The organism is Pirellulales bacterium, assembly GCA_019694435.1.
Taxonomy (GTDB): domain Bacteria; phylum Planctomycetota; class Planctomycetia; order Pirellulales; family JAEUIK01; genus JAIBBZ01.
In genome coordinates this window covers 1-57,671 of sequence record JAIBBZ010000027.1, presented here as the reverse complement: position 1 = coordinate 57,671, position 57,671 = coordinate 1, and the positions used below count along the sequence as shown (strand labels likewise).

49 protein-coding genes (1 of these 49 running past the window's edge) are annotated in these 57,671 nt (G+C 65.3%); 26 read left to right on the top strand and 23 right to left on the bottom strand.

Annotated features, from left to right (window positions below):
- From K1X74_17710 to K1X74_17685, 6 genes are all read right to left on the bottom strand, one after another.
- A protein-coding gene (locus tag K1X74_17710) for an aromatic amino acid ammonia-lyase (GenBank protein MBX7168177.1) crosses the window boundary here: on the bottom strand, positions 1-556 show its start. Its footprint begins 1,319 nt before the window's first position; only the first 556 of its 1,875 coding nucleotides appear in the window; its start codon is at positions 554-556; its stop codon lies beyond the left edge, outside the window.
- Positions 557-806: 250 nt separating this feature from the next.
- Positions 807-1,790 carry a glycosyltransferase family 2 protein gene (locus K1X74_17705; GenBank protein MBX7168176.1) on the bottom strand — a complete coding sequence of 328 codons (984 nt, stop codon included), beginning with the start codon at positions 1,788-1,790 and terminating at the stop codon, positions 807-809.
- A gap of 180 nt (positions 1,791-1,970) precedes the next feature.
- Positions 1,971-2,936 (bottom strand): hypothetical protein, encoded by a 966-nt coding sequence (locus K1X74_17700; protein ID MBX7168175.1) that lies wholly within the window; start codon positions 2,934-2,936, stop codon positions 1,971-1,973.
- 16 nt (positions 2,937-2,952) lie between these two features.
- Positions 2,953-3,951 carry a GDP-mannose 4,6-dehydratase gene (locus K1X74_17695; GenBank protein MBX7168174.1) on the bottom strand — a complete coding sequence of 333 codons (999 nt, stop codon included), beginning with the start codon at positions 3,949-3,951 and terminating at the stop codon, positions 2,953-2,955.
- Complete coding sequence (locus K1X74_17690) at positions 3,948-5,054, bottom strand: DegT/DnrJ/EryC1/StrS family aminotransferase (GenBank protein ID MBX7168173.1); 1,107 nt, start codon at positions 5,052-5,054, stop codon at positions 3,948-3,950. The genes K1X74_17695 and K1X74_17690 overlap by 4 nt, the downstream gene beginning before the upstream one ends.
- A gap of 221 nt (positions 5,055-5,275) precedes the next feature.
- Positions 5,276-5,593, bottom strand: a complete 318-nt coding sequence (locus K1X74_17685; GenBank protein ID MBX7168172.1) for a hypothetical protein — start codon at positions 5,591-5,593, stop codon at positions 5,276-5,278.
- A gap of 259 nt (positions 5,594-5,852) precedes the next feature.
- Here K1X74_17685 and K1X74_17680 point away from each other — a divergent pair, with 259 nt between their 5' ends.
- Together K1X74_17680 and K1X74_17675 are read left to right on the top strand one after the other, a co-directional pair.
- On the top strand, positions 5,853-7,004 hold the full coding sequence (locus K1X74_17680; protein MBX7168171.1) for a hypothetical protein: 1,152 nt from the start codon (positions 5,853-5,855) through the stop codon (positions 7,002-7,004).
- A gap of 220 nt (positions 7,005-7,224) precedes the next feature.
- Entirely contained in the window at positions 7,225-10,758 is a 3,534-nt protein-coding gene (locus tag K1X74_17675) for an MFS transporter (protein MBX7168170.1), read from the top strand.
- Between the two features lie 75 nt (positions 10,759-10,833).
- On the opposite strand, the gene K1X74_17670 is transcribed toward K1X74_17675, so the two are convergent.
- Positions 10,834-11,643, bottom strand: a complete 810-nt coding sequence (locus tag K1X74_17670) for a hypothetical protein (GenBank protein MBX7168169.1) — start codon at positions 11,641-11,643, stop codon at positions 10,834-10,836.
- Between the two features lie 370 nt (positions 11,644-12,013).
- Between K1X74_17670 and K1X74_17665 the strand changes: the two genes are divergently transcribed.
- Both K1X74_17665 and K1X74_17660 read left to right on the top strand, forming a co-directional pair.
- A complete protein-coding gene (locus tag K1X74_17665) occupies positions 12,014-13,267 on the top strand; it encodes a HEAT repeat domain-containing protein (GenBank protein ID MBX7168168.1) in 1,254 nt (417 codons plus the stop codon).
- A gap of 113 nt (positions 13,268-13,380) precedes the next feature.
- Positions 13,381-14,799, top strand: a complete 1,419-nt coding sequence (locus K1X74_17660; protein ID MBX7168167.1) for a hypothetical protein — start codon at positions 13,381-13,383, stop codon at positions 14,797-14,799.
- A gap of 22 nt (positions 14,800-14,821) precedes the next feature.
- Here the strand turns inward: K1X74_17660 and K1X74_17655 are convergent, their stop codons facing one another.
- The 9 genes from K1X74_17655 to K1X74_17615 form a co-directional block, all read right to left on the bottom strand.
- Entirely contained in the window at positions 14,822-16,105 is a 1,284-nt protein-coding gene (locus K1X74_17655) for a hemolysin family protein (GenBank protein MBX7168166.1), read from the bottom strand.
- Complete coding sequence (gene ybeY, locus K1X74_17650; GenBank protein ID MBX7168165.1) at positions 16,102-16,599, bottom strand: rRNA maturation RNase YbeY; 498 nt, start codon at positions 16,597-16,599, stop codon at positions 16,102-16,104. The genes K1X74_17655 and ybeY overlap by 4 nt, the downstream gene beginning before the upstream one ends.
- Positions 16,600-16,699: 100 nt before the next feature.
- A complete protein-coding gene (locus K1X74_17645) occupies positions 16,700-18,970 on the bottom strand; it encodes an HDIG domain-containing protein (GenBank protein MBX7168164.1) in 2,271 nt (756 codons plus the stop codon).
- A 15-nt stretch (positions 18,971-18,985) separates the two neighbouring features.
- Positions 18,986-19,948 (bottom strand): PhoH family protein, encoded by a 963-nt coding sequence (locus K1X74_17640; GenBank protein MBX7168163.1) that lies wholly within the window; start codon positions 19,946-19,948, stop codon positions 18,986-18,988.
- Between the two features lie 155 nt (positions 19,949-20,103).
- Positions 20,104-20,979, bottom strand: coding sequence for a phosphatidate cytidylyltransferase (locus K1X74_17635; protein MBX7168162.1), 876 nt, complete (start codon positions 20,977-20,979; stop codon positions 20,104-20,106).
- A gap of 79 nt (positions 20,980-21,058) precedes the next feature.
- Positions 21,059-21,799 carry an isoprenyl transferase gene (locus tag K1X74_17630; GenBank protein MBX7168161.1) on the bottom strand — a complete coding sequence of 247 codons (741 nt, stop codon included), beginning with the start codon at positions 21,797-21,799 and terminating at the stop codon, positions 21,059-21,061.
- Between the two features lie 17 nt (positions 21,800-21,816).
- On the bottom strand, positions 21,817-23,136 hold the full coding sequence (locus K1X74_17625) for an adenylosuccinate synthase (GenBank protein MBX7168160.1): 1,320 nt from the start codon (positions 23,134-23,136) through the stop codon (positions 21,817-21,819).
- 135 nt (positions 23,137-23,271) lie between these two features.
- On the bottom strand, positions 23,272-23,787 hold the full coding sequence (locus K1X74_17620; protein MBX7168159.1) for an RNA methyltransferase: 516 nt from the start codon (positions 23,785-23,787) through the stop codon (positions 23,272-23,274).
- 13 nt (positions 23,788-23,800) lie between these two features.
- On the bottom strand, positions 23,801-24,826 hold the full coding sequence (locus K1X74_17615; protein MBX7168158.1) for a hypothetical protein: 1,026 nt from the start codon (positions 24,824-24,826) through the stop codon (positions 23,801-23,803).
- A 192-nt stretch (positions 24,827-25,018) separates the two neighbouring features.
- On the opposite strand from K1X74_17615, the gene K1X74_17610 reads away from it, so the two are divergent.
- Positions 25,019-26,143, top strand: a complete 1,125-nt coding sequence (locus K1X74_17610; GenBank protein ID MBX7168157.1) for a hypothetical protein — start codon at positions 25,019-25,021, stop codon at positions 26,141-26,143.
- A gap of 7 nt (positions 26,144-26,150) precedes the next feature.
- On the opposite strand, the gene K1X74_17605 is transcribed toward K1X74_17610, so the two are convergent.
- Positions 26,151-26,555 carry a metalloregulator ArsR/SmtB family transcription factor gene (locus tag K1X74_17605; GenBank protein ID MBX7168156.1) on the bottom strand — a complete coding sequence of 135 codons (405 nt, stop codon included), beginning with the start codon at positions 26,553-26,555 and terminating at the stop codon, positions 26,151-26,153.
- Between the two features lie 358 nt (positions 26,556-26,913).
- Here K1X74_17605 and K1X74_17600 point away from each other — a divergent pair, with 358 nt between their 5' ends.
- From K1X74_17600 to K1X74_17580, 5 genes are read left to right on the top strand one after another with little or no spacing between them, the layout of a single operon-like run.
- A complete protein-coding gene (locus K1X74_17600; GenBank protein MBX7168155.1) occupies positions 26,914-28,773 on the top strand; it encodes a peptide ABC transporter substrate-binding protein in 1,860 nt (619 codons plus the stop codon).
- A complete protein-coding gene (locus K1X74_17595; GenBank protein ID MBX7168154.1) occupies positions 28,770-29,687 on the top strand; it encodes an ABC transporter permease in 918 nt (305 codons plus the stop codon). Before K1X74_17600 ends, K1X74_17595 begins: the two co-directional genes overlap by 4 nt.
- A gap of 13 nt (positions 29,688-29,700) precedes the next feature.
- Positions 29,701-30,852, top strand: coding sequence for an ABC transporter permease (locus K1X74_17590; protein MBX7168153.1), 1,152 nt, complete (start codon positions 29,701-29,703; stop codon positions 30,850-30,852).
- A gap of 6 nt (positions 30,853-30,858) precedes the next feature.
- Entirely contained in the window at positions 30,859-31,857 is a 999-nt protein-coding gene (locus K1X74_17585) for an ABC transporter ATP-binding protein (protein MBX7168152.1), read from the top strand.
- Positions 31,850-32,845 carry an ATP-binding cassette domain-containing protein gene (locus tag K1X74_17580; GenBank protein ID MBX7168151.1) on the top strand — a complete coding sequence of 332 codons (996 nt, stop codon included), beginning with the start codon at positions 31,850-31,852 and terminating at the stop codon, positions 32,843-32,845. Before K1X74_17585 ends, K1X74_17580 begins: the two co-directional genes overlap by 8 nt.
- Here K1X74_17580 and K1X74_17575 read toward each other — a convergent pair.
- On the bottom strand, positions 32,832-33,434 hold the full coding sequence (locus K1X74_17575; GenBank protein MBX7168150.1) for a hypothetical protein: 603 nt from the start codon (positions 33,432-33,434) through the stop codon (positions 32,832-32,834). The two genes, K1X74_17580 and K1X74_17575, sit on opposite strands and share 14 nt — an antisense overlap.
- A gap of 4 nt (positions 33,435-33,438) precedes the next feature.
- On the bottom strand, positions 33,439-34,761 hold the full coding sequence (locus K1X74_17570) for an amidohydrolase (protein MBX7168149.1): 1,323 nt from the start codon (positions 34,759-34,761) through the stop codon (positions 33,439-33,441).
- Between the two features lie 198 nt (positions 34,762-34,959).
- Here K1X74_17570 and K1X74_17565 point away from each other — a divergent pair, with 198 nt between their 5' ends.
- The 10 genes from K1X74_17565 to K1X74_17520 all read left to right on the top strand — a co-directional run bounded on the left by K1X74_17565 (position 34,960) and on the right by K1X74_17520 (position 43,929).
- Positions 34,960-35,904, top strand: a complete 945-nt coding sequence (locus K1X74_17565) for a glycosyltransferase family 2 protein (protein ID MBX7168148.1) — start codon at positions 34,960-34,962, stop codon at positions 35,902-35,904.
- Complete coding sequence (locus K1X74_17560; protein MBX7168147.1) at positions 35,901-36,506, top strand: class I SAM-dependent methyltransferase; 606 nt, start codon at positions 35,901-35,903, stop codon at positions 36,504-36,506. The genes K1X74_17565 and K1X74_17560 overlap by 4 nt, the downstream gene beginning before the upstream one ends.
- Positions 36,503-37,240 carry a class I SAM-dependent methyltransferase gene (locus tag K1X74_17555; GenBank protein ID MBX7168146.1) on the top strand — a complete coding sequence of 246 codons (738 nt, stop codon included), beginning with the start codon at positions 36,503-36,505 and terminating at the stop codon, positions 37,238-37,240. The genes K1X74_17560 and K1X74_17555 overlap by 4 nt, the downstream gene beginning before the upstream one ends.
- A gap of 11 nt (positions 37,241-37,251) precedes the next feature.
- Entirely contained in the window at positions 37,252-37,572 is a 321-nt protein-coding gene (locus tag K1X74_17550; protein MBX7168145.1) for a hypothetical protein, read from the top strand.
- Positions 37,569-38,378, top strand: coding sequence for a hypothetical protein (locus K1X74_17545; GenBank protein ID MBX7168144.1), 810 nt, complete (start codon positions 37,569-37,571; stop codon positions 38,376-38,378). Before K1X74_17550 ends, K1X74_17545 begins: the two co-directional genes overlap by 4 nt.
- Positions 38,379-38,429: 51 nt before the next feature.
- Positions 38,430-39,236, top strand: coding sequence for a class I SAM-dependent methyltransferase (locus tag K1X74_17540; GenBank protein ID MBX7168143.1), 807 nt, complete (start codon positions 38,430-38,432; stop codon positions 39,234-39,236).
- A gap of 8 nt (positions 39,237-39,244) precedes the next feature.
- The gene (locus tag K1X74_17535; GenBank protein ID MBX7168142.1) at positions 39,245-40,249 is read left to right on the top strand and encodes a fumarylacetoacetate hydrolase family protein; all 1,005 of its coding nucleotides are present in this window, start codon (positions 39,245-39,247) and stop codon (positions 40,247-40,249) included.
- 14 nt (positions 40,250-40,263) lie between these two features.
- On the top strand, positions 40,264-41,295 hold the full coding sequence (locus K1X74_17530) for a sugar nucleotide-binding protein (GenBank protein ID MBX7168141.1): 1,032 nt from the start codon (positions 40,264-40,266) through the stop codon (positions 41,293-41,295).
- Positions 41,296-41,364: 69 nt separating this feature from the next.
- The gene (locus tag K1X74_17525; protein ID MBX7168140.1) at positions 41,365-43,623 is read left to right on the top strand and encodes a protein kinase; all 2,259 of its coding nucleotides are present in this window, start codon (positions 41,365-41,367) and stop codon (positions 43,621-43,623) included.
- Between the two features lie 123 nt (positions 43,624-43,746).
- Positions 43,747-43,929, top strand: coding sequence for a hypothetical protein (locus tag K1X74_17520; GenBank protein ID MBX7168139.1), 183 nt, complete (start codon positions 43,747-43,749; stop codon positions 43,927-43,929).
- 27 nt (positions 43,930-43,956) lie between these two features.
- On the opposite strand, the gene K1X74_17515 is transcribed toward K1X74_17520, so the two are convergent.
- Complete coding sequence (locus K1X74_17515; GenBank protein ID MBX7168138.1) at positions 43,957-44,538, bottom strand: NUDIX hydrolase; 582 nt, start codon at positions 44,536-44,538, stop codon at positions 43,957-43,959.
- A 39-nt stretch (positions 44,539-44,577) separates the two neighbouring features.
- Between K1X74_17515 and K1X74_17510 the strand changes: the two genes are divergently transcribed.
- Together K1X74_17510 and K1X74_17505 are read left to right on the top strand one after the other, a co-directional pair.
- A complete protein-coding gene (locus tag K1X74_17510) occupies positions 44,578-45,603 on the top strand; it encodes a hypothetical protein (GenBank protein ID MBX7168137.1) in 1,026 nt (341 codons plus the stop codon).
- Positions 45,604-45,809: 206 nt separating this feature from the next.
- A complete protein-coding gene (locus K1X74_17505) occupies positions 45,810-47,465 on the top strand; it encodes an HD-GYP domain-containing protein (GenBank protein MBX7168136.1) in 1,656 nt (551 codons plus the stop codon).
- Here the strand turns inward: K1X74_17505 and K1X74_17500 are convergent.
- Positions 47,462-48,787, bottom strand: a complete 1,326-nt coding sequence (locus tag K1X74_17500; GenBank protein ID MBX7168135.1) for a sulfatase-like hydrolase/transferase — start codon at positions 48,785-48,787, stop codon at positions 47,462-47,464. The genes K1X74_17505 and K1X74_17500 overlap by 4 nt on opposite strands.
- A 383-nt stretch (positions 48,788-49,170) precedes the next feature.
- Between K1X74_17500 and K1X74_17495 the strand changes: the two genes are divergently transcribed.
- Together K1X74_17495 and K1X74_17490 are read left to right on the top strand one after the other, a co-directional pair.
- Entirely contained in the window at positions 49,171-50,694 is a 1,524-nt protein-coding gene (locus K1X74_17495; GenBank protein MBX7168134.1) for a DUF1571 domain-containing protein, read from the top strand.
- Between the two features lie 140 nt (positions 50,695-50,834).
- Entirely contained in the window at positions 50,835-51,218 is a 384-nt protein-coding gene (locus K1X74_17490) for a hypothetical protein (GenBank protein MBX7168133.1), read from the top strand.
- A gap of 54 nt (positions 51,219-51,272) precedes the next feature.
- Here the strand turns inward: K1X74_17490 and K1X74_17485 are convergent, their stop codons facing one another.
- Positions 51,273-52,574 carry a MotA/TolQ/ExbB proton channel family protein gene (locus K1X74_17485; GenBank protein ID MBX7168132.1) on the bottom strand — a complete coding sequence of 434 codons (1,302 nt, stop codon included), beginning with the start codon at positions 52,572-52,574 and terminating at the stop codon, positions 51,273-51,275.
- A 232-nt stretch (positions 52,575-52,806) separates the two neighbouring features.
- Between K1X74_17485 and K1X74_17480 the strand changes: the two genes are divergently transcribed.
- Entirely contained in the window at positions 52,807-54,570 is a 1,764-nt protein-coding gene (locus tag K1X74_17480; protein MBX7168131.1) for a hypothetical protein, read from the top strand.
- A gap of 118 nt (positions 54,571-54,688) precedes the next feature.
- Here K1X74_17480 and K1X74_17475 read toward each other — a convergent pair whose 3' ends face one another.
- Positions 54,689-56,872, bottom strand: a complete 2,184-nt coding sequence (locus K1X74_17475) for a hypothetical protein (GenBank protein MBX7168130.1) — start codon at positions 56,870-56,872, stop codon at positions 54,689-54,691.
- On the opposite strand from K1X74_17475, the gene K1X74_17470 reads away from it, so the two are divergent.
- The gene (locus tag K1X74_17470) at positions 56,871-57,284 is read left to right on the top strand and encodes a hypothetical protein (GenBank protein ID MBX7168129.1); all 414 of its coding nucleotides are present in this window, start codon (positions 56,871-56,873) and stop codon (positions 57,282-57,284) included. The two genes, K1X74_17475 and K1X74_17470, sit on opposite strands and share 2 nt — an antisense overlap.
- The last annotated feature ends 387 nt before the right edge of the window (positions 57,285-57,671 follow it).

The following is a 57,671-nucleotide window of genomic DNA, read 5'->3' as shown; positions in this document are numbered from 1 at the left end:
GGTCGCCCGACGCGGTCAACGACCCCTTGGCCGGGATGATCGGGACCACGTCTTCATGAACCAATCGCACGATCAGCCGCATGACGTCGTGTCGCAGACCCGAGACTCCGACAAGGTTCGATGCGACTCGGGCCAGCATGGCGGCGCGGACCACTTCCGGCGGCAGCGCGTCTTGCTTGCCGCTGACCAACAGGCCGTCGATCAGCACTTCTTGCTGGCGGCGCAGTCCTTCCTGGTCGAGATGCTTGTTGAAAATGCCGGTGCCGCCGAAGCCGGTATTGACGCCATACACCACGCGTTTTTCGTCGAGCCATTGCTGCAACCGCGCGATGGCCGCGCGGTTGGCGTCGACCAGCGGCCCCGCTTCGACGATCGAGATGGGCAACGGTGCCAGCGCCCCGGCGTGCCCTGCATGGGCCGCGCGATAGATTTCGCCAAGGCGCAGGGCGCGGCGCCCCAGCACGAGTGGATCTTGCCGCCGGACATCGTCCAGGAAGCCTGCCAACACGTCGTCGAGCGTCGCGTGATACCCGACCAGCGGGGTGGTCTCCATCATGCGACAATCGTCCGAAAGGCAACGAGAAGACAAAGACGGGAAGCGGCCGCGGCGCGGCCGCCAGGCCGGGTCGATCTCCCCAGATCGGCGCGCAACTGCCGGCCAAATCCCGAGTATAAACGCGCCGGCGGAGGTTCCCAACGAATGGCACCCCGCCCGACCGGCCGCACCCGGACGGCAGGTGGCGTTGGAGCCGCTCGCAGCGATCACACCGGTTGCGCGGCGCGGGCAGCCTTGCGCGGCCAGCGGCTCAGAGGTCCTCGTCGATCGGCTGGGGCTCGCGTTGCCGCTGCTGAGCCCGGCTGGGATCGACCACCCGGTCGATGACGAACGGCGGACGCTTGCGGATGGTTTGCAGCATCCGTAATTGATACTCCCCAAGCACTCCCAGCATGATCAGCTGCACACCGGAGACGAGCAGCAGGATCACGATCGTCGACGACCACCCGGCCACGAGGTCGCGGCTCCCCTGCCACCAGGAGATGACGATCGCGCAGGCATAGAGGAACCCCAAGAGCGCCATCATCAACCCCATGACCGAGACGGCGCGAATCGGCTTGTCGGAAAACGACACGAACAAGTCGATGAAATAGGTGATCTTCTTGCCGAACGTCCACTGCGACTTGCCGTAGTTCGGGTCGCGGGCCACGCGGTCATATTCGACGTAGGCCGGTTGAAACCCGGTCCATAGCACCATGCCGATGCCGCCGTTCGGTTCGTTGATGTCGGCCAGCACGTTGAGCACCTGCCGGTCGATCAGTACGTAGTCGCAGCCTTGCTCCGGGAAATTCGGCAACCCGTAGCGGCGAAACAGCCACCAGAACGCTTGCGAAGTAGCCTTCGTCAGCCACGGATCGACCCGGCCGCGGCGCGTCGCCAAGACGACCTTCGAGCCCAATCGCCATTGGGTCAGCAATTCGCCGATCAATTCCGGCGGGTCCTGCAAGTCGGCCGAAATGGCCACCACGCAATCGCCCCGAGCATAGGCGATGCCCGCGCTCGAGGCGGCGTTCGAACCGAAGTTGCGCGCCAACCGCAGCGCCTTGATGCGGGGATCGGTCTGCGCGAGCTCTTCGAGCACCGGAAACGAGTTGTCGTGGTGCGAGCCGTCGTCGACGAAGATGAACTCAAACTGCTCCGGCTCTTTGTCGGCCATCGACTGCAAACGGCGCAGCAATACCGGCAGGCTCTCGGCGTTGTGATAGACGGGCACGATGACCGAGACGGTGCGCATGTCGGCAAGGGCCTGCAGTGGCGTTCCCCCAGAACGAACGGGCCGCTCCCTGCCCTAACCTGCCATCGTAGCCGCCCAATCCAGCCTGAGGGAGCGTGTCACCGGCAGAAACCCGGCCGCCCCGGCGCCTCGCAGCCCGCATAATTCACACCGGCAGTCGTCGGCGCGCGGTCGCCGGCCTTAGAGCAAGCGACGGAAAATGTATTCGCAGCGCCCGAACTTCGCGCCCGACTCCTCGGCAAACCACAGAATGGCCCGGTTCGTCACCTGCGTACTGCCGTACGAATGCTGGGCTCCCACGCCCAGCAAGTGCAAGTTGACCTCGGGGCCCAGCTTGCCCATCCATCCGGCGAACTCGGGCGACACCGCCGAAAGCACGCCCTGCACGAGGTTCAAGCCCCAACGGCCCCATTTCTCGCGGTGATATCGGTAAGTGACCAGTGCGCCCGGCTCGGGTACGTCGGGCACGATCACAACGTCGGCCATTTCGCCGCGGACCGATTTTTCGACCCAGATGGCCATTAGCTGCGCCACCTTGGCCGCATCGAGCGCCGGGTCCGCGTGGAACCGGTCGTAGATGTTGACCGTTTGCGCGGCGGCACGGGCCAGGTGCGGAATGTCGTTTTCCACGGCCTTGCGGACCGGCAATCGCTCGACGAGCGGGGGCGGCTGGATCTGCCCGTGGTGGTAATACCGCGTCTCGATCAGGGCAAAGCCCAGTTCTCCGAGCGCCCGGATCGTCGCCAGGTCGCGCGGTTCGACCGTGGCGAACACATAGCGTATGCCGCGCGCGGCAACTTCAGCCAGGAATTGCTCGAGCACGGGACGATAGTCGGCCAGCGGCCGGTGCCAGGGCGCTTCGAGTGGCAATACCGCGTTGAGCCGGGCCACGCCGAGTCCGAAGAACTCGCTGTCCCACGGCAGGCGCTCGGCGCAAACTGCCAGCGAGCCGAGATCGTCGAGCGGAGCGACAAACCGCAGGTCGTCGTCAGCCGGCAGCTCGGCCGTCAACTGTTCGGCGTAGAGGGCGCGGTCGCCGCGCCGGGAGATGCCGGGCACATAATCCAACGGGCTCCAGGGCGCGTGCGCGGCGAGCACTTCGCGCGCGGGCGACAAGTTATCGCGGAGGCTGCGCAGACGGGCCACGGTCGTCCCCCGTCGATTACCAGTAGTGCGCCTTGTGGCGCCGGAAGTATTCCACGGTGCGCTGCATTCCCGCGTCGAGGCTGGTTCGAGGCTCCCATCCCAGGTAGGAGCGAATCTTCGTGATGTCCGAGTAGAAGTCGCCGGGCTCCTGCGCCTTGCGCTCCGCGGAAAACGGCGTCAATTGCCAGCGCCCGGAGCCGGCGGCGCGAATTACCGCTTCGGCCAGCTCGATAAACGTCGTCGGCCGATCGACGCCGACGTTGAACACCTGGCCCCAGGCATTCTCGCTGGCCGCGGCCATCAAGATCGCCTCGACGCAATCGTCGACAAACAGCAAGTCGCGCTTGATCTGGCCGTCGCCGAACACCGAGATCGTCTGGTCGTCGATCGCCAGCCGCACGAACCAGTTGGCCACGCCGTAGCGCGAATGCAGCATTTGCGCCCGGGGGCCGTAGGTGTTCGTAATGCGCAGCAGCACGCTGCGCACGTTGAACACCAGGTGGTAGGCCTCGATGATTTTTTCGGCCGCGAGGTTAGTAATCTCGTAGATACCCAAGGGCATCGTCGGGGCCTGCTCGTTGACGGGCAGCGACTGCGGGCGGCCATATTGCCCGCGCGTGCCGGTGTAGATCACTTTCACGCCCGGGGCATGATGGCGGCACGCCTCCATCAGCACGGCCGTGCCCTTGACGTTGATGTCGATATCGGGGAACGGGTCGGTCAGGCTCATGATGTGATCGACCTGCCCGGCCAGATGAAACACGAAGTCCTTGTCCCGGACCAGGTAGTTCATCACGTGCACGTCGCGGATGTCGCAGAAGTTGACCGTGACGCGATCGGCGATCGGCTCGACGTTGAACAGGTTGCCGCCGTACCCGGGAATCATCGCGTCGGCGATGGTCACCTCGGCGCCCAGCTCGACGAGCGCGATCGCCAGGTTGCTGCCGATGAACCCCATGCCGCCGGTGATCAGGCACCGGCTGCCGGCCAGCTTGTCACGCAAGGCCTCATTCACGCGGGACACTCCGCCAGGGCCTCGTGGACCGCCTGAACCACGTAATCGACTGCCGCCTCGCTCAGCCCGACGTACAGCGGCAACGACAGCACTTCGCGGGCCGCCGCTTCGGTCTCGGGCAAGCTGCCGGCGGCGTAACCGAGATCGACATACGCCGGCTGCAGGTGAATCGGCGTCGGGTAGTGCACCAGCGTCGCCACGCCCCGCTCGGCCAAGGCCGCGGCGATCTGCGCCCGCTGCGAGTGGCGAATCACATACAGGCAATAGGCATGCTCATCGCCGGGCGCCACGTAGGGCACCAGCTCCGGCGGCAACTCGCGCGAATAGCGTTCGGCCAGCCGCAGCCGGGTGTCGTGATGTGCGGCAAAATGTTCAAGCTTGACCTGCAGGATGACCGCTTGCACCTCGTCGAGCCGGCTATTGAACCCTCGTTCCTGGCAGCGGTCGCGCGTCGCCTGGCCATAGAACCGCACGCGCCGCACGCGCTCGGCCAGCGCGCGATCGTTCGTCGTCACTCCCCCCGCGTCGCCGCACGCGGCCAGATTCTTCGTGGGATAAAAGCTATAGGCTGCGGCACATCCCCACGAGCCGACGGGGCGTCCGGCGTGGCGCGCGCCGAGCGCTTGCGCACAATCTTCGACGAGCAGCAGCCCGCGATCGCTGGCCAATTTCGACAGCGCGGTCATGTCGGCCGGGTGCCCGTACAGGTGCACCGGCAAGATCGCCTCGGTGCGGGGTGTGATGGCGGCGGCCGCGGCTGCGACGTCCAGTGCATAGGTCCGCGGATCGATGTCGGCGAACACCACCTTGGCCCCGGCGCGTTCGACCGCGCAGACCGTCGGGATCGCCGTGTGCGCCACGGTGATCACCTCGGCGCCGGCGCTCACTCCCGCTGCACGCAGAGCCAATTCGATCGCGTCGGTACCGTTCGCCACGCCGATCGCGAACTCCGATTCGACCTGCCGCGCCAGGGCATGTTCAAAAGCCTCGGCCTCGGGGCCCAGCAAGAACCAGCCGCTCTGCAGGACGCGCGTCACGGCCGCTTGAAGTTCGGCAATCAGCTCGCGATGAACGGGTTGTAAATCGTGGAACGGAATCTTCACGCCGAATGCCGCAAGCAAGAGGAGGCCCCCGCGCGCGATCGTATCCCCCTTGGACCCGTCGTCGGGCCCGCGCGCGTGGGTGCCGCCATTATATCCGACGCAGGGCACGATCGATCGGCCCCGGCCGGCGGGCCCCCGGGCGGCCGGCAAACCGCCGCACAAGGTCGGCCCGTAGAATCGCTACAACCCGTCTCTCCAAGAACGTGCCGGACGGCGGGCGTTCAGGAAGCAGGCTTTTCTTGCGTGTAGCCCAGACGGTTCAAAAGGTCGCCGACACCCCGCTTCAGCCCATCGACGGCGCTGTCCTGGATGATGTCCTGCTTGTCCGCCTTGACGATGGCGGCCACCAATTGGCGACGTTCATTCCAATCGTTGGGCGTGAACTTGCGGACGTCGATGTAGGAGTCGGCAAAGGTCGCCTCGAGCTTGGGGACGAGCACCAACCCCTCGTTCGTGTTGACCACGTGGTATTTCAAGCCCACGTACACACCGGCGCCACCGAGAATCATGCCGAACATTAAGTTGCGAATCGCGCTCATGGCCCGAAGCTCCTTCCTGGATAAGGGCGGCGAGAATCTACCGCCCCGGGACGATTTGGCCAACGGGAACCGCGAGTGCAGCGGCGGAGCGCGCCAGCATCCGCGCGCAGGCACGCCTTGCGTAGCCGCGTTGACCCCCTCGCGGTGACACCCTACAGTACGCCGCCCACGACCTGGACCCTGCTCTTCTTACGCCGGCGCACCAATTGGGTTCTGACACTGGCCGGCTGGTTCTCTCCACACTTCGACCATGCCCCGAATGGATGCATATTGCATCGGCTGGGACCTCGAACACCCGGAGGTCGAGCCCTGCGCGCTCGACGACGTTCAATCCTGGAACGCCGCGCGCGTGATCTTTCTCGCCTACTCGGCCATCGAAGGCCTTTGGCGCAGGGCTGCGGGCCGTCCGCTCAGTGTCTTCCGCAGCCCACGGCTGGAGCACGAATGCTGGCGCGAGTTGCACGACCTGATCGGCCGGATGCGCGCGTACCTCGATCGAGGCGGGCTGCTGTTTTGCCGGCTCGACCTGCCTGAGTCGCGCTGCCGCGTGGCCGATCCGCCTGGACTGCCCGATTTTCCTCCCGGGAGTCAACTCAACGCGTACGAGGCTCTGGCCACGGTCGATTCGACGTTTGCGGCGATCGCAGCGACCTGTGGGCGCCTGCTGCAATCGCGCCTGGTGCGTCACACGACCGGCCACGCTCTCGACGGCTACCTCGAGGCGTACGAGCGCACCTTTCGGCCGGACGTGGCCCTGCGCGAATTGCCTGCCGGCTGCGAACCGCTGGCCTCGACCGGAGATGGACTGGCATTGGCCGTCGCGTCGGATTCGGTCGTCTGGCTACCGCCGCTCCGTGTGCCCGATCCCATCGGCGAGGGACAGCTCTTACATGCCGCCGCCATGCGCATGCTCGGTCGCGATGCCCTCGATCCGCGACGCCCCGTCTCGATCAACGCCGACGACGCCTCGTTGTCCGCCCGAGAACAGCAACTCGCCTGCAAGATTGCCCAGCTCGAAGCACAACGCGCGGCGCTGCGTGGTGAGCGCGAGGCCCGCGCGTGGTTGGTCCAGCAACTCGACCACCCTCGAGCCGCCGAGGACGAACTGTTGCGCCGGGCGCGCGTGCTGTTGCACCTCGACGACTCGGCCGCGCTGCCCGGCCGTCCGTGCAAGAATGCACCGTCAATCGCCACCCGGCAGCGTGCAGTTTCTTCAGTGCTTCCCGTCGATCTGCGGCGTGCCTTGGCGGCGGCCCTAATTCATCCCCAGTGCGATCGAGCCTTGTATCGCTTGGAGCGGTCGTTGCGATCGCTGCCGGACGGTTGGCGATTCTGCCCTCAAGAAGTGCTGCTCGAACCCGAAGAAATTGCCGAGTTTGGGGTGACTCAACTCCGCGGCCACGGCAACTAATGGCTCGCTTCGTCGTGCTGCCCCGCCTTTGCACGAGTCGACTTAAACATCTTTGCGGCAAGCACTTGGATTCGAAACAGTGGTGCGATCCGGCAGTCCGGAAGCTGCCTGAGAAAACCTGGCGGACCAGGCGTTATAGCCAGCGAGCCGCTCCGCCTTGTACTTTGGGGACGCTTCTGGCCCCGAATTACACCACACTTCGAGGCTTCGTAGATCAGCCATGATTGCCACCCGCCGCCCCATCCGCCGGCCCCAAACCGCGGCAGACGCCCCACCCAGCGATGGGCTCTGGTCGCGCAGCTTTGCCTCACTGGTCATCTCGCAGTTCTTCGGCGGATTTAACGACAACCTGTTCCGCTGGCTGATCATTCCGATCGGCAAGGAATATTTTCCTGAGCATACCGACACGATCCTGGCGATGGGGCTGGCGTGCCTGGTGTTGCCGTTCTTGACGTTCGCCGCGCCGGCCGGTTACCTGGCCGACCGTTTCAGCAAGCGCAACGTCATGATCTGGAGCAAGTTCGCCGAGACCATCGCCATGCCCATGGGCGCGGCTGCGATCTACTTCCAGAACGTCTACCTGATGTTCGGCGTGTTGTTCCTGCTCGGTGCGCAAAGCGCTTTGTTCACCCCGGCCCGGCTGGGCTGTATGCCGGAGATCATCCGGCCCGAGTTGCTCTCACGTGCCAACGGCATTCTGGGACTGATCACGGTCTTCGCCGTGGCGACCGGCATGCAGGCCGGCAGCGCCCTCTACGACCTGACCAAACCCTACGGCGTCCACAACCAGTGGATCTCGACCCTGGTGGTGGTCGCGGTCGGCGTGTTGGGCTGGATCGTGGCCTACGGCATTCGCCCGCTGGCCCCGGCGAACCCCACGCGCACCTTCCCTTGGAATTTCGCGCGCCACACCCTGGCCGACCTGGTCAGCGTGCAGAAGAACCGGGTGATCGGCGCGACCATTCTGCTGCTCGGCCTGTACTGGGGCCTGGCCTCGCTGGCCCAGATCAACGTCGATAAATACGCCACGCAGGTCCTGCACCTCGACCAGAAGTACGTCACGATGCTACTCGGGGCGCTGACCTTCGGCGTTGCCGTCGGGAGCGTGTCGGCGGGGCTGATGTCGGGCAAGCGCATCGAGTTGGGCATGGTCCCGCTCGGCGCGTTCGGCATGGGCTTCAGCGCGTTGTTCCTGTGCCTGAACGACAGCTCGGGCGTCTGGGCCGCGTGGTGGTTGTTCCTGCTCGGTGTGAGCGCCGGCATCTTCGACGTCCCGCTCGAGGCTTTTCTGCAGCATCGCAGCCCTCCGCAGACGCGCGGTTCGATCCTCGCGGCCTACAATTTCGTCGCTTTCGCGGCGATGATCATCGTCTCGATGCTGTTCCCCGTGATGACCAGCGGCCTGCACCTGCCCGGTGCCGGAGCGAAGCTGCTGGCACTCAATCTCGATGGCGGCCAGATCTTCCTGCTCATGGGCATTGCCACCACGCTCGTCGGCATCGTGTTCTGCGTGGTGGTGCCCACGTATCCGATCCGCTTCTTGTTCTTGTCCACGGCACGACTGTTCTACCGGGTGCGCATTCGCGGCATCGAGAACATTCCTGCTACCGGCGGCGCGCTGTTGATCTCGAACCACGTCTCCTGGGCCGATGGCATCCTGCTGATGCTCTTCTGCCCACGTAACGTGCGCATGGTCGCCTACGCTGAATACATCGAGCGCGGCGTCATGAAATGGCTCGCGGCTCAGTTCGGCACGATTCCGCTACGGCCGGGTGCCGGGCGGCGGTCGATTCTCGAATCGCTGTCCGCGGCCCGTACTGCGGTGCGCCAAGGAGAATTGGTTTGCATCTTCCCCGAAGGTGGTTTGACGCGCACCGGCGCAATGCAGGACTTCAAGCCGGGTGCGATGGCGATTCTCAAAGGGGCCGACGTGCCGGTGATTCCGGTCTACCTGGGGGGGATGTGGGGGAGTATCTTTAGCTTCTGGGGTGGGCGTTTCTTCTGGAAACTGCCCCGACGCTGGCCCTATCCGCTGTCAATTACCTTTGGTAAGCCGCTGACGGCGGTGACGTCGGTCGAGGATATGCAAGCCGCCGTAGCGGCCCTGCGCGAAGAAGCCCTGTCGGAACACAAAGCCATGCAAGACCTCACCGAACCTTCGAGCATCCCGCCCCGGGCCTTTTTGCGGAATTGCCGCGCCAGCATGAAGCGGGAAAAGCTCGCCGATTCGACCGGCCAATCCATGACCGGCGCCGACATGCTCGTCCGCGCCTTGATCTTCAAACGCCTGCTGGAGCGCGAGGTATTGGCCGCGGACGAGAAGTACGTCGGTCTGCTGCTCCCCCCATCGGGCGGCGCGGTATTGGCCAACGTCGCCTTGCCAATCAGCGGCCGCGTGGCCGTCAACCTCAACTACACGGTCTCGTCTGAGATCATGCAGTTGTGCATCAATCAGTGTGGCATCAAGCACGTCCTGACCAGCAAACGGGTCATGTCACGGCTGAACCTCAAGATCGACGCCGAGATCGTCTATCTCGAGGACCTGATCACCAAGGTCACCAAGCTGGACAAACTGATCTGCGCCGCGATGGCGTATGCGATGCCCCTGTGGCTGCTCGAGCGTGCCCTGGGACTGCACAAAATCCAGCCCGACGACGTGCTGACCGTGCTGTTCACCTCCGGGTCGACCGGCGAGCCCAAGGGCGTGATGCTGACCCACCGCAACGTCGCCTCGAACGTCCTGGCCATCGACCAGGTGGTCAAGTTGAACGAGCACGACGTCGCGCTGGGCGTGCTGCCGTTCTTCCACAGCTACGGCTACACGGCCACGATGTGGACGATGTTGATGCTGGTGCCCAAGGCCGCTTACCACTTTTCGCCGCTCGAGGCCCAGGAAGTCGGCAAACTCTGCAAGAAACACCACGCCACGATTCTGATGGCAACACCGACGTTCTTGCGGGCCTACCTGCGGCGGTGCGAGCCGGACGATCTGAAGTCGCTCGACGTGGTGTTTGCCAGCGCCGAGCGGCTGCCGCCCGACCTGTGCGATGCCTACGAGGCCAAGTTTGGCACACGTCCTGTAGAAGCATACGGTGCGACCGAAATGTCGCCCTTGATCGCCCTGAACGTACCGGCCAGCCGGCGTTCGCCTGGCGACGTGCGCGGATGGCGCGAAGGCTCGGTCGGCATGCCGATTCCCTGGACGGAAGCCAAGGTGATCGATCCCGATACGTCGGAACGTCTGGGCCGCAATCTGCCCGGCATGTTGCTGCTGCGCGGCCCCAACGTGATGAAGGGCTATCTCCACCGCCCCGATCTGACGGCGCAAGTCGTCAAGGACGGCTGGTACGTCACCGGCGACATCGCCTATGTCGACGACGACGGCTACATCCACATCACCGGCCGCCTGAACCGCTTCTCGAAGATCGGTGGCGAGATGGTGCCGCACATCAAGATCGAAGAGACGATTCAAAAGCTCATCGGCGCCGACGAAGAGCACCTGACCGCCGTCGTGACGGCAGTGCCTTGCCCGAAAAAGGGCGAGCGGCTCGTCGTGTTGCACACGGCCCTGAGCAAGACACCTCAGCAGATTTGCCGCGAGCTGGGCGAGACCGACCTGCCCAACCTGTGGATTCCCTCGCCGGACAGCTTCTTCGAGGTCGAGGAAATCCCGGTGCTCGGCACCGGCAAGCTCGATCTCAAGGCCCTCAAAGACCTGGCCCTGGAACGCTGCTCGGCCATCGAGGCCCGGTGAATTGCCCGGTGCGGTCCAGCCGGCGGCAGCAACCACGCGCCGCACGGCTGGTTGAACTTACCGCGGGGCGTGGGCTCACTCGCCCCCGGTCTGGTTGGGCGTGATCCGGGCGGCCAGGGTCCGGCGCTGATCGCCGCGGGCAGCCACGCGTGCCGTGACTTGCACGAACCGGCCCCGCAGCTCAGGCGACACGTCGGTCAGCTTGGCTGCCAGGCGCTCCATGCCGCGCGGATTGGCCTCGGCGGCTCGCGACAGGCTCTGCACGAACAAGGACGTCTGCTCGAAATTGAAGTCGGCCACCTTGCCCACGAGAGGCTGAAACGTCTTGGCCAGCAGGTCGAGACTCACCTGCTCGAGTCGCATGAACACGTGCAGCCGGCTGCAGACATAGTCGTAGCCATGCTCGTCGCGCTGGTAGTCCGATTCGAGCAACAGCACGCAACTTCCCCGGACAGGCTTGGGAAACATCGGCCCGTCGTAGGTGCCCTCGCCGTAGACGACGCGGAGATGCTGATCCGCGTAGACGACGTGCACCTCGCCCAGGGTCCCTGCGCCGTCGGCGGCGCGAAACATCCGCTCACTTTGCCGCTCGAGCGTGATGTCCTCGAGCCCGAGCAGGTGCCAGATGTTGACCAGGATCTCGGGATTGTCGACCGTGAACTGATAGAGTTCCGGATCGCAACGGATCACTTGCGTCGGCATCCGCCGGAACAAGCTGGTCTTTTCCAGGACCGTTTCGATGCGCGCCTGGTCGCGGCGCGCGATCTTGTCCCACGGAATCAGCTCGATCGCCGCCTCGCGGGCAGCGCGGCTCGAATTGGCCCGGGCCGGATTGTCCTCGGCCTGGACGGCGGCGACGGCCAACAGCATTCCACACCCCAACATCCACGCTGCCAACCACTGACAGCGGCGGCCGCTGGCAAAACGGCGCGCAAGCGGCTCAACCGGCGCGCAGGCTTGCGCCTGCCGCCTCGGCGTAGCGAACACCATGCTATCCCCCCTTCCCGGACATTGCGGTGCATGGTTCACCAGGCTTAAGGCCGCGCCTGACCGACCGGTCTCGGTCGTGGCCGCCGCGTGTCAAACCATGCCGACGTTAGGGATGATTCGGCTCGAATCGATCCGCGGGGTCAGCGAATTTCGGCCGGTTTTATTGATTGTGCTAGCTCGACGCACCGGCGCCTTGGCCTTGCCGCGCTGGCCGCTTTGCGTTTACATGCCTGACCTTTCTCGAGGCTGTCCGGAGAGATCTGTCATGGGCCCCGTTCTCGACCGGCCGCGGTGGCAATTGCTGCTCGTGCTTTGCGGTGGCCTGGCAACCGGCCTGGCCATCGCCACGGCGTTCACCTTGGCCCGACGCGACGAGCTCATCGCCGCGCAGCTTGCCGCGGCCGTGCCCAATGCCTCGGCCCCGCGCGGCGAAGCGATGTTGGCGGCGGCTGACGATCTCGGCGCGCCGGCCGTCGACGTGTTCGTCGCGGCGCTGGCAGCGCGCGATGTCCACGTGGCCCGCGCCGGTGCCGCGCGATTGTGGTCTGCACTGCGCGGCTGGGAGACGCTTCCAGATCACGAAGCCATCCGGCGCATCGAGCGGCTCACCGCGCGGCTCTCGGCCGTCGCGCCCCGGCTGCAAGGCGAAGCACGCCAGTCGGCCGTCGCGCTCACTTCGCGGCTGTTGACGTGGCCGGTGCCCAATTCAAAGCAGCAGGCCACGCGACATGTGACGGCGTGTGCCAACTTGCTGCGGTCGCTGCAGCCCAAACGGCTACCCGTCCGCACCGCCACACTTGCCAGCCCCGGCCCCGCCGTGGCTACTTCGGCCCGCAACGACTCTCCCGCCACGGCGTTTGCGGCCTCCATCAATCGGCTCACGACAGGTCAGGTTCCCGGCGGTGGTTTGCCCTTGGGCGAAACGACAGCCGCCGGACAACTGGCCGATGTCCGCGATCCGACGGGCGGGAGTTTTGACGGCCCCGCTCCCACGGATGGCGAGCCACCCACCCGGCGTACGCCATCGCGCGTTCACCCGGCGTCTCTCGTGCAGCGCGAGGCCTCAGAAATGGACCCCGTCGCGCCGCAGATCTTTGAGGAAGCCGCCGCGATTCCCTCGCCCCAAGCCGCCGAGTCGGTTGACCCCCGGTCGATGACCAGTCTGGAGCTTTGCCGCCGGACCTATGCCGCCGACACCGCGGTCGCAGCCGCAGCGACAGCCGAATTGACGCAACGCGGTCTCGAGCCACACGTGATCGAGCTGGGCCGCAAACTGGCCTCGCCCGACTCGGCCATTCGCCGCGAGTGGACCGAGCAGCTCCCGCAATTGGCCGGCTTCGATGCGGAGCCCTGGTTGCTCGAGCTTTCGCGCGATGCCGACCGCGAGGTCCGTCGCACGGCCCTGGGCATCCTCGCCACGATGCCTGGCAATCGACATCGACCGCGTCTGGCCGAAATGGCCGCCCAGGACCCGGACCCGTCCCTGCGGGCACTCGCCCAGCAATTGCTCGGCCGCTAGGCAGAATTCCGGCGGCAAGGCCTGTAACAACCCGGCCGAGCGTGCGCTGAGATGCGTGGACCGCCGCTGTCGCGGAAGCCCTCCATCCCACACTCAGCGCGGAGCGCAACGTCATGGCAGCCCATTTGCCGGTTACCCTGTTCGAGCAGTACATGCTCGATGACGACACACAGGCCTATCCGATGGTGTTCTTCCTCCGCAGTCGCCTGCGGGGGCGGCTGGTACGCGAACATTTCGAACAAGCCTTGCGGCAGGCGATTGACCGGCATCCGCTATTGCGTGCGGTGCTCCAGGACCACGGGGGCCAGACGACGTGGCTGCCGCTCGAGAACGAGACGCCGGACCTTCACTGGTGCGAAAGTGACACGACCGGCTTTGGCCCCCGGTCGGCCCAGCGCCTCGACCTGCGCCGTCAGCCGGGCTTGCGCGTGTGGGTCCAGTGTCTGGACCAGGAAACCACCGTGCTGTGGGAATTCCATCACGCCTGCACCGACGGCACCGGCGGCATGCAACTCATCGAGGACACGCTCGTGGCCTATGCGGCCGCATGCGACGCCCCGGGCACGGCGCCTGCCTGGCGCACGCTCGACGATCCGTCGCTGGAATACCGCCGCACGTTCGGGCTCGACCGCATCGGGCGCATCGCGCGCTTGCCGCTCGACCTGCTGGGCGCGTTCGGCGTGGCCCAGTTTTTCGCGAATCGCCCTCGGGCCTTGGCTGCGGACCGTCCAGCGCACGCTCCGGCTGACGACGCCTGTGGTGGCCCCAGCACCCAGTCACACACGTTTACGGCGGTCGAGGTTCGTCGGCTGCAGGCCGCCTGCGCCGAACGCGGCGCGACGATCAACGACGTCTTGATTCGCGACCTGATGACCACGCTCGACGCCTGGCAAGCCGAAAAGACGCCGCACGAGGCGAATCCGTGCCTGCGCATTTCGGTGCCCGTCAATCTTCGCCAGGATCGCGCCGCCGCAATGCCGGCCGCGAATGTCGTCTCGATGGTGTTCGTGGATCGGCGTCCGCGTCGTTACCGGCCGGCCGCGCTATTGGCCAGCATCCGCCGCGACACCTGGTTCATCAAGCGGCTGCGATTGGGCCTGGTGTTCATGCTGATCCTGCAATTTTTCGCCCGGATCACCCGCGGCATGGGCTGGCTGCTGGGTGGCTCGCGCTGCCTTTCGACCGCGGTGCTGAGCAACCTGGGTGTGCAATTCGATCGCCTGCCGTTGCGATACCAGGGACGACGCGCCGTCACCGGCAACGTCGTGCTCGAACAAATCGAGTTGCTGCCGCCGCTGCGACGCCTGACCCGCGCAGCCCTCGGCGTGGTGACCTATGCCGGCGAGCTGACGCTCTCGCTGCACTACGATGCTTCGTGCTTCGACAGCTCGTCCGCGCGCATCCTGCTCGATCGCTACGTGAGCACCGTGCGTGCCAACAGCGCCGTCTGGCCAGAGCTGGTCGCTCACCCCGCTCCGTCGCGGAAAGGCACACGGACGGTGCCTTCGCCGGCCTTGGCCCCGGCGGCATAAGTGCCGCGTCCGTCGGCGGAGATCAGGCCGTTTCTTTCGGCACTTCGTCGAGCAATTCGATGCGCACGCGTTCGATCCGCCGGCGCGAGACGTCGATGACGGTCAACTTGACGTTGCCCACGACCAGCGAATCCCCGACGTTGGGGACCCGCCCCAGCGAGCTGAACACGAAGCCGCCCAGCGTGTCGAAATCGCCATCCTCGGCCAGCGACAGGTGCAGCCGCTGGTTGATCTCGTCGATATGCACCCGGGCCAGCACTTCCGAGGTCCGCTCGTCAATCTGCTTGATGCCGTCGACGATGTCCTCGTCGTACTCGTCGACGATCTCGCCGACGATTTCTTCCAGCGCGTCTTCGATGGTCACCAGGCCGGACACCCCACCATATTCGTCCAGCACGATCGCCATGTGGTTCCGCGTCCGCTGAAACTCTTGCAGCAGATCGTCGACGCGCTTGGTCTCAGGCACGAAATAGGGCTGCCGCACCAGCGTCGAGAGATCGAGATCCTGGTCCGGGGTGCCTTTGGCGAGTTCGGGCAACAGGTCCTTGGCATACAAGATGCCGACGATGTCGTCGCGGTTGCGATCAAAGGTCGGAATCCGCGTATGGCCCGAGTCGATGATGATCCGCAGCGCCTTGGGCAGCGAAATCCGCAGTGGCATCGACACGACGTCCGTACGCGGCGTCATGATCTGCGAGACATCGGCGTCGCGCAGCTCGATGATCCCCTCGATCATCTCCCTGGCATCTTCCTCGAGCAGTCCTTCGCGGTGCCCCTCGGTGACAATCGTGCGAATCTCGTCCTCGAAGGTTTCTTCGGTCGGTGGCTGTGGCTGCCGGCCGGCAAAGCGATGCACGATCACGTCGACGATCCGCTCGCCGAAAATCACCGGATACAGCAACTGGGTCAGCAGCTTCCAAAAGGGCCACGTCGCATCGAGAAACGGTTCGGCCCAGATGCGGGCGAGCGCATGGGGCAACCAGACTTCGAGCAAGAGCAAGAGCAACGCCCCCGCGATCGCAGCGACGATCAATTGCACTGAGCTCGGCTGCCCGGTCATTGACTGCCAGTCGAGCGACACGGCGCCGCAGATCAACGTGGCCGTGGCGATGACTTGCAGCGCCTCGGCGGCGACGGCCGTCCGTTCATGCTGCAGGAGAATTTCGGCCAACCGGTTCTGGTGCCCCGCGCGTCGCGCGACTTCCTCGAGACGGTGCCGGGAAAAGCTCCGCAGCGAACGCGCGGCCCAGGCTGCGGCCAGTGTGCCCAACGCGCCGGCGATCGACAGGCCCAACGCGAAATTCACCGGGACCTCCGTGGGCGCGATTTTGGCCGGCGCCGCCGGGGCTTGGTGGCGCGGTCCCCCGCGCCGGCCGCTGGTCGCGGCGGAGTCATACCCAATTGGGCCAGATAGAACGCCTCTTGCTTGCGCATTTCCCGCGTGGCTTTCTCGCCCTTGTCGTTGTATCCGACCAGGTGCAGGCAGCCATGGATCACGTACAGGGTCAACTCGCTCGCCGCGTCCCAGCCGTAGTCGGGGGCATTGGCTGCCGCGGTGTCGGCACTGACGACGATCTCGCCTTCCAACCGTTGCGGGGATTGATGCATCGGAAACGTAATCACGTCGGTCGGATAGTCGTGATCGAGAAATGTGCGGTTCAACTGGTGAATTGCCGGATCGTCGACCACCGCCACATTGACTTCGGCGACCGCTGGCCCCTCGGCCGACAATACGGCCCGCGCGGCCGCCTTGAGACGCGGCACGTCGATTTCGGCCGCGCACCGGACCACCACGTGCACGCGCAGCTTCTGCGACGAACTCCGGGGTGGGCTCGGCGGTTGCGCCGGGCGTTGTTTTGGGGGCGGGCTCTGCCCGCGGCGGTCTGCGGCCATCGCGTCGCTACGCCGTCCGTTGTTGGTCGGGGTATTTGACGCGCGCATGGTATACGGCCGTCAGGGATTTGATCAAACGGTTTTCGACCGTTCGCAACTGACGCAAGGTCAGGCCGCATTCGTCGAATTGCCCGTCGAGCAGCCGCTTCATGGCGATCTCGCGGACCAGGCTCTCAATCCGCGCCGGCGTCGGCTCGATCAACACCCGACTGGCGCTCTCGGCCGCGTCGGCCAGCATCAAGATGGCCGCTTCGCGACTTTGCGGCTTCGGGCCCGGATAGCGGAACGCGCTTTCCTGCACCTCGTTGCCGTGCTCGCCTTCGTTCTGCCGAGCGCGATTGTAGAAATACTCGACCAGTGTCGTGCCGTGATGCTGTTCGATGAAATCGATGATCGATTGGGGCAAGTGGTGCTGCCGCGCGAGGTCCGCACCGTCCTTGATGTGCGCAATGATGATCAACGTGCTCATCGCCGGTACCAGCGACTCGTGGCGGTTCGCCTCGGCGCCCTGGTTCTCGACAAAATACCCCGGCTTGAACATCTTGCCGATGTCGTGGAAATAGGCCCCCACGCGAACCAGGAGCCCATTGGCGCCGATCGCTTCGGCGGCCGCCTCGGCAATCGAGGCCACGTTGATCGAGTGGTTGTAAGTGCCCGGCGCACGGCGCACGAGCTCTTGCAGCAGCGGATGGGCCACGTCGCCCAGCTCGAGCAGGCTGATGTCGGTCACGACGCCGAACAGGCTCTCGATGTAGGGCAACATCCCCGTCATCAAAATGCCCGAGGCAAGTGTCCAGCCCGCGTTGCGCGCGGCCAGGTAGAGCATGTCCATCGACAGCGGCTGCCCTTCGAGCGCTGCCTGGACGAGCGACAGCGCGGCGGCCACGAGGGCCGCGACGAAGGCCACTTTGGTGATCTTGCTGCGGCTGCGAATCCGCGTCAGCAGCAAGATGGCCGTGCAGCTCGTTCCCAGCAGCAATAACAATCCGCCGATTCCCGAGCCGATCTCCAGGGCCACCAAGAGCGAGACCCCCGCCGCGATCAGCAGCGCGATCTCCTGGCGATAGGAAATGGCGAACGTCATGCACATGAACAGCACGGGCAGCAGCTCGGCGCGATAGGGATCGACAGCCGCCATCCGCGCTGCGCCTACGCCCAGCAACACGCCGCCAAGCAGCAGTCCCAATCGGCTCAGGTTGTGAAACAGTTGCTTCTCACGCTTGACGACGAAGTAGCCGATCAGCACAAACAAACCGCCGATGGTGCCCAGCACGGCCAGCGACCGCACCGCGTGTTGCAGGGTGGTCAGCGATGCAAGGTACGACTGGTGCTCGAGCGCCAGCACGTCCAGATCGTTGGCCGTCAGGGGCGCGGCCGCCTTGGCCAGCGTGCTGCCCGCCTCGTAGGTGACCAGCACCTCGGGTTGCTGTGCGGCGGCCAGCTCGCGCTCACGCTGAGTGGCCGACAGGTCGATCTTCAGCGTGCTTTTCAACTCGCGCAGTCGCGGCATGAGCCAGGCAAATGACCGCTCGGCGACGACCGTCGAATCGAGGTTGATCAGCAGGCTTTGCTTCAAGGCCGCGCCATCGCCCAGCAGCACGTCGCTCAGCTTGGCCACGTCGCGTTCATTCGGGGCCCCGTGCGGGTAGACGAAGATCTCGTCTTGATTGCCGTCGGTGTGTTCCCGGGGCAATTGATCGAGCAACCCGTGGCGTTCCCACGAAGAAAATGCCTCGGCCAGGTCGCTCTGAAACTTCTCCAGCACCTCGGGCCCGGAGAACGCAGCGCGGAACTCTTGGAATGCCTGTTCGCGTACTTCTTCCGCGGGGGGTACCGCGTCGGGCGCGGCTGGCGGTTCGAATTCGCGCCACAAGCTCGGATCGACGTCGCTCAGTTTTTCCGCGCTGATCACGGCCTGGACCTGGTTGCGCAGTGCACTGCGCAACTGTTCCAGCGTCTCGGGATTCTGCTCGTACACGTAGCGCACCCGGCCCCGCGCCACCTGGCGGGCCGCGTCGGTCGCCGCCTGATCGGGCTTGCGGAACGCGACGCGCGACACGACCTCGCGTTGCGGCACGTAGCCTTCGCGATAGCCCAGCGGAGGTGCCCAGCCGCGCATCACCACCCACAGCAGGAAGGCCGTGAGCACGCACAGCCCGACCCGCAACAGGGTCGAGCCGCGGCGCAACTCGCCGAGCGTGCGGCTGACGCGGCCGGGCGGGAGTTCGAGCGCGGCGACACGTTCTGATCGGGTGCGTTTCGAGCCGCCGTTACTCATATTCTGCGCGTTGGCTTAGCGCCCTCGTTTTGGCCGCGTGGGAGGATCGTCGTCTTCGTAGGCCCGTACGATCTCCGTCACCAGGCGGTGCCGCACGATGTCGGCCCCGCTCAAGAAAACACAGGCGATCCCGTGGATGTTCTGCAGCCGGCGGATCGCGTCGTTCAGCCCGCTGAGCGACTTCTGCGGCAGGTCGATCTGCGTCGTATCGCCCGAGATCACCATCCGCGAGCCGCGCCCCATGCGGGTCAGAAACATCTTCATTTGCCCGACGGTGGCGTTTTGCGCCTCGTCGAGAATGATGAACGAGTCGTTGAGCGTCCGCCCGCGCATGTAGGCGAGCGGAATCACCTCGATCACGTCCTGATCCATGTAGCGCTTGATCAGGTCGTAATCCATCATCTCCCGCAGCGCGTCGAGCAACGGCCGCAGATACGGGTTGATCTTTTCGTGCATCGTGCCCGGCAGATAGCCCAGGCTTTCTCCCGCCTCGACTGCTGGACGCACGAGCACGATCTTGCGAATCCGCTCCTGCCGCAGCGCCGAGACGGCCGCCGCCACGGCCAGATAGGTCTTGCCGGTGCCCGCGGGACCGACGCAAAACACGACCTCGTGATCGACAATCCGGGCCAGGTACTCGGCCTGCCCCGGGGTGCGCGGGGCTACGCGCCGCCCGCCGCTGGTCGCTTCGAGCGGCGGCTGATCGACGACGGCCGGGTCTCCCTGGGCGAGGGCCAACATCCGGTTGACCTCGTCGGGATCGATGTTTCCGTACCGCTGGACGTGCTTCTGCATCTCGGTCAGCACTTGCGTCGCCTGGGCCACGGCGGGCCCTTCGCCCTCGACGTGAATCGTGTCGCCTTGGGTGAAAATGCGCACCGCGAGCGCGTCGCGAACTTTTCGCAGGTGTTGGTCTCTGGCGCCGAACAGCGGTAGCAGCGCTTTCGAGTCGACCACCGAGATGGTTGATTCAACCATGAAGGTGAGCCGCGGCTTCGTTTGCCCGGCTCCCCTGGGACTAGCTAATGGGTACCTACAATTTATACCCCACGCAGCCTTCGTCGCACTAGCGCGACCAACTGCACAGTCAGAAACCCTTTCCCAACAACCAGTTCAGGCGTTTTCGCCGCCTGCTATCCCGCCGGGCCAAACACCCAGAAAAGCCATGCCACGGGCGCGGCATAGAGGATCGAGTCGAGCACGTCGAGCACGCCGCCGAAACCCGGCATCCAATTGCTCGAGTCTTTTTTGCCGGCCTCGCGCTTGAGCATCGACTCGGCCAGGTCACCGATCACGCCGGCGGCCCCGACAACCAACCCGAACGGCAGCCACCGCCCGATTCCCCAGGCGATTCCCGGCGGCCCGGTCGCCTGGACCAGCGGGCCCAAGGCGAGCCAGGCCCCCAGGCAACAGCAAACCAATCCGCCGGCCAGCCCTTCGATCGTCTTGCCTGGGCTCAATTTCGGCGCGAGCTTGTGCCGGCCGAAGAGTCGTCCAAACGTATAGGCCCCGATGTCTCCGAGTTTGACCACGATCACGACCGAAGCGAGGGCCACGACCCCCATGGTCCCCGGCCGCACCAGCCGCAGTTGCGCGAGAAAGCTCAGCAAATAGCCCGAGTAGAGCACCGCGAACAAGGTGCTCGCGACGCGGGGAACTGCCTGCCCACACCCGTCGAAGCACACCACCTCGTACGCCAGCGCAGCAACGACGATGAGGGCCAGGACCGCCGCCGACCACCCCAAAGGGCCCAGCAACGTGTCGGGCCAAAATACCTGGCCCCACGCGCTCGCCAACACCAACGGTGCGCCCAGGTACACGAGTGCCACGCGGGGCGCCGCATGCCGCGCGGCGACCAATTGGACCGTCTCGCCCGCCGCCAGCAATGCCACGACGATGCCCAGGGGCATCAGCCACGCTCCGGGCCAGGTGCTGCGGGCATCGAGCCAACAAAGCGCGGCAAGGCCCGCTACGAACATGAAACCCAGCAGCAGTCGCCAGCGGAGCATAGCGGAACCTTAGTCATCACTCGCGCACGCCGCCGCGAGCTTTCGGTCGAGGAACTCCTCGGGGCGTGCTTCCGGGCGGCTAGGCATCGTGCAGACCGCCATAGGTTCGGCGCCGCTGGGCATAGTCGCCGATGGCCTGATCGAAATCGGCCTCGCGGAAATCTGGCCAGCACTTGGGCGTCACCCAGATCTCCGAGTAGCTAATTTGCCAGAGCAGGAAATTGCTGATCCGCATCTCGCCGGCCGTCCGGATCAACAGATCGGGGTCCGACATGCCGGCCGTATACAACGCGCTGGCCAGCGTGGCCTCATCGATGTCGTCGATGCTCAGCTCGCCGCTTACCACGCGCCGCGCCAAGCGACAGGCCGCATCGACCAGCTCTTGCCGTGATCCGTAGTTGATGGCCAGGCACAGTCGCAGGCCCGTGTGGCCCGCGCTCAGCTCAAGCGTGCGATCCATCTCGTCCAACACGCGCGCCGGCAAACCTTCGCGTTGGCCGATCACCGAGAGCTTGACGTTTTGCTTTGTCAGCGTCGATCGCTCTTCGATCAGGTACTGCTCCAGCAGATGCATGAGCGCATCGACCTCGGGCTGAGGCCGGCGCCAATTCTCGGTCGAAAAACAGTAGAGCGTGAGCTGTTCGAGTCCCAGCCGCGCGGCGTGCTCGGTGATGGCCCGCACGCTGGCCACGCCCGCGCGATGTCCTTCGACGCGCGGCAGTCCGCGACCTTGCGCCCACCGGCCGTTGCCGTCCATGGTGATGGCGACGTGCCGGGGACGTTCGGCCGACGGTGTTGCGGTGTCCTCGCCTGCAACCATGATCCGCGGCCTTGGCTTCAGGCAGTTTCCAACAGCGTCGAATAAGTGCCGTTGGCCACGATCGTTTGCTCGCGATCGGGCCCGACCGAGACGATTTCGACGGGCCGTCCCAGAATCTCCGCGAGGCGGTCGAGATAGGCCCGCGCCTCGCGCGGCAAATCCGCCAGATGGCGCAGACCGCTGATATCGCGCTGCCAGCCGGGCACCGTTTCGTAGACGGGCTTCGCCTGGCGGAGTTCGTTGACGTGACTCGGAAACGCGGTCACTCGCTGGCCGTCAATCTCGTACGCGGTGCAAATCCGCAGCTCGGGCAGTTCGCTCAGCACGTCGAGCAGCATCACGGCCAGGCAATCGACGCCGCTGAGTCGCGCCGTGTAGCGCGCGGCCACGGCGTCGAACCAGCCGCACCGCCGCGGCCGGCGAGTAACGGTGCCATATTCGTTGCCGCGATCGCGCAGATGCTGGCCGGTCGCGTTGTCCTGCTCGGTCGGGAATGGCCCTCCGCCCACGCGCGTCGAGTAGGCCTTGACCACGCCGATGATCCGGTTGAGATAGCGTCCCGGCACGCCGGCTCCGCTGCTGATGCCTACGCCCGAGCTGTTGCTCGAGGTGACGAACGGGAAGGTGCCATGATCGATGTCGAGTAAGGCGCCTTGGGCGCCTTCGAACAACACCTTGCGACCGTGTTCCAGCTGGGTGAGCAGAAACTCGGTCGTGTCGATCACGTGCGGACGCAAGCGATCGGCATAGCCGCGATATTCGCGCACGATGTCGGCCGCCGCGAGCGGCGTAAACTCGCCGGGGCCTGCCAAGGCGCCAAGCATGGCGTTCTTGTCGGCGACGATCTGTTCGACTCGTTCTTCAAACCCGCGGCGATACAGATCGCCCAACCGCACCGCATGCGAGCGGCCGACCTTGTCGCGATAACACGGCCCGATGCCCCGCCGCGTCGTGCCGATCGATTCGCCATTGGCGCCCGGACGATTGACCAGCACCTCTTCCTGCACGTGCCAGGGAAACACCACGTGGGCCCGATCGCTGATCAGCAGGTTCGCGCCGACTTCGACGCCGCGGCCCGTAAGACCATCGATTTCGCCGAGCAGGCTCTCGGGGTTCAGAACCACGCCCCCCGTGATGACGCACTGGACGCGGGCATTGAGAATGCCGCTGGGGATCAGCGAGAGCTTGTAGGTCTGACCGCCGGTGACGACGGTATGCCCGGCGTTCGATCCGCCCTGGTAGCGGACGACCAGCTCGTGCTGCTCGGTGAGCAGGTCGACGATCTTGCCCTTGGCTTCGTCACCCCATTGCAAACCGATCACACAGGTACCAGGCACGACCTACTCCTTGCCGCCGTCGCGGCTCCGCGGTCTGCCTTGGCACTCCGCGGCATTTGAGTCCAAACGCCTGAGTCTAGACCCCCTGGCGTAGCGGTCAAGGGAGCCGGTGAAACGCCCGAGCCCCGGTTCAGCTCAACCCCGTGGGAACTGCCGGCAATACTCGTACATCGCCATCGCCGCGGCCGTGGCCACGTTATAAGCATAGGGCAGCCCGTAAACGGGAATCTCGACGATGTCGTGCACCTGGCGCAACACATCCGCGTCGAGGCCTTCCCGCTCGTTACCCAGGATCAGGGCCGTGCGGCGCTCGAACGCGTAGTGGTGCAGGCTCACCGAGTTTTCGGCCTGCTCCAAGGCGGCCAACCGGAAGCCATCGGCCCGCAGCCGCGCGAGCTGCGGCAACAAAGTGCGGTGCACTTCGACATGGACGGTCGTGGCCGCGTCGCGAGCAATCTTGTCGACCACTTTGACCGCGCCGCAGGCAATCACCCGTTCGACGCCACAACAGCCCGCGGTGCGCAGGATGCGCGAAAGATTGACGTTGCTCCGCAACGGCGCACAGGCGATGACCAACTCGCGCGGCCGCTCCAAATTGCTCGGCGGTTTGTGGCGTGCTTGGAGCGGACCGTCGTCGTCTTGCGCGCTCACTGGGCGCCCCCGCTCACTGCACGGCCCCGTCGATCAGGGCATCGAGCGCCTCGGTCAGATTCTCGAACGCGGTGCCCTCGATGCCCTGCGACTTGAGGTACGCCTCGACTTTGGCCACCGGCACTGCCGCGCGCGTGTTGAATTTGACGCCCAGCAGGGCCTTTTTCGTCGGCGACTGCTTGGCGAGCGTGTATTCGGTGAAGTGAATCGTGCTGTTCATGCTGCAATCGCTCGGCGCCGCGGGCGGGCTGTAGGCCTTGATGTATTGAAAGACCGTGCGGCCGTCGCTCGTCCCTACGCAATGCAAGGTCACCTGCTCGCCCTCGACGCGGGCTCGCACCAGGATCAATTCGTAGCTCTCGTAAAACGTCGGCTGGCCACCGTCGGGCGGCAGCTCCATGATCGTGTTGCGGGTCGAGGCGACGAACGTGCGAAACGCCTCCGCTGCAGGCTTGGTTCCCGCCTTGACGAACAGGCCCAAGCCGCGGACCTCGCGCATCGAGTCTTCCATTAACGGCGCGAACTCCTGGGAGAACGAATCACCCTCGTAGGCGCCCACCGCGGCATAGGGCTTCGAATAGAGATAGATGGCCCCCGTCGATCGGTCGCGCAGCACCCGCACCTGCAGGCTGATGTAGTTGCCGTTGACCTTCCTCAAGATCCGCGACTTGCTCACGCTCGGCAGGTTGGCTTCGTCCTCGGGCCGCAGTTGCATGCCATACGCAGCCACCGGTAAGCGTGAGTAGTCAAATTCCAACTTCTTGCGGACCGGCTTGCCGCCTTCCTTGACATTCACCTCGTGGACCACGTGTCCAGAAAAATCGTCCTCGATCATCGGCTCGCCAGTGGCCACCTGCACCGTGGCATTCGTGCTGGCCGCATGCGCGGTCTGCAACTCGGCGTCCGTAACCGGGACCGTCCGCAGCATCTTGGCAAACCAGACCGTCTCGGCCCCGGCCAGGCCCGGACGTGCCCAGCCGCCCAGCAATGTGAAAACACCCACCGCCAACCAGCGCCACTTCACCATTGCACCTTCCATCGCGCGCCCCGGCTCGTTTCTTGCCCCATACGGATGAGCGAGCATTGTGGTTGCTCCTCAAGTGGCCGTCCAGCATGGGCCGCTTGGCGCGGGCCGCGAGTGCTGTCAATCTGGCCTATCGATACGCCGGCCCCACGTTTGACCGCCCGGCCCTTGGTTCTTCACCAGAAAACGATCGTCATGAGGCGCTGTATGGCTCGTAGTGTGAAGAGGGCATGCCCCTGGCTTGCCGCTGGACTGATGACGGCAGCGCTGACGTTGCCCGCCAGCCCCTGGGCCCGTGCGCAAGACGAGGCAGTGGTGGCCGAGGACGAAGTGGTCGTTGCCGAGGACGCGCCAGCAGAGGGCGAAATCGCGTCGACCGCGCCGCAGGAATGGAACCCGCCGTTGGTTCATGCCCGCAGCGTCGGCGGCGAGACTTACTGGCAGCGGCAATCCAGCGATGCATTCCTCGATCCCGATCAGCGGCTCAACCTGGTCCCCAAGTACGTCTTCGTCTTGCCTGATCCCAACGCGGACCTGCTCGGTAGTTTCCGCCAGGGCCCTGCGCTGGCCGATGGCCAGGCGTTGCAACTCAAGTCGGGCGTCGACGCACCCGCGCTGGCGGGGATCTTTCCGTGCGTGCCCAGCGACGCGGGACGCGCGTGGCAGTGGCTCGACTACGAGGACGGAGCGAAGGCCCACCTACTCGTCGGGCTGGTATCGGGCCAGGCCGACGCGCCCGCGCAATTGTTCGTCGCGCGCTTGGCCGCGCCGGCCAGTGCCGGTCAGATCGATCGCATCGTTGCCCAGCGCGAAGTCCCTGCGGCGGAAATCATCGCCGACGTGCTTCCCGGCGGCGCGCTTGACACGTTCGACCGCCCTGCGGAATACGGCTCGCGCAAGACGCTGGTAGGCCGCGTCATCGCCGTCCTGAAACGCCACGACGGACACTATGCCGTCGATTTCGCCGGCGAGAATCTGCATCCCGATAGTGACTGTCGCGTCTGGCTTTCGCCCGTCGAACACGACTTCGGCCATCCGGTCGCGATCCGCTTTGTATCCCTGCCAATCCAACGCGACAGCGGCAAGATTTCGCCCGTGACCGTGTTGTCGGTCGTCTACCGCGGACCGAACGACAAGTTGCACCAAATCGCGATCGATTTTCCGCTGTGCAGCTCGCCCCTGTTGGCGCAGTTGCGCCAATTGGCCGATCAGGCCCGCTCGACAGGAAAGCCCGGTGCCCGCGCGTCGAGCGCCGACCAGGCCACCGCCCTGCTCGGCGAAGACCTGGCCGAAGAACTGGCGCGCCGGCTGGTCAACGGCATCTACCGTTGAGCTACGACTAGACCAACTCGGCCACGGCCTCGGGCCGATACGACAGCACGTAGTCTGCAAAGCGGATCGAGCGGTGCGCTGCCGGAACCTGTGCGAACACGGCATCGAGGAGCGACGGAATCCGTTGCCGCACGACGCGGTAAAAGTTGTGTTTGCCCTCGCGCCGGCACTCGATCAGCCCGGCCACGCGCAACAGTGCCAGGTGATGGCTCACTGCCGGCTGGCTTTGCCGCAACAGCTCGCACAAGGCGCGGACGTGCATCTCACGCACGTTCGACAACAGGATCACGATGCGCAGCCGCGTTTCATCCGACAAAAGCTTGAACACCGTCACCAGGTCTTTGACCGCGGGTTCGGCGACGGGCGTGATGTCGACTTCGGGAGCGTCGACCACCTCGAGCTTTGTAATCATGGCGATTCAAGCATCCTTAGTGCGAAATGAGACGAGGTACGCCTTCCTCGCTCGCCGGCGGCGAGCCAGTACGGACGATCGCACGAGCGGCACTCGTTCGGACCGCAGAACACGGTCCAGTCAGAACACGGGCAACTGTGAGCGACCCTGCTCCGAAATCGAGTAGACCGAGAACCGGTCCACCGCTCACCGCCGATTCTACTGCTTTTCCACGGCCTTTGAAGCCATTTTCCACCGATTGTTTGCAGTCGCTGCTCGAAACCGGCGCGACCTTTGTCGCCCGGCACCCAGGGGGTACGATTGCGTTGGTTCGGGCGCATCGCCCAAAAAGCAGTCTAAGCCCCGGAGGGTCACGAGGATGGGTCGAGCGTTGGTCCCCACGGCGGCAGCCGCCATGCTGGCAGGGGCCATGCTCTGGGCCGTCAGTTTCGCCACGCTCCCCCAGGCGGATTTCACCTTCTGTAACGAAACCGAGATCAAGACCGTCGATCCGGCCATCGTCACGGGCCAGCCCGAGGGCCGCATCGTCTCGAGCCTGTACGAAGGGCTGACGCGCTGGGATCCGAAAGACCTGCACCCGATCCCGGGGGTCGCCGAGCGCTGGGAGATCTCGCCGGACCAGCTCACCTACCGGTTCTACCTGCGCAACGACGCACTTTGGTCCGATGGCACGCCCGTGACGGCCGACGATTTTGTCTGGTCGTTTCGCCGCTTTCTGCATCCGGGCACCGGCGCCGAATACGCCTATCAATTGTGGTACGTGAAGCGCGGGCGCGACTTCAGCACCTCGCAGCTAGCACCCGGCGACCCGGTCGAGATCGAGCTGCTGGAGCAACCCGCGGGTGCGCTGCCTCATGCGGCAGGCCGGTTGTTGCACGGCAAGCTGCTGTCGATCGAATCGCCCGCGCCGCCGGCCGGGGACGATGCGGCATCGGCGCCGGCGACCTATCGCGTCGAGATCGAGGGCGCAGAGCGCCGTTTTCGAAAAGGGGGCGGCGCCGGTACTGAAGATTGTCGCTGGGTGCTACTCGACTTTGATGCCGTGGGCATCCATGCCGAGGGTCCGCGCGTCGTGCGGATCGAGCTCGAGCACCCGACGCCGTACTTTCTCAGCCTGATGGGCTTCTACCCGCTGTCGCCCCTCAATCGGCGCTGCATCGAAACTCATGGCTACCCGGCATGGACCAAGCCGGGCAATCTCGTGAACAACGGGCCCTATTTGCTGGAATTTCGCCGGATTCGGGACCGGATTCGGCTGGTCAAGAATCCGCACTATTGGAACCGCGACGAAGTCCACTTTCGCACGGTGGACGCGCTGGCCGTCACCTCGGCGGCCACGGCCGTCAATCTCTATCTCACCGGCGAAGCCGATTGGGTGCCACAGGTGCCGACCACGATCGTGCCCGAGTTGCTCCGGCAGAAACGGCCCGACTTCAATCCGCAACCCTACCTGGGTATCTATTACTACCGCGTGAACACGACCCGGGCCCCGCTCAACGACGTCCGTGTGCGGCGAGCGCTGGCCCTGGCGATCAATCGCCGCGCGGTGGTCGATACCGTGACCCGCGCGGGCCAGATCCCCGCGTACAGCTTTGTTCCGCCGGGCATCGCCGGCTACACGCAGGCCGAGTGCCCGCACGAAAACCTCGACGAGTCCCGACGCCTGCTGGCCGAGGCCGGCTTTCCCGACGGGCGCGGATTTCCGCCGACCTTCGAGATCTTGTTCAACGATCTCGAGTCGCACAAAGCCATTGCCGAGTTGATCCAGGACCAGTGGAAGCGCGAGCTGGGCATCGGCGTGCGCGCCCAGAAGCTCGAATGGGCCGCGTACCTGGCCCGTACCAGGCAGCTCGACTACTGGGTCTCGCGCGCCGCCTGGATTGGCGATTACCCCGATCCGAACACGTTTCTCGATATGTTCGTCACTGACGGCCCCAACAACCAGACCGGCTGGAGCAATGCGGAATACGACCGGCTGCTGGCCCTGGCCGCGACCCAAGCCGATCCGGCGGAGCGGATGGCCACGTTGCATGCCGCCGAGCGCATCTTGATGGACGAGCTGCCCGTGCTGCCCGTCTATTACTACGTCACCATCCACATTGTGCGCCCCTACCTGCGCGGCTTTTTCGAGAACGTGCAGGACGTGCATCCGCTCGTGGGCATGTGGATCGATCCCGAGGCGCGGGCCAAATATTGGCAGGAGCACTCCATCCGATGATGGCCTTCCTCCTGCGCCGCGCGTTGTGGCTCGTGTTGACGCTGTGGATCGTGTTTACGATCTCGTTCTTCCTGATGCGCGCCGTGCCGGGCGGACCGCTTGACGCCGAGCGCCAGCTCGAACCCGAGATCAGGGCCAATATCGAGGCCCGTTACCATCTCGACGAACCGCTTGCGCGGCAATATCTCCGCGAGCTGGCAAACGTCGTGCGCGGGGACTTGGGCTACAGCTACAAAATGGCCGACTTCAGCGTCAACGAAATCATCGGCCAGGGATTTCCCATTTCCGCCTCGCTGGGCATCGTGGCGCTGTCGTTCGCGCTGGTGCTGGGTCTGAGCGTGGGCATCATCTCGGCGGTGCGCCGCCAAGGCTGGATCGACGTGTCGCTGCGGACGCTGGCCACGATCGGCATCGCCGTGCCCGACTTCGTTCTGGCGAGCGTGGCGATCATTCTGCTGGTGTTTGTCTGGCCGTTGTTTCCGGCGGCGGGCTGGGGCGAGTTTCGCCATTTGATCCTGCCCGGCTGCTGCCTGGGCGCACCCTACGCGGCCTACATCGCCCGGCTGACGCGAACCGGCATGCTCGACGTGCTCAACCAGGACTACATTCGCACGGCCTATGCCAAGGGGCTCTTACCGCGCACGGTGATCTTTCGCCACGCGCTCAAGGGCGCGCTGCTGCCGGTCGTGTCGTTCCTCGGTCCGGCGATCGCCGGTATTCTCACTGGCTCGCTCGTTGTCGAGCAGATCTTCGCGATCCCGGGGCTCGGCATTCATTTCGTGCAATCGGCCACGCAGCGCGACTACACCCTGGCAATGGGGCTCGTGTTGCTCTATACGGCGCTGCTCTGCCTGATGAACCTGCTGGTCGACGTGGCCTACACGCTGCTCGATCCGCGCGTGAAGCTGGAGTAGCCGCGTGACGACCCTGCCTGCTTCACCCCCGCGATCCGGCGCCGCCGAGCACGACCTGGCCCGGTACGAGCGTTTGCTCGCCGAGGCCGAGGCGATTCGCGGCGTCTCCTTGGGCCAAGACGCCTGGCGCCGCCTGCGGCGCAATCGCGTCGCCATGCTGTCGCTGGCCATCTTGGCGATCGTCTCGCTGCTGGCCTTGATCACGCCCGCGCTGCCGCTGCAATCGCCACGGGCCACGGATACGGCGCGGGCCTTTGCACCGCCGACGCTCGCGCCTGCCGCCGGCGACCGGCTGCCGATGTTCCACGTGCCCGCCGATCTCGAACCGGCCGAGTCGCAGCGCAGGTACGACGCCGCGGTCGATCTCTATTTCGGCGATCTCGGCCCGCTGAGCCGCGCGCTCCTGGCGACGCGCCTGGCCGTGTTCGGCACGCGCTGCCTGCCGTCGATCTGCGGGACCGACGAACTGGGCCGCGACCTGTTGGCCCGCGTGCTGTGGGGCGCGCGAGTCTCGCTGGCCGTGGGCCTCGTTGCCACGTTGGTTTCGCTCATCATCGGCGTGACCTACGGCGCGATCTCCGGCTACTTCGGCGGCCGGACCGACAACGTCATGATGCGCGTGGTCGACATCTTCTACTCGATCCCCTTCATCTTCCTGGTGATCTTCATCATCACGATCCTCAGCACCGAACAAACGCAACAGCGCCTGGCCACCTGGGGCTTCGACCGCATGGCGGTGTTCTTCTTCGTGGTCGGCGCGTTCTACTGGCTCACGATGGCCCGCGTAGTCCGCGGCCAGGTGATCTCGTTGCGCAACGAGCAATTCGTCGAGGCGGCCCGCACGATCGGTGCCGGCCGTGCAAGGATCATCTTCCGGCACCTGGTGCCCAATCTGCTCAGCGTGATCATCGTCTACCTGACGCTGACGATTCCCCGCGTCATGCTCTTCGAGGCCATGCTGTCGTTCCTCGGGCTGGGCGTCCAATCGCCGGACGTGAGCTGGGGGGCCCTGGCCAACGAGGGCATCCGCGTCATCACGGCCGTGAAGATCTATTGGTGGCTCGTGCTGTTTCCCGGCATGGCCCTGGCCCTGACGTTGTTTGCCCTGAATTTCCTGGGCGACGGGCTGCGCGATGCCCTCGACCCGCGATTGAAGAACCGCTGAACCGGTATGCCACCGCTGCTCGAAGTCGAAAACCTGCAGGTGGAGTTTCAGACCGACGACGGCCAGGTGCGCGCCGTCGACGGAGTCTCCTTTGCCATCGAGCCCGGCGAAACGCTGGGTATCGTCGGCGAGTCCGGATCGGGCAAGTCGGTGACCAACCTCGCGCTGCTGGGGCTGATTCCGCAGCCGCCCGGCCGGGTACAGGGCGCCGCGCGTTTTCAGGGGCGCGACTTGCTCAGCCTGGCGCCGCGCGAGCTTGCCGCCGTCCGCGGACGGCGAATCGCCATGGTCTTTCAAGACCCGATGACGTCGCTCAATCCGTTTCTCAGCGTCGCCGACCAGTTGACCGAAATCACCGAGCGCCACCTCGGACACTCGCGCCGCCAGGCCCTGGCCCACGCGATCGAAATGCTTGAACGGGTCGGCATTCCCGCCGCATCCACCCGCGTGCACGACTATCCGCACCAGTTTTCCGGTGGCATGCGTCAACGCGTGATGATCGCCATGGCGCTGGCCTGCGGGCCCGACCTGCTGATCGCCGACGAGCCGACCACCGCGCTCGATGTCACCATCCAGGCGCAAATCCTCGAATTGATGAAGGCTCTACAGCAAGAGCGCGGCACCGCCATCATCCTCATCACGCACGACCTGGGCGTGATCGCGAATGTCTGCCAGCGCGTCAACGTGATGTACGCGGGCCGCTTCGTCGAGGAAGCCAGCGTCGACGAGCTGTTCACGCGCCCACGACATCCATACACGCTGGGGTTGCTCAACTCGGTACCCCGGCTCGATCAACTCGGCCGCGACGATCTGCAACCAATCGTCGGCCAACCGCCCGATCTGGCCCATCTGCCGGCGGGCTGCGCATTCCGGCCGCGCTGCCCGTTTGCAATCGAGACGTGCGCCACGATCGTGCCGCAACTCGTCGCGAGCCCCAACGGCAGCCGTTTTGCCTGCCACGTCGATATCACGGCGCCCACTGCCGCGGGAGCAACGCATGATTAGCACCGCCCCGCCCACGGCCACACGCCCGCTGTTGGAGGTCACCGACCTGCGGGTTCATTTCCCGTTCCGCCGGGGCCCGTTCTTCCGGCGCCGCACGGGAGTGATTCGCGCAGTCGACGGCGTGTCGTTTCGCGTCGAGCCGGGCCAGACCTTGGGCCTCGTCGGCGAATCCGGTTGCGGCAAATCGACCACGGCCCGGGCCATTTTGAACCTCGGGCGGCCGACCTCCGGCACTGTCGTGCTCGACGGCCACTCGATCACGGGTCTGGGCGACGGTGCCATGCTGCCCCATCGTCGCGTGGCCCAGATGATCTTTCAGGACCCGTTTGCTTCGCTCAACCCGCGAATGACCGTCGGCCGCACGATTGCCGAGCCGATGGAGATTTTTCGACTCTATGATCGCCGGCGCCGCGAGCTGGAAGTCTTGCGATTGATGGATCTCGTGGGGCTGAACCCGCGGTTTCTGAATCGCTACCCGCACGAGTTTTCCGGCGGACAGCGGCAGCGGATCGGAATCGCCCGGGCCCTGGCCGTCGAGCCGCGGCTGATCCTGTGCGATGAACCGGTCTCGGCGCTCGACGTCTCGATCCAGGCCCAGGTGATCAACCTGCTCGTCGATCTGCAGCGACGACTGAACCTGGCCTACGTGTTCATCGCACACGACCTGGCCGTGGTACGGCACATCTCCGATCGCGTGGCAGTGATGTACCTGGGGCGGATCGTCGAAGTGGCCGACGCCGACGAGCTCTATCGCAACCCACGGCACCCCTATACGCAGGCCCTGTTGTCGGCCGTGCCGATTCCCGATCCGGCCATCGAGCGGCGCCGTTCGCGGATCGTGCTGCGGGGCGAAGTGCCGTCGCCCGATCGTCACTACCCCGGTTGCCCTTTTGCCGACCGCTGCCCGATCGCCGAAACGCGCTGCACGGTGACGCCACCGCCGCTGGAAGGCACCTCGCACCAGGTAGCGTGTTTCAAGGCGAGCTAACCGACTTGCTCGCCGGACCGAGATAATGCCCTAGGGTCGACCGCAGAGCATCGCGGTGGACCGGCCAGGCGAGATACACGCCGCCGATCCATTCCCAAGGCAGCGGCGCACGCGGAGCGATGAGCCAGACGCCGCGCCGCCCTTCGTACCAGCCGTGGACGTTCGTCCAGCGCAGCCGCCGCACGCGGCCAAAGGCCTCGATCTGCAGGCCTTCGCGGTTGGTCTCGTAGTTGGTCGTGGTCCAATGGCGCGCGGTCGTCAGGGCCACGGCGACAAACGCGACGAGCCCCCAGCCGAGATTTGCCGTGGCGACCGCGACGGCCCCGCCCACGGTCAGGAATACCAGCAACAAAATCAGCGTCGTGCCCGGTTCGTCGCCGGCCGGCCACGTCTGCCAGCGCAGCGGCACCGGCGGCCGGCGCATCTCGACGCTCGAGCCCCGTGCGTGTTTCGTGCCAGGCGACGGGTCTACCAGGTTGGGCGCCGTGTCGGTCGAGCCGTGGGGATCGACCTCGGCGCCGGCCGTCTCGACGATGATGCCCGTCGGAGGCGGTGTTGGACCTGGATGTCGGGCCGAGCTGCCGCGCACGGTGCTAGTTCCCCACCGGCAGCAGATCGAGCACCACCGACGCCATGGCCGTCACGCCCGTTTGCAAGCTCTGCGGCGCATCGGGGTAATACCGCGACGAGTGCAACGACGGCGGCGGCTGTTTCACCCGTTCGTAGCCGGCCAGACGCTGGGCATCGACCGAACCCAGGCGAAACATGCAGATCGGCACGCCCGCTCGGCCGAACTGGCTGAAGTCTTCCCCACCCATCGATTGCTCGGACAGCACGACCTGCTCGTTGCCGAGGGCCCGTTGCAGGCTCGCCGTGACACGTTCGACGAGCTTTTCGTCGTTGAACATGGCGGGCGTCCCTTCGGAAACTTTGATCTCCGGTTCGGGCGCCCCGGCTGCGGCAGCCGTGGCCTGGGCCTTGCGGACAATCGCATCGAGCAAATGCTGCCGCACCTCGTCGGTATAGCTGCGGCAGGTAATCTGCAAGTGGCAGCGATCGCCGATCACGTTGTGCTTCGTGCCGCCGTGAATCGAACCGACCGTCACCACGGCCGGCTGCGTGGGCTCGATTTCGCGACTCACGATCGTTTGCAGATCGAGCACCAGCCGGGCCGCCATGACGATCGGATCGATCGTCGTATGCGGATAGGCACCGTGCCCGCCGCGGCCGACCAGCGTCACATCGACGCTGTCGACATTGGCGAGCGTGTAGCCCGCGCGATAGCCGACCTTGCCGGCGGCCAGCGTCGCATCGACGTGCAAAGCCACGGCCAGGTCCGGTTTGCCGAATCGTTGGAACAGCCCGTCGTCGAGCATTGCCTTGGCCCCGCCGCCGCGTTCTTCGGCCGGCTGGCAAAGGAACAAGGCCGTGCCGCGCCACGCGTCGCGGTGCCCCAGCAGGTAGCGGGCCACGCCGACCAGCGTCGTAACGTGTATGTCGTGCCCGCAGGCGTGCATCACACCCACGTCGCCTCCGTCATCGTCGGTGGCGCGCTGTTTTGAGGCATAGACCAGCCCGGTCTCTTCGGTGACGGGCAGGGCGTCCATGTCGGCGCGAATCAAGAGCGTCGGCCCGTCGCCATTGCGGGCCACGCCCACCACACCGTGCCCGCCGACGCCGGTGGTCACCTCGGCACCCACTTGGCGCAATTCGTCGGCCAGCTTCGCCGCGGTCTGCTCCTCGTGGTACGACAACTCGGGATGTTGATGGAAGTGCTGGTACAGGCTCACCAGCGAATCGAGATTCGCTTTGGTCCAGGCGGCCGGGTCTTCGCCGTACACAGGAGCGGCCAGCATCCAGCCCAATAACGCCGCCACGCCGACTCGGCCAACCGCAACTCGCTTTGCCACGTACATGTCCTCCGGCCTCGCACCGTTCCAATGCGTCCCAGACGTTGCAACCCGTCTAACAGGTCCAGTATCCCTCAAGGCCCGATCCCGCGCAAGTCCCGGGCGTCGGTCCATGCCGGTTGCCGTGATATGATGGAGGCTTGCCGTCCGGTCCGTCATTCGCCGGACCTGCTCTCGTCGCCCGGCCCACTCTCTCGACGCTTCATGAGTCTAGTGATCGACTTGTCGTTCGTGATTCCCGTCTACAACGGGAGCGCCTCGATTGGGCCCCTGGTCGAGCGCATTCACGAAACCTGCCGTGGCCGCAGTTTTGAAGTCGTGCTGGTCAACGACGGTTCGCCCGACGACAGCGAAGCCGTCTGCCGCCGGATCGCCGAGGCGCACCCCGAGACGGTCGTGTTCGTTCACCTCGCGCGGAATTTCGGCGAGCACAGCGCCGTGCTTTGCGGCCTGACCCATGCCCGGGGCGCCTACGTCGGCATCCTCGACGACGATGCCCAACATGCCCCGGACGACATCGTCCGCATGCGCGACGAGGCCGAGCGGCGCGGCTACGACGTGGTCTACGGCCGGTATGCCGTCAAGCAGCACTCCTGGTTTCGCAACCTGGGGAGCGCCTTCAACGACCGGCTGGCCAACGTCATGCTCAAGAAGCCGCCGGACTTGTACCTGTCGAGCTTCAAAGTGCTCAATCGATTCCTGGTCGATGAGATCATCAAATACCAGGGTGCCTTCCCCTACATCGACGGGCTGATTCTGCGCTCGACTCGGAACATCGGCCAATTGACCGTCGAGCACCACGCCCGCGAGCAGGGGCGTTCGAACTATACGCTGCGCAAGCTCGTGGCCTTGTGGCTGAACATGTTCCTCAATTTCAGCATCTTGCCGCTGCGCCTGGCCGCCTTGATCGGCGTTTTGACCGCGGGCGTCAGCGCCTTGCTGCTGCTGGTGATCATTCTCGACAAGCTGTGGATCACGCAGAACCTGACCGTCGGGATTCCCACCGTGCTGGTCACGATCGTGTTCTTCTCCGGCGTGCAACTGTTCATCATGGGGGTCATCGGCGAATATCTCGGCCGGATGTTCCTCGACCTGTCGCGGACTCCGCAATTCGTGGTGCGCTACGTTAAGCGCGGCAGCTCGCCATGAAGAGCGGCGCGTTTTACAACCTGATTCAGGAAGGCTTTTCGCGCGGCTATCAACTGCTCACCGGCGGCGACCCCTACCCACTCCGCGACCTGCTGTTGCGGCGCTATGCGCAGCGCCCTCCCGGCAAGATCCTCGACGTCGGCTGCGGCAGCGGCTGCTTTGCCTTCTCGGGCCATGACTACACGGGCGTCGATCCGAATCCCAAGTACGTGGCCTATTGCCAGGCCGAACGTCCCGGCACGTTTGCGCAGATGCCGGGCGATCGGCTCGAATTTGCCGACGCCACGTTCGATACGGTGCTGTGCTTCAGCGTCGGCCATCATGTCGACGACGCGACGCTCGACCGCATCCTGACCGAAATCGGCCGCGTGCTGCGCCCCAGCGGCAGGCTCTACTTTGCCGACCCGATCCGCCCGATCAATCCCTGGCGGCCGGTCGCCTGGTCGTTGGAATGGCTCGACGAGGGGAACCATTTTCGCGACGAACAGCAGTATCGCGAGGCGCTCGAGCGCCACTATCACATCGCGGCCCGCGAGGAACTCGTCGACCAGTTTTTTCGCACCGTGTTTTACGATTGCACCCCGCGGCCCAGGCCGACGTGAACACCGCCGAATACGCCACGATGTATCGCGTCGAGGACCGGCACTGGTGGTATCGCCAGTTGCGCCGCGTGTTGTTCTTCCATCTGGACCGCTACCTGCCCGGCTGGCGTACCGAGCCGATTCTCGACGCCGGGTGTGGTACGGGCCGCAACCTGGCCGAACTCGGCAATCCGCTGCAACACGTCGGCGTCGATCTTTCGCCCGACGCCTTGGAATTCTGCCGGCAGCGCGGGTTGACCAACGTCCGACAGGCCGACGTCGCCCAGTTGCCCTTTGACGATGGCTCGTTTGCCGCCGTGGTTTCGACGAGCGTGCTCTACCATCAATGGGTGCCCGACCCGGGCCGCGTGCTCGACGAGTTCCGCCGGGTGTTGCGCACCGGCGGATCGATCTTTCTGGAGTTGCCGGCGTTCGAGTTCCTCGCGAGCCCCCATGACGAGGCCGTGATGACGGCTCGGCGTTTCACGCGCGGCTCGGCGCGGCGGCTGATCGAGGCGCACGGTTTTCGCCTGCGCCGGGCCACTTATTGGAATACGCTGTTGTTCCCGCTGGCGGTCGCGGCGCGGACTTTACGGCTGTCGCGCGGGGGCCGCGACTTCGAGGCCTTCGAACACGGCGAACCGTGGACCAACCGGGTATTCGACGCCATCATGCGGGCGGAATTCGCCCTGCTCAAACGCTTCGATCTGCCGTTTGGCGTCTCGCTCGCGCTGGTGGCCGAGCGCCGGGATTGACTTGCCCGATCATGCATCCACCGTCGCCGCGCCAGTTCACGATGTTCCGCTTGCTGGCCGGGGTCACGCTGGCCGCGGCCATGCTCGGCGCCATCCGCGCGGCGGCAGTGGCCGGCATGCTTGAACTGCTCGCGGTGCTGGCTTCGTTCGTCCTTTTGTCGGCGTGTGGATTCTTCGGTACCGTGTACCTGGTCGCGCCCTTCGATCCTGAGTTGACGTCGGCTCATCGCCAGCACATCCGCCGCATCGCTCTGCGCTGGCTGGTGGCGCTGCTGCTCATGCAGGCCGCGATCTTTCAAATCGCCTTGCTCTTCGGACGTCCCGGCCCATGAACCAGCTTGACACCTGGTTGCAGCGCGCAGCCGAGCTCGTCCGTAACGCGCAGGAAATCGTCGTGTTCACCGGCGCCGGCATGTCGGCCGAATCCGGCATTCCAACTTTCCGCGACGCCGGTGGCCTGTGGGAGGAATTCCCTCCGGAGCAGTTTGCCACCTTCGCCGGGCTGCTGCGCACCGCCTCGACGCGTCCCCGGGAGTTTGTCCGATTCCTCGCGACGGCCCTGGCCCCGATCGCGGCTGCCGAGCCGCATGCCGGCTACCGCGCGCTGGTGCAACTCGAAAAACACTCGTCGGTTACGATCGTCACCCAGAATATCGATGGCCTGCACCAGGAGGCAGGCAGTTGGCAAGTCCATGAAATCCACGGCTCGCTGCTGGAAATCACCACTCGCAAGGGACAGTTCGTCAAGCGCCTGACCCGGAAGGAGCTGCGCGGGATTGTCGCCGCGTTGCAAACGGCGCTCGACAGCTCGCTGGCGTTGCCACGCTCACTGCTGGCGCTGCGCAAGCTGATCGGGGCCAACGTGCGAGGCATCTACCGTCCCAACGTGGTACTCTTTGGCGAAGCCATGGCTGAACCGGCCTGGTCGCACGCGCTCGCCGCGGTCCGCGAATGCGACCTGCTGCTGATCGTCGGCACCTCGGGCGAGGTCTGGCCCGCGGCGTCACTGCCGCAAGAGGCGCGCGCCCACGGCGCGCCGATCATCACGATCGACCCGGACGCCGCCAGGGGCGACGTCGTGCTGCGCGGCACGGCCGCGACGATTCTTCCTCGGCTGCTGAGTCTGGCCGGCGTCTGAATCGGCTACATTCAGCGCTCGGCAACATCTCTATGCGAGTGCTTTCCAGCGATGCCTCGGCGCCACTTGTTCGAATTTACCGACCTGCCTTGGTTTCCGAGATTCCTGCGCGACGCGATGACCGGCTACCTCGAGGTCTGCTATCGCCGCGTGCTCCAATTGCCGCCCGAGTGGACCGACAAGATCGTGTCCGCGGTCGAGGCCACGGGCGAAACGAACGTCCTCGATTTGTGCTCCGGCGCCGGCGGACCGATGCTCGTCCTCGTGCCTGGTTTGCGTCAGCGGCTGGGCCCGGAGTTTCAGATCGTGCTCAGCGATTTGTTTCCGAATGCCGAGGCCCAGGCACACCTCGCCAACTCGCCAGAAAACGGCGTACGCTACGAGCCCCGGCCGATCGACGCCCGCCATTGGCGCGACAACCCGCCCGGCGTGCGGACCATAGTCGGGGGATTTCATCACTTCCGGCCGGAGCCGGCGCGCCAAATCCTGGCGGCGGCCGTACAGCAGCGCCGTGCCATCTGTGTGTTCGAGGTTGCCGAGCACTCCTGGGTGGGCGTGTTGAGCAGCTTGACGATCCCGATTATGGTTTTGTTGCTCACGCCGCTGGTGCGACCGCTGCGGTGGCCGGCGCTGGTCTTCACCTACCTGGTGCCGATCCTGCCGCTGTTGATCACCTGGGACGGATTCGTCTCGCAGTTGCGCACCTACACGCCTGAGGAAATGCGCCGATTGGTCCAGTCGCTCGGCACGACCGACTACCACTGGGACCTGGGCACAATCAAGGTTCAGAAGGCACCGATCAAGTTCCCGTACCTGGTCGGCTGGCCGGGAAAACCGTCGGAAACTCCAACCCGTTGAGTCAAGCCATGCGACTTTGCCGTTTTCGCCGTGCTGGTTCCGCGGACGACGCTGCCGCTCGATCCGTTGAGATTGGCTTCTACGACGAGCGACAGATCGTGCCGCTGATCGCCGCGGCCGAGGTTCATGCCGACGCCACGCATGGCAAGCTCGCGTTGCCGAAAGGTGCCGAGCAGAGCGACTTGCTCGCCTATCTGCTTCCGGACGGTTCGGGCCGCGCGTTGGCACGGAAAGTGGCCGCCTGGGTCGAGCACAACGCCGACACCGTTACCAAGGGTCTGGGGATACCGACCGCCGAAGTCGAGCTGCTCACGCCGATTCCTCGGCCGAACAAGCTGTTCCTACTGGCCGGCAACTACGCCGATCACATCAAGGAAGGGGGCGGCACCGCCACCGAGCGCGCGCAGACGTTTCCTTATTTCTTCATGAAGCCGCCGTCGACGACCCTGACCGATCCGGGCAAGCCGGTGCAGATTCCGAGCATCTCGCCGGCCACGATCGATTGGGAATTGGAGCTGGGCGTCGTGATCGGCCGGAAGTGCAAGGCCGTCAAAGAGGCCGAAGCGCTCGAGTACGTGGCCGGTTACACCGTGTTCAACGACATTTCGAACCGCAAGTTCCGCCCGAATCCCGGCCGCGTGACGCGGGAAAAAGATGCCTTCTTCGACTGGCTGCACGGCAAGTGGTTCGACGGCTTTTGCCCGTGCGGCCCCTGTGTCACTTCGGCCGACGCGATCGGCGATCCCCAGGCGCTGGCGATGAAGCTCACCTTGAACGGCGACGTAAGACAAAACGCCACGACTGGCCAGATGATCTTTCCCGTCGCGGCGCTGATCGAGTTCATTTCGAGCATCTGCACGCTCGAGCCGGGCGATATGATTTCGACGGGCACCCCCAGCGGCGTCGGCAACGCGACGGGCACCTATCTCAAGCCCGGCGACGTGCTCGAAGCCACGATCGACAAGATCGGCACGCTGCGCACGCCGATGATCGCCGAGGAGCCGCGCGCGTGATCTCCCCGGGAGGCGTGCCGCTGGGCTGCGCGCCGGTTGCGCCGCCGCCGCTCCCGCTGTTGATCACCGGCGTAGCCGGGGTCGCCGGGTACAACGCCTTTCACTATTTCCAACAACTCTATCCCGGCCAGGTGATCGGCATCCGCCAGCGAGAAAACTGGCGGCTGGCCGGGCCGGGCATCGTCGCCTGCGACGCCGAGGACGAGGCCGGTGTCGCGGAGCTGTTCGACAAACATCGGTTCGCCGCGGTGCTCGATTGCGCCGGTAATTGTGCGCTGAAGCCCTGCGAGCTCAATCCCGACATGGCGTGGCGGATCAATGTCGCGGGCGTGAGGAACTTGCTCGAGGCCCTGGCGCGGTGGCCGGCGAGGTTGGTGCACCTGTCGATCGACCTGGTGTATTCCGGCACCCGCGGCGGCAGCCACGTCGAGAGCGACTGGACCGATCCGGTAACGGTCTATGGCCACACGATGGCGGCCGCCGAGGAGCTGATTCGCGCGGCAGACCCGACGGCCTGCATCCTGCGCATTTCGCTGCCGATGGGCATCAGCTTCAACGGCCATGCCGGGGCGATCGATTGGATTCAATCGCGTTTCAAGCACGGACGCCCGGCGACGCTGTATTTCGACGAGGTCCGCACGCCGACGTACACGGACTGCATGAACGAGCTGTTCGCCGAAGTCCTGGCGCGGCCCAATCTTGGCGGCCTGTTCCATGCCGGTGGCCCCCGGCGGCTGAGCCTGTACGAGATCGCCCAGATCGTCAACCGCGTCGGCGGCTACGACCCGCGGCTGCTGCAGGGCATTCCGCGGCGCGAAGCCGGGCCGATCCCTCCCCGGGCCGGCGACGTCTCGCTCGACTCGACCAAGCTAGCACGCACGCTGGGGCGCGATCCCTTCGACCCCTGGCCGTGGGGCCCAAGCTGGGTCCCCACGCATCTCCAGTGGCACTTCGAACGCGCGTCCGGTGAACCGGGTTCGAAGCAATTGTTGGCCCAATGGCTGTACCGCAATCCGCGCCGCTGGCAGCTTGCAACCGACGGCTGATCTTGCCCTCGCCCCACGGCATCGGATAGCACACCCTGGCTGTCATTTTCGCCAGGGGAATCGATCACCGTGCGCACGGCTGCGCCCGCCGAACTCGTTGCGCTGTTGGAGGAGCTCGGCCTGGCCGAACGTCCGGCGTTTGCCGCCGTGCGCGGCCGCGTGCGTCGGTTTCCGCGCGAGCTGGCCGCCTTCGACGCCCCGTGGATTGACGCCCTGCAGCGGGCCGGAACATTAACGCCCTGGCAAGCCGCTGAATTGCATGCAGGGCGAGGGCGAACGCTGGCGTTGGGGCCATTCCATCTATTGGCGCCGCTGCCCTGCGCCTACTGGGCCCGCGTCTATTGTGCCCGCCACCGCGATTCGCATCGGGCGGTGAGATTGGTCGTCTGTCCTTGCCCGGAATCGGCCCGCGACGAGCTGTTAGCAAAGTTTTCGCGGCAGATCGCCTCGGCGGCGCTGGTCGAAGATCCGCGCCTGACATTGCCCTATGAAGCGGGTTGGGAACACGGCCAGGTGTGGATTGCGCAGCCGTTGGGAACCGGCGAACCGGCGGCCTTGCGTGTCGCGCATCGCGGACGGTTCGGCCCGCCGGTGGTTCACGAACTCGCGCGGCAAATGACCGCCGCACTTGCAGAGCTGGCTCGGCACGACTTGGTCCACGGCGATCTCTCGGCGTTTACGCTGCTGCTGGAGTCCGAGAGCGATTCGATCACGCTGTGCGACGGGCTGATTCGCCCTGTCGCGCGTCCGTACGAAGGTTTTGATCGGCTCGACGTTCCGGCCGAGGCCCTCGACTACCTCGCCCCCCAGCGTGCCACTGATGCGGCCCCTTGCTCGCCGTCCACTGATCTCTATGCCTGCGGTCTGCTCTGGTGGCATCTGCTGGCTGGCCGGCCACCGCTGGCGGCAGGTAGTTCGCTGGGCAAACTTCAAGCGGCCGCGGTCCCGCGCGTTCCCGACATTCGGCGCATCGCGCCGGACACCCCCCGGCCACTCAGCGAGGCGATTCGCGCCTGCCTCCAACCCCGGCCCGAACGGCGACCCGGCAGTTTTGCCGAGCTCGGCGCATTATTGGGCGGCACTTCCGCGCCGGCACGTCGTCGCGCCACTGCATCGCGGCCGAGTCCAGCACACCGGCGATCGCGTGTTTCGAGCTACGCGGCGCCACTGCTGGCCACGGCGGCGGCCGTGCTGGTCTTGGCCGCCACAGCGACCGTCGCCTGGCCGCGTATCGCGAGGCACGCGCGCTCGCATGCCGCAACCCAGGCGGTCACACCTTTTGCTGCGCCCCCGACCGCCGCTGGGCCCACGAAGCCCTCAGCGGTTCAACCCGCTTCGCATCACCCGGACCCAGACACGATTCGGATCGATGGCACCGTCGTGCGTCTGCCGGGCAATCAGCGCATTGGCCTGGAGCGATTAAAACTGCGCACGGGCCAGACGGTCCGTCCCCCCGACGGCCAGCGTACGACCCTGGTCGTCGGGCCCAACGGCCTGGCGATCGACGGGGATCGATTGCAATTCGAGGACATCGACTTTGTTCACCGTCGATCGGGCGGGCAGGCATCGGCGGCGGCCCTACTTCGGCTGCGCGCCGGAACTGCCACGTTCGTCCATTGCACGTTCGATGGCACCGCTTCGTCGACGGCCTTATCGCCGGCGATCAACTGGCAGATTGCGGCCACGCCCGGCGACGAATTGAGCACCGCAAGACTGGAGCTGCGCGATTGCGTCCTGCGACACTTGCGCACGGGGGTCGACGTTGCTCACGGCCAGGCCACATCATTACGGCTGCTCAACTGCCTGATCCTGGGCCCGGGCGCAGTCGTCCGGCTCGGCCAGGCTCCGTCCGCCGACGCGCCGGTCCGCATCGCACTGGAGCAAGCAACCGTCCGCGACGCGGCGGGGCTGATCGAGATGCACGCGCGAGTACAGGCAAGCAGCGTCGGCTCTCTGGTGATCGACGCCAGCGACTCGGTCTTTGCGCCGCCCGCCGGGAGTGCTTTGCTGACCTTTCAAGACCCGCCCGACGAAGGCTGGCTGCAATCGATCGCCTGGCGCGGACAGGGTTCGGTGGTCCTGCCGGGAGTGATGTTCGCGGCCGGGCTGGATCGAACCGGCGTACTTCGTCCTGTAGCTGAAGAGGGCTTAAGCGTCGCCGGGCTGGTGCGCGGCGCGGTGGAATTCGCTGGACCGGCGAAATCCAACCCCGCGGCATCCGAAATCGTGCGCTGGCAGGTCCCTTTGATCGCCGATCACCCGCCGGGCATCGATGCGCAACGCCTTCACGACACAACGGGCCCGGTCACAATGGCCGAACGCCCCTAGTCGATTTCCTACCGCCGACCTGTTTGACCTTGGCCGTTTTGTGACCTAGGGTTCTGTTGGGTCGCCAAATCGGCACTCGTCTTCCTAGCAATTCTGCACCGTCGTCGCGGCCAGGTGACTGGTATGAAAACCACCGTCCTCCGCTTCCTGCAAGCCGACGAAGCTGCCACCGCGGTTGAATATGCCGTGATGCTCGCCATGATCCTGATTTCCGTGATCGCGGCGATCGGCCTGGTCGGCATGCAAACCGGCGGCATGTGGGGCAATATCGACGGCGAGCTCGACACCCACGGCTTCGGTGCGTAGTCGCGTTCGCCCCGCGAGACGTCCGGCTCAACCCCCTTGGGCCAATCGCTGTCCGCGTTCGTAAAGCAACAGCGCGGTGAGCGTTTTTGCGTCTTGAATTTCGCCCCGCGCTACCAGGTCCCAGACTTCCGGCCAGCGGAGCACCTGGCGCTCGATGTCCTCGCCGGCCTCGGTGCGGGCCTCGCCCTCGGCCAAATCCTCGGCGACGAACAGATACATCCGCTCGGTCAGGATGCCCGGCGAGACGTAGAATTCGGCCAAGGGCTGCCAGCGTGCCGCCCGATAGCCCGTCTCTTCGAGGAGTTCCCGTTGCGCGGTGACCAGCGGCTCCTCGCCCGGTTCCCGCGTGCCGGCAGGAATTTCCCAGAGCTGCTGATCGACCGAAATCCGGTAATTGCGGATCAGGCACACCCGCTGGTCGTCGACCAGCGGCAGAATCGCCACCGCGCCCGGATGGACGACGGTTTCGCGCTGATAGAAGCGTCCCCTCCGATCGGTGGCCTGCCGGCGCACGACCCGAAATCTCGGCGTCGACAGGAGTTCTTCGTCTGCTGGCACGGCCTTTCCTCTGCACGCTTCGTTGTTCGCCTGCAACCTCACTGCTAACATAACGAGTAGGATTTCGTCCGGCCAATCGTCGACAATGCCATGCGCGACGTACTCAGTTGGAGCTTGAGCCTTGGTCGCTGGGCCGGATTGGGCTTGCGGATCCATGTCTCGTTTTTGCTCTTTGCGGTGCTCGCTCTCTACCTGAGCAGCCGCGATCCCCAGCGAGACCTGGTCCTGTACGCACTCTCGGCGCTAGGGGTCTTGCTGCTCAGCGTCTTGTTGCACGAGTTGGCCCATGCGGTCGCCGCGCGCAGGCTCGGCGGCCGCGCCGACCAAATCATTCTCTGGCCCCTGGGCGGGCTGAGCTGGATTACGGTACCCGTCTTGCCGCAGCTTGAGTTGCTGATGTGGCTAGCCGGCCCTGTGGCGAACCTGACGATCTGCGTGGTGCTGTTGCCGGGCGTCTTTTTTGCACAGTTGAGCCCGGCCACGGTCTTAAACCCGTTGAGCCCGCCGGTGCCGGTCGGCTCCCTCACAGGCCCGGACATTCTGGCATTGGTGTTCTGGATCAACTGGACGCTGCTGATCGCCAATTGTCTGCCGGCGGCTCCGCTCGACGGGGGTCGGGTGTTGCGCGAGTTGCTCCGGCCCAAGTTGGGCTATCGATCGGCCGTACTGGTGGTCACGCGCGTCGCCCAGGTCACGGCCGTCTCGATGGGTGTGCTGGGGGTGCTGCTGCACGAGCGGTATCAATTCGCCTGGTTGCCGTTGGTGTTGTGCGGGATCTTCCTGTTCTTCAGCGCCAAGCAGGAGTTCGAGCGCTACCGCGAGCGTGACAGCGACGACAACGCCTTCGGCTACGATTTTTCACAGGGCTATACGAGCCTCGAACGCTCGTTCGAGCCGCCGGCGCGGGCCAAGGGACCGGGACCGATTCGCGCCTGGCTCGAACGCCGCCGCGACGAGCAGCAGCGCCGCCGTCGCGAACTGGAAGCGCTCGAGGATCGCCGGGTCGACGACATCCTCGCGCGGCTTTCCGAGACCGGCATGGACGCGCTGTCGCCCGACGATCGGGCCTTGCTCAACCGCGCCAGCAAGCGCTATCGCAATCGCGCCGGCCGTTAAAGCCGGTACGACACCAACGGGTCGCTCCCGCCCTGTTCGCGGGCAATCCTTCCAACCGTCGTGAACAGCACGGCAGGTCCTAAGAAACCGTGCTCATTGCATCATCCAGTTGCTCGTTCCGTGCCCTCAGGCACATTGCGTAGTACGTTTCTATTGCGTTGGGGCGCGGTATCGAGAGGTACTTAGCAAGGTACGGTTCACGAGAAATGGCCTCCACCGTCGACATCCTTGACGAGGACATGACGCTCGAGCGTGCCGAAGCGTCCATCCACGATCGCGCTGCTGAAGTCGCCAGCGCCCTGCGGCAATCGCTGAAGACCAAGGTCGTCGTCTGCGATGGCGTCACCGGGGAACCGCTTGTCAATCGCCACCGCGGGCGGATCGCCGAGCTGGCTCCCTTGATCCAAGAAGTGGCCTCGCGCCATAAGAACGAATTCATCTGGGAGGACGAGCCGGCGCTGCTGATTGCGATTCCGCTGGCCGAGCGCCATCGGGCACCGCTGGTGGCGGTTGCGCCGTTCCTCACCTCCGAGGTTCGCGCGAACCATAGTTTGGCCGCGCTCGGCGAAATGCTGGGCTGGTCGCCGGAAGAACTGACCGCCTGGTCGAACGAACAGGCGCCGGTGCAGGCTGCGGCCATCTTGCGGATCGTGGAGCTGGCCGTCGGACAATGGGCCGCGCATGAGCAGATCGCAGCCCTGCGGCGCGAGTCGGCCTCGCTATCCCATCAAATCGCCGCCACCTACGAAGAAATCAGCTTCATCTACCGGCTCACGCATCGCCTGAAGATCTCGGCCAACGACGAAGAACTCGGACGCCAGGTGCTCGAGTGGCTCGGCGCGGTCATTCCTGCACGCGGCTTTGCCCTGCAGTTCATGCGGCCGCTCGATCCCGATTCGCCGCAATACACGCCCGAGGACCCCCCGGCGTTTATCTCCAGCGGCCATTGCCCCTGCGACGCCGAGCAATTCGCGCGGCTCGTCGCCCGCCTCGACCTCGGCAAGACGAATCGGCCCTTCGTGGCCAACGGCGCGCGGGCAGCGGAGCTGAGTGTCGACGGCATCGAGTTGCAGTCGCTGATCGTCGCCCCGCTAACCGAGGGCGACTTGTCGTTCGGCTACCTGGCCGCCTTCAACCATCATGACGATGGCGAGCTGGGCACTGTCGAAGCCAATCTGCTGGGCTCGATCGCCACGATCCTCGGCATCCACTCGAGCAACACCGAGCTGTACCGACAGCAGGCCGAGCTCATGGCCGGGATCGTGCGCGCGTTGACCTCGGCGATCGACGCCAAGGACCCGTACACGCACGGCCATAGCGACCGCGTGGCGCGAGTGGCGGTCCGCTTGGGACGCGAATTGGGCTGCGACGCCCAGACCCTCAAGACAATCTACCTCGGCGGCCTGTTGCACGACATCGGCAAAATCGGCATCAGCGACGCCGTGCTGGCCAAGCCCGGCAAGCTCAGCCCGGAAGAGTACGAGCACATCAAAACGCACGTGGAGATCGGCTACAACATCCTCGTCGACCTCCGCAAGCTGGGGCAGATCCTGCCCATCGTCCGTCATCACCACGAGGCGTTCGACGGCACGGGCTATCCCGACGCGCTGCCGGCACACAACATTCCGTGGTTGGCACGAATCGTCGCGCTGGCCGATGCCTTTGACGCGATGGGCAGCGACCGCCCATACCGCAAAGGCATGCCCGAAACGCAGCTCGACTCGGTACTGCGTTCCGGCCGCGGGAAGCAGTGGGATCCCGACGTGGTCGATGCCTTCTTCCGCATCCGCGACGAAATGCGCGCCATTGCCCAAGACACGACCGATCCGATCGGCCCGTTGCCGCTGCCGCATTTCGGCTAGTCGGCCCGCCGTCCCGGCCACCAGGCATCGAGCCGTTGCCGGAGCTCGGCCACTTCGCGGGGAAGCTGCTCCGCGAGATTGGTCTCCTCGCGCGGATCGGCTTCCACGTCGTACAGCTCGACTTTGGCCGCCGGTTCATTGACGGCATCGGGCACGATTAGCTTGCGCCGCCCTTGAACGATCCAGCGAAAGCGTAGATTCTCCGCAGGATCGTCGAGCGACTGGGCGGTGTGTAGCAGCACCTCGCCGAAGATCGCGTCGCGCCGTTCGACGGCGGCCGCGTCGAGCAGATCGACGCCTGAGCAGCCCGCCGAGGGCATCACACCCGTCGCTGCGGCAATCGTCGGCAGGACGTCGAGCGAACTGACCGGCTGCGTCACCCGGCGGGGCGCCGCCCGGCCGGGGAACCGCACCACGATCGGCGTCCGCAAACCGCCTTCATAAGGCGATTGCTTCGAGCGCGGGGCATAGCGGTCCGCAGCGGGATCTTGAATCCAGCCGTTATCCGCCAGGTAGATCACGAGCGTGCGCTCGGCCTCGCTGTGCCGTGCGACCAGGTTCAGCAGCTCGCCACAGGTCTCGTCGAACCGCGTAATGTTGGCCCAATAGCGTGCCACTTGCTCGCTCGGGGCGGCCTCGCGGTACGATTCGACCAGCTCGGCCCGGGCGTCATGCGGCTGGTGCGGCAGCATCGGCGCATACCAGAGAAAAAAGGGCTTGTCCGTGGCATCGGTAGCATCGAGAAACTCGGCAATTGGCGCCAGTGTCGAACGCCCGATGGCGAGCCCCGCGTCGCCATGGCGGCCGCCGCGTGCTTCGTCGCCGTGGGTCATGCCCTGAGTAAAGCCCCCGACCCGGTAGCCCCCCTGCCACCATTTGCCCGTCTGCAGGCTTTCATATCCCAGGGGTGCCAGCAGCCGCGGGATCGTTGGCAAGCGCTCGATTGCCGCGTTGAGAACCGCCCTGCCACGCACGAATGCCGCCGAGCGCTGACGCTGCCGATCGGCGGCAGCGGTGCCCGGGGGCGGGTCGTTGCAAACGATGCCGTGTTCGTGTGGGTACAGTCCGGTCAGGATCGACGCCAGGCTCGGAGCGCAGAGCGAAGCCGGGACATAGCCGCGCTCATAGACCAGGCTTTCCGCGGCCAGCCGATCGAGCTGGGGGGTGCGAATGTGCGGATGCCCCATGAAGCCGTAGTCTGCCCAGTGGTGGTCATCGGCAATGATCAGCACCACGTTGGGCAGGCGGTCTTCGGCACGGAGTTTGCCCTTTGTCGTGGCACTAACAGCCAGCACCCCGATAAGCCCGTAGAAGCTGACCATCCATGCCGGATTTCCTGCTCGAATCGACTGCATCTTCCACATTTTGCCCGGTTGTAACGCTGGGTCGTACCAACTTGAGACGGCAGCGCCGCGAATACGCTACACTTCCAATGGCTTCGGCCGTGGGACGTGTGCCCTCGGCTAAGACTCGTCTCCACCACCTTGCGGAATTAGTTCTGGCGCCGTTCGGCGCCGGCACCGCAACGAGGCTCGCTCAGCAAATGTGTCTGCCGCGCCAGGCTCGCCACAGCCGCCGGGCGTTGCGCACCTGCGCAACGGTTCTCAACGCTTCGTTGCTGCTAGGGGTGATCGTAAGCTGCGTATCGAGCGCAAGCCAGGCGCGGGCAGCAGAGTCTGCCGCGCGGCCCGACGCGAGCATCGGGGTGCCGCCCGGCGATTTGCACCCGCAGGCGGGCGAACATCCGCTCGCTCCGCTGGTTCGCTGGGGACGCGAAAGCCTTCCGGCGCTGCGCTCGATCCAGGACTACACCAGCACCTTCGTCAAACGCGAACGGATCGACGGCCGCCTGGGCCAGCACGAGTATTTCGAGCTCAAGGTCCGCCAGCAACCCTTCAGCGTCTACGTCGGCAAATTGGGCCGCGACCAGCAGAAGACCCAGGAGTCGATCTACGTCGAGGGGGCCAATCGGGGCATGATGTGGGTCCACAGCGAACGCTACCGCTACTTGGGTACGTTGTCGCTGTATCCGGACTCGCCGCGCGTGATGCGCGAAAGCCGGCACCCGGTCACCAGCGCCGGCATCGTCAACCTGGTCGAACAATTGACCACGCTCGGCGAGGCTGAGATCAAGGCGGGCCCCTGCGACGTGCAGGTCATCGAAGATACGAAGATCAACGGCCGTCCGTGCCTGTGCGTCGTGGCCCGGCACGACGAGCAACGTCCGGGTGTAAGGTTTCACCTGGTTCGCGTGTTCATCGACCGCGAATTGAACGTGCCCGTGCGCTATGAATCGTATTGGTTTCCCGCACAGCCCGGCGGCAAGCCGGCGCTGCTCGAGGAATACACCTATCTGAACTTGCAGTTCAACCAACAACTTTCCGGCGCAGCCTTCGATATCGCCAACGGGGCCTATCGCTTCCCGCCGCTTGAGGATCAGCCGGTCGTCGCGCAAACGCAAGGCGACCGCGAGCCGGCTGCCAAACGTCGCGCCTTCAAGACGGTCGGCGACGGCCATCCTTTGCGCCCGGTGTTGGCCTTGCTCGAACAGGCCGACGACGAGTTGCAAGCGATCGGCCAGTACGAATGTCTGCTGACGATGCGCCAATCGCGGGACGGGCGTCTGCAGCCCTACCAACACCTGCTGATCAAGCAGCGGTTGGCCCCCGAGGGGCTCTACATGCGATTCCTGGGCCCTGGCGAGCCGCGCGGGCGTGAGGTCCTGGCAGCCGCGGGCAAGTTCGACGAACAGTTGCTGCTCGGCGAAGACGGCGCGACCGTGTCGTCGCCCAAGCGCGTCGCCCCGGGCAGCGCCGAAGCACGCGAGGGTCTGCGTCGCCCCATCAACGAATTGACGATGTCGGCCATCGTCCGTTCGTTCCGTGAGCAATGCGAACGCGAAACCCGATTTGGCGAGTGCAACGTCTACTACCTCGAAGAGGTGCTGCTGGACAAGCGGCCCTGCATGTGCGTGGTGGTGACCCACCCCATGGCGCGAAAGAGCTTCCGCTTCAACGAGCTGCGGTTCTACTTCGACCGGGACCACAACCTGCTGACGCGCGTCCAGGCCTACGATTGGCCGCGCTCAACCGGCCAATTGCCGCAGCTCGTCGAGGAATACAACTTCCGCAACGTGCAGCGGCAGCCGGAGCTGATCGACCTCGACTTCGACCCGGCCAACCCCGAGTACGGCTTCAGCCGCACGCCGCGGCTGGGAAAGCTGGACTAACCAGGAAATCTCGGGGCCCACTCAGACTTGGAGCTTGAAAGTTTTCTGCGATCGCCAGGCTGGCGTAACAATCGGGACGGACCCTACGCTTGCAGAGATAGCTACGACCGTCACCCCAGACCCTAGTGAGAGCAAGACCCATGCGTACCCTGATTCTGATCGCCGCCGCCCTGGTCGCCGTAGGTTGCCTGACGAGCCCAGCCTCGGCTCAAGTCGCCGTTTATCGCGGGCCCTATGTGACCTATAGCCCCGTGACGGCGGCTCCGGTCCCGACCGTGAGCTACTACGCCCCGGTGCCGACGACGACGTATTACGCCCCCACGACGTCCTACTACGCACCGACGACGACCTACTACGCACCGACGACTTCGTACGTGGCCCCCGCGCCGGTCCCGACGGTGAGCTACTACGCCCCGACACCGACGGTCACCTATTTGCCTGGCGTCTATCCGGTGCGCTACGGCGTGTTCGGCATGCGGCGCGCGTACATGCCCGGCTACGTGCCGGTCGTGTCTGGCTGGTGAACCGCGAGCGCAGCGACCAACCCGATCGATGCTCGAGGCAAGGAGACGCGACGTTCAAGCCGCGTTCTTCTTGCTTCGCGTCGTTGGTGGCGCGGCCGAGTTGCGATAGGGCGCGGTCATCAGGTGGATCGCAGCGGTCAGGCTGTGCATTGCCTCTTCCAACTGATTGGATTCGCGCAAGACACGTAGATTGTCGGCCAACGTGGCTTGCAGTTCGGTCATCCGGCCGTCGTTGCGGCTCAACTCGACCAACGAATCGGTCAGCCTTGCCAGGCCGTCGCGAACCTCGGCCAATTGCCGCGCCGCGATCAGCGACTGGGCCTGCTGTTCGTCGCGCCGTTGTTCGACGGCCGCCAACAGTTGCGCGAGCCGCGCTTCGCTGGCCGTCTCGCGGGCCTCGAGCTGTTCCTGCAGACGCGCGTGCGACTGTTCCCAAAGCTCATGTTGCTGCTGCAGGCGTTGTTCGGCCTGCTGCTGCCAGGCGGTCAGGGCCCGGGTCATCGCGGCCTGTTGCTGCTGGCTAAGATCGCCGATCGTCGCAAACAGCGCCTTTCCGGTCGCGTTGAGCGAATCGAGATAGGGGGCCATGCTGGCGTCGGCCACCTCGAACCGGTGAAGCAATTCTTCCTCGACCAGTCGATCGACTGCCCGGACCTGTTCGCGCTCGGCGCGTTCGCACAGGAACAGCACCAACATCGTCGCGATCGAACAGGCGATGGCGGCCGTCGTCGTGTTGAAGGCCGTACCCATCTGGCCCACCACGCTCGAGAGCTGTTCGTTGATCTTGTCGAACGAGATGCCCGACAAGGCCGTGCCGAAGTGCACCACGGTGCCCAAGAAACCCAACACCGGCATCACCCAGCAGACCAGCCGCGCCAGGCCGTAATGGGCATGGGTGCGATCTTCGTCCTCGTCGGCCAGGCTGCGCAAATACTGATCGAAGTCGGCGGCCGATCGCTTGTCGGCCACGAATTTCAGTGCCCGTGAAAGCCGCTGTCCCATCCGCGATTCCAGCAGCCAGGAGGGCTGCGATTGCACGGTCTCGAGCAGCGCGGCGGCTTCGCTCGCGGGCCGCAAGCCTTGCCGCGCCGGCAGCCAATCGTGGCGCAAGGCCATGTGCTCGCGCGGCAGATTGAGCGCGCGCAACAGCAGGTCGGCCAGGCCCCAGATGAAGAAGCCGACCACGACGTACTCGACGGCATGTTCGGTCGTATAGCGATACAACACCGTGTGGCGCAACGGCTCGCGCTCGACCGCCACATAAAAAGCCACGGTCAGGCCTGCCGCCAGGATCATCGACAGATCGAACGGCAGCTTGCGCGACGGCTTGCGTTGAGTTACCTGCGGCTCGTCCATGAGTCACCCTTGCTTCGCGGCGAAACACCACACCTTCGAAACGCGGCCGCTCCACCATGCCCCGCGGGGGGCCGGCGCGCAGCGGGACCAAGAAGGTCGATCGGGCGAGGCTTATAGCGTCGTTTCGCCGACGGCGGCAATCCCAAAGGTCGCTCTTCGCTGGCACTCCTAGCTGCTTGCAGTAAAGTAGGCCGACCGCGGGCCATTCGTACCCACGCTCCTGAACGCCTCGATGCCGAAGCAGCCCAAGCCCAACAAGACCGCCGCCAGGCAACCGGTCGCCGCCGTGCCTGTAGCAGCGCCGGTCGATCGGCGGCGCACCGCGCTGCTCGTCTGCGGCATCGTCGGCCTCGGCGTCGCGGTCATGCTGCTCGTCCACAGCCACTATTGGTCGGCCGGGCCCTTCTTCGACGATTTCGACCATCGCGGCATGTTGCGCGAGGTCGACGCGGGCGAGCGCACGCTGCCCGAATTCTTGTTTCAGCTCCACAACGAGCATTTCTTGCCGGCGTGGAAGCTTTGGTATTTCGGCATGTGGCGCTTGTCTCGCCATGATTTCACCGTCTGGCACATCGCCATGTCGTTGGCCCACCTGGTCTCGGGCCTCTGCCTGTTCGTCGTGTTGCGGCACTACCTGCAACATCCCGTCGCGGCCGGCGTAGGCACCTGCTTGTGGCTGGTGGCCGCCATCGGCGGCTTCGAGAACCCGCTGCTTTGGATCGGCGCCTCGCACCTGTCGATGGCTCTGGCCTGGGTGCTCGCCGCCGCGGCCTGCGTCACGCGATTGAATCGACCGCGCGCCGCGTTGGCATTGGCTGCGATGGTCGCCTGCATGGCGTTGGCCGTGCTCACGATGGGCACGACCTGGTTGATGCTGCTGGCCTTGCCGGTCCAGGTCGTGCTGCTCGAGCGGCCGGCATCCCGGACCGCGGCAGCGCCCAACCGCTGGCGGGTCTGGGTGGGAACTTGGCTCGCGACATTCGTCGCCTTGGGGGCCTGGACATTGCCCATGGCGGCGCACACCGCGGGCGCGGATGCCGCGCGACGCGACCCGGCGGCTCTGGTCGAGGCCCTGGCCCGTGCGTGTGCCAATCTCGAATTGGCCTGGTCGCGCCTCTTAATCGGCTATCGCTCGGTGCCCGACTTCGCGCGGTTGGCAACCGAGGTCGCCATCGTGTCGTTCGTCTTGGTCGGGGCCTTGATCGTCTTGCGTGCGTCCTGGCGGCGGCTGCTGGCCGGCTTTGTCCTGGTGTTTCCGTTTGTCGTGCTCTGCCAGCTCGCGCGACTGAGTTTTCCATGGCAGAGCGTGCTCGATTGGGGCCGCTACAACTATCTGCCGACGCTGCTGGGATGCATCGTGGCCGCCGAAATTTGCGAGGCCTTGTTGCGGCGGTTTCAAGGGACGGGCCGCTACGTGCTCGCCCTGGCAATCACTTTGACACTGACGGTCGCGACCATCAGGCAACTCGAGCTGGCCCGCGACAGCTCCGAGTTGTTCAACACCATCGAGCAGCGGATCAAATCCGAGGTCCACAGCCGCCGCGCGGCGATGCAGCGCTTGACCGAACAAGCCCGCCGACAGGGACGTCCGGTCCGCATGCTCGAGTTCCCGCTTGCCTGGCCCTACCTGCCCTATCTGTCGACGTTGGTCGACCGACTCGAGGACGAAGTGGAAGGCAACGTGCAGGTCTCCATCGCGCGCGCCTACACCGCGGACGATCTGGCGTATGCCCGCCAGACGCTCGGAGCCCTCCAGGGCGATCCGGTCGTCGATCAATGGGCCCAATTCTTGGACAAGACGGCCGCCGCGGCTCAATCGCTGCGCGCCCGCGCTGCCGCGACGGGACCGCCGGCCACGGTGCCCAACGGCACGATCGCCTATTCCCCGACGGCGTCGTTGAGCGTCGAAGAGTTCCTGGCCATTCACTACCCTGGCGGTCTGCCGGGCCTGAAAGTCGTGCATCGCACCGCGGTCACCCAAGGATCGGCGCCCTGACGCTCGCCATCCACCCGCTGAAGATGGTATTCACGACGCGTGAATACCCAATGGCATGTTTTGTGCACAGAGCAGGCCCAAGCCGGTCGTGTCAGGCGGTTGCACGGCGGGTCGCCGTTCATTCGCCAGCTACGCGCTTCCCATCGACGATCCTCGTGGCCAGCTCGATCGACTCGGCAGCGGGGTCGATCAGATACATCCACGTCTCTAGCTTGTCTCCTCGTCGAGCTGCCCTGCCACCTTGGGCCTGTCGTGGCGAGGCGTACACGATCAGCACCAGCTTGTCCCGCAGCGCTACCAGTTGTGCCGGCACACTGACTGGATCGTTCGGCAGCGGCAAGTCTGTTCCCAAATCAACCATCTTCGTCACCGCGCCGTTAGCGTTCATTTGGACCAGCTCGGCCGATCCGTGCCGGCCGAATCTGTCTCGATCCACGCCATAGATCATGTCGTCATGCTCGCTGTAGGCGATGGCCGCGTAGTCGTGGTTGTCCAATTCGCAAATCACCGACCACTTCTTCGTCTCGATCGAGTATTCGTACAAATAACCCGCGCCTCCGAAGGTGGCGATGAGCACACGTTTACGTTTGCGGTCGTAAGTGATGCCGTTTGGCCAACTCAACTTGGGCGCGTCGAAGCCCATGTCCAGGACTTTGGCGTTTGCCAGGGCTGCATCGATCTCGACACAGTCGTGTGACGAGAGCCCGAAATACGCTTGAGCTTCTGCCACACGGGTGAGCCGAACGACCCGTTGCGGCAGTGGCTTGAGCGACTCGGCGATCGGCCCCTGGAGAGTGAATTCACCGTACGAGGCACCAAAGGCAATGGGCCCCGGCTGGGTAAAACGCAGGGCGAAGAATCGCTCCTTCGCCAACGCATCCTGCGGGTTCTTGGCCGCGTCTTCCTCGGGTTGATCAGCCGGGGGTGCTGCGTCTGCCGGCGCCGCGGCAGCCATGATCGCATTCAACGCCTCTTTGGAAGTTGGGCTGACGCAGGCATATCGCGCCGTCAGCGTCACTCGATGCGCCGCAGGTTCGATGAAGTAGATGCGCGATTCCAGCTTGTCGGGCCAAAGCGCGCTGGGCAGGCTGGCTGCAATCCAAGCGACTCCGCCTTCGACCACGACCAATTGATCATGGCGTTCCACAGGACCACCGCCGTCGGGCCTGCCCATCCCGTCGCCGCTCTGGATCAAAGGCAGCGTGCTTAGCACGGCTCCGGCCGCGTTTCGTTCCGCGAAAGTGAGGAGCCGACCCTCCCCTCCCAAGGATTCTTGGATCGTGTAGAGCTTGCCAGCCGCCGGGTCGAAGGCCGCTGCGCCAAATGCCGGGACCGAATTCAATTTGCGTTGCGTCCACTTCATGGACTTACCGTCGTACGTTCCCCAGGCCAATTGGTCCTGTGTAAACAGTACGTTGAGCTGGTCCGCCGCCGGGTCAAACCACATCGTGTGATACCTGGGCGATGCGGTATCGGCCATCTTGCCGAGCGGCTCCCCATGCTTCAGTTCCAGATCGAATTTCAGCAGCCCTTCACGGTTCAAGACAAAGACCGCGTTGGCGTCCTTGGCCAACAGCGCCTGCTCGCTGCCGTCGGGCAAGCGCTGCGCCTTTTTCCAATCAGGCCCTGCCAGTGTGAACTCGCAAAGCCAGGGATACGGCGGCAAATGACGCTCAATAGGAGCACCCCCTTGCGGCACGACGTGCACGGCGGAAAAGCGCAGTCCCGCGCGACCGGCGGGCATTGTCGGCACAGGGAACTCCGGCTTCAGACGCGGGTCGTCGTCGACCTTGTCGGCCACGAACGGCTTGTCAAGATCGGCTCGATATCCTCCGTGGAAACTCGAAATCGGTAACCCGGTGACACGCGGAAGCGCCGCCGCAAGGACGCGAAACTCGTCGCTGGCGACAGCGTAACAATAACCCAGTCGCTCACCAGCAGTGTTCGCCGAGCCAGCCACGGCCTCGGCTGCCGGAGTGACCGGGACCTCTTCCGGCTTGACCTCGGCGGCTTGCTGGTCGTAGCCGGCAAGAATGACTCGCTCGAGCGTCGTTGCCGGCGTGGCTTCGATGTTCCATAGCACCCGCTCGTATGCGCAACAATACAGGATTACGCGTTTCCCGGGTCGATCGACGCGGACGGCGGCACGGCCGCCATGAATCGTCGTGCCAGTTTTCGTGTCCCCTTCGTAGACCCCTACGACGTGCAATTCACGATCGTCGCCCACGGCCACGCGCGACAAGAACCACACAACAACGAGCGCGGGCGACATGAAACAGCAAGTGCGTCGAAATGTAGACATGCGGCTCCCCCTTTTGGTCGATGCCGACGCGATCACCAACCCGGCGACCTCGACGCTACATCTGCAGACATACCCCCACAAGCCCCTGCCCCGCCGCAAGAAACTAGGCCCGCCAGGATTCGAACCCAATTCGCCAAGCGATTGCGGCGCAAGCTACTTACAACAATCGCCCTCGGCGAGCGCTGCGGAATCCGACGTAAACGGCGCACGGGCGGTGCAGCCTGGCGACAATCAACCGGCGGCGGATCGGCCCTTGCGGAGCGAAGTGCTGGCGTTGTGCCTTCGTCAGGCACCCGATGATGCGGTGAACCTGGCCATCGTGTTCGAGCTGTGGCCCAAGCTGCCGGCGGCTGCGCGGCGCGACATACTCGACCGGGCTAATGCCTCTGTGCCCACACGGCCGGATCGGTGACGGCCAGGGTCCTTCCGCGCCGCGGACCTGCGGGCGCTCGCCGTGACATCGCGGGGGTTTTGTCCGTGCGCGGGCCAAATCTCGAGAGTAAGTAAACGCGCACGCCTCGTCCCCTCGCGCAAGACGACGACGAACCCGCGATTTCACCCTGTAGGCCAGCCCGGCGCTAACGCGGATCATCTGAGGCGGGACCCTGATGCAACGCCGATTGCATGCCATGCGCCTGGATTGCGCCTTTTGCAGGGCCCCGGTGGGCGGCACCCCCGGGGAAGGACCCGAAGCGCTCGCGGCCGGGCCCTGGGGGGAGGGCGGTCGAATAGCTACGACCGCATGAGCGGAGACCGCCTCCCCGGCGCGCACATTTGCCCGCGGGTTTTTGGTTTTTGC

What these genes read in the sequence shown, in the direction of transcription:
- K1X74_17475 (MBX7168130.1), bottom strand. Translation starts at nt 56,872, where the DNA reads ATGTCTACATTTCGACGCACTTGCTGTTTCATGTCGCCCGCGCTCGTT.
- K1X74_17540 (MBX7168143.1), top strand. Translation starts at nt 38,430, where the DNA reads ATGCCTCGGCGCCACTTGTTCGAATTTACCGACCTGCCTTGGTTTCCG.
- K1X74_17510 (MBX7168137.1), top strand. Translation starts at nt 44,578, where the DNA reads ATGCGCGACGTACTCAGTTGGAGCTTGAGCCTTGGTCGCTGGGCCGGA.
- K1X74_17480 (MBX7168131.1), top strand. Translation starts at nt 52,807, where the DNA reads ATGCCGAAGCAGCCCAAGCCCAACAAGACCGCCGCCAGGCAACCGGTC.
- K1X74_17640 (MBX7168163.1), bottom strand. Translation starts at nt 19,948, where the DNA reads ATGGTTGAATCAACCATCTCGGTGGTCGACTCGAAAGCGCTGCTACCG.
- K1X74_17520 (MBX7168139.1), top strand. Translation starts at nt 43,747, where the DNA reads ATGAAAACCACCGTCCTCCGCTTCCTGCAAGCCGACGAAGCTGCCACC.
- K1X74_17485 (MBX7168132.1), bottom strand. Translation starts at nt 52,574, where the DNA reads ATGGACGAGCCGCAGGTAACTCAACGCAAGCCGTCGCGCAAGCTGCCG.
- K1X74_17580 (MBX7168151.1), top strand. Translation starts at nt 31,850, where the DNA reads ATGATTAGCACCGCCCCGCCCACGGCCACACGCCCGCTGTTGGAGGTC.
- K1X74_17535 (MBX7168142.1), top strand. Translation starts at nt 39,245, where the DNA reads ATGCGACTTTGCCGTTTTCGCCGTGCTGGTTCCGCGGACGACGCTGCC.
- K1X74_17515 (MBX7168138.1), bottom strand. Translation starts at nt 44,538, where the DNA reads ATGTTAGCAGTGAGGTTGCAGGCGAACAACGAAGCGTGCAGAGGAAAG.
- K1X74_17500 (MBX7168135.1), bottom strand. Translation starts at nt 48,787, where the DNA reads ATGGTCAGCTTCTACGGGCTTATCGGGGTGCTGGCTGTTAGTGCCACG.
- K1X74_17470 (MBX7168129.1), top strand. Translation starts at nt 56,871, where the DNA reads ATGCGGCTCCCCCTTTTGGTCGATGCCGACGCGATCACCAACCCGGCG.
- K1X74_17675 (MBX7168170.1), top strand. Translation starts at nt 7,225, where the DNA reads ATGATTGCCACCCGCCGCCCCATCCGCCGGCCCCAAACCGCGGCAGAC.
- K1X74_17560 (MBX7168147.1), top strand. Translation starts at nt 35,901, where the DNA reads ATGAAGAGCGGCGCGTTTTACAACCTGATTCAGGAAGGCTTTTCGCGC.
- K1X74_17665 (MBX7168168.1), top strand. Translation starts at nt 12,014, where the DNA reads ATGGGCCCCGTTCTCGACCGGCCGCGGTGGCAATTGCTGCTCGTGCTT.
- K1X74_17605 (MBX7168156.1), bottom strand. Translation starts at nt 26,555, where the DNA reads ATGATTACAAAGCTCGAGGTGGTCGACGCTCCCGAAGTCGACATCACG.
- K1X74_17610 (MBX7168157.1), top strand. Translation starts at nt 25,019, where the DNA reads ATGGCTCGTAGTGTGAAGAGGGCATGCCCCTGGCTTGCCGCTGGACTG.
- K1X74_17490 (MBX7168133.1), top strand. Translation starts at nt 50,835, where the DNA reads ATGCGTACCCTGATTCTGATCGCCGCCGCCCTGGTCGCCGTAGGTTGC.
- K1X74_17570 (MBX7168149.1), bottom strand. Translation starts at nt 34,761, where the DNA reads ATGTACGTGGCAAAGCGAGTTGCGGTTGGCCGAGTCGGCGTGGCGGCG.
- K1X74_17635 (MBX7168162.1), bottom strand. Translation starts at nt 20,979, where the DNA reads ATGCTCCGCTGGCGACTGCTGCTGGGTTTCATGTTCGTAGCGGGCCTT.
- K1X74_17705 (MBX7168176.1), bottom strand. Translation starts at nt 1,790, where the DNA reads ATGCGCACCGTCTCGGTCATCGTGCCCGTCTATCACAACGCCGAGAGC.
- K1X74_17645 (MBX7168164.1), bottom strand. Translation starts at nt 18,970, where the DNA reads ATGAGTAACGGCGGCTCGAAACGCACCCGATCAGAACGTGTCGCCGCG.
- K1X74_17630 (MBX7168161.1), bottom strand. Translation starts at nt 21,799, where the DNA reads ATGGTTGCAGGCGAGGACACCGCAACACCGTCGGCCGAACGTCCCCGG.
- K1X74_17505 (MBX7168136.1), top strand. Translation starts at nt 45,810, where the DNA reads ATGGCCTCCACCGTCGACATCCTTGACGAGGACATGACGCTCGAGCGT.
- K1X74_17600 (MBX7168155.1), top strand. Translation starts at nt 26,914, where the DNA reads ATGGGTCGAGCGTTGGTCCCCACGGCGGCAGCCGCCATGCTGGCAGGG.
- K1X74_17595 (MBX7168154.1), top strand. Translation starts at nt 28,770, where the DNA reads ATGATGGCCTTCCTCCTGCGCCGCGCGTTGTGGCTCGTGTTGACGCTG.
- K1X74_17565 (MBX7168148.1), top strand. Translation starts at nt 34,960, where the DNA reads ATGAGTCTAGTGATCGACTTGTCGTTCGTGATTCCCGTCTACAACGGG.
- K1X74_17615 (MBX7168158.1), bottom strand. Translation starts at nt 24,826, where the DNA reads ATGGAAGGTGCAATGGTGAAGTGGCGCTGGTTGGCGGTGGGTGTTTTC.
- K1X74_17670 (MBX7168169.1), bottom strand. Translation starts at nt 11,643, where the DNA reads ATGTTGGGGTGTGGAATGCTGTTGGCCGTCGCCGCCGTCCAGGCCGAG.
- K1X74_17585 (MBX7168152.1), top strand. Translation starts at nt 30,859, where the DNA reads ATGCCACCGCTGCTCGAAGTCGAAAACCTGCAGGTGGAGTTTCAGACC.
- K1X74_17660 (MBX7168167.1), top strand. Translation starts at nt 13,381, where the DNA reads ATGGCAGCCCATTTGCCGGTTACCCTGTTCGAGCAGTACATGCTCGAT.
- K1X74_17550 (MBX7168145.1), top strand. Translation starts at nt 37,252, where the DNA reads ATGCATCCACCGTCGCCGCGCCAGTTCACGATGTTCCGCTTGCTGGCC.
- K1X74_17680 (MBX7168171.1), top strand. Translation starts at nt 5,853, where the DNA reads ATGGATGCATATTGCATCGGCTGGGACCTCGAACACCCGGAGGTCGAG.
- K1X74_17685 (MBX7168172.1), bottom strand. Translation starts at nt 5,593, where the DNA reads ATGAGCGCGATTCGCAACTTAATGTTCGGCATGATTCTCGGTGGCGCC.
- K1X74_17545 (MBX7168144.1), top strand. Translation starts at nt 37,569, where the DNA reads ATGAACCAGCTTGACACCTGGTTGCAGCGCGCAGCCGAGCTCGTCCGT.